Here is a 57,671-nt window from a genome sequence, read left to right as displayed (position 1 = left end):
TTCAGTAACAACCTTTAAACCGCCGATAGCAGCGTTATTACCAGGGGCATGGGTTAGTTTTTGCGTAATGGCATCACCCGCTAATGTACTTGCAGTTACATCATCAGCTGATAACGCTTTTAAACGTGATTTTTGTTCTGCACTAGCTGGCGCATCAATACGTTTATAAATAGGCGCACCGAACTCTTGTTCAAGTTCTTTATAAAGCTGTGAAGGTGTTTTACCCGTTACGGCTAAAATCTCTGCAGCAAGTAGGCCTAAGATGAAACCATCTTTATCAGTGTTCCAAACTGTACCATCAAAGCGTAAGAATGACGCCCCTGCACTTTCTTCACCACCAAAAGCAAGGGTACCTTTGCTTAGGCCTTCAACAAACCATTTAAAGCCTACAGGTACTTCTTTTACTTCGCGGTTATTACGTGCAACTACTTTATCAATCATGCCGCTTGATACCAGCGTTTTACCAATTGCGACCTCTTTTGACCATTCGCGGTTATTTAATAAGTAGTCAATTGCAACTGCTAAAAAGTGATTTGGATTCATTAAGCCGTCAGGCGTAACAATACCATGGCGGTCATAATCAGGGTCGTTACCAATACCGATATCATAGTCATCTTTTAATGCAATAAGGTTTGTCATTGCATAAGGAGAAGAGCAATCCATACGGATTTTGCCGTCTTTATCTAATGGCATGAACGAAAATGTTGGGTCAACAGACTTATTTACGACCGTTAAGTCTAAATTATATTTTTCTGCAATGACTGGCCAAAAGTTGATACCAGAACCACCAAGTGGATCCACACCAATTTTGATTTTCGCATCGCTAATTGCTTTTAGATTAACGATATTAACTAAGTCATCAACATAAGGGGTAATTAAGTCTTGGTACTTAATAAAACCAGAACGTGATGCTTTAGCATATGGAAATAACTCTACTTCAACTAAGTCTTCTAAAAGTAATTGATTTGCTCTGTCTTCAATCCACTTAGTCACATCAGTATCTGCAGGTCCACCATTTGGCGGGTTATATTTAAAACCACCGTCTTCTGGCGGATTATGTGAAGGAGTTACCACAATACCATCAGCAAGTTCATTTGGGTTTTCTTTGTTATGGCAAACAACAGCATGACTTATTACCGGCGTTGGCGTGTAATCGTCATTTTCTTGTGCAATGACTTGCACTTCGTTTGCAACAAGTACTTCAATAGCAGAGTTAAAAGCCGCTTCACTCAATGCATGTGTATCTTTACCTAAGAAAAGTGGACCAAAAATATTGTTTTCTTTACGGTAATCACAAATTGCTTGAGTGATCGCTAAAATATGCGATTCATTAAATTTTACATCGAACGAACAACCACGATGGCCAGACGTACCAAAAGCAACACAATGCTCTGGGTTTTGTTCTAGGTCAGGTTCATTTAAGTAATAAGCAGAGATCAGTTTTGGTACATTCACTAAGCTTGATTGCGGTGCAGGTTTACCTGCATCTGGATGAATCGCCATATTATTTCCTTATGGATTATAAGTAATCACGAATTTTTTCTGCTTCATCCGCGCTGTAACCTAAGCACAGTGCAACTTCGTGAAGCATCATTTTTTTTCTGGTTGTATTTGAATTTGTCATCACCCAATACTCAGTATCAGTGATATTTTTTGGATTCATGCTGCTACCGCTTTCCAGTAGTGCTTCTTTGCTAGTGGCAAAATAAACACGGTCACGGCCTTTAATTTCAAGCACGTTAACAAAATCTTTTTTATGCGTTCTATATAAAGCAGCTAGTATAAATAAGAATCGACCAACAACACCTTTTTGCATTGCTAGCTCTTCTTTGTTTAATACATTAAACACATTACCTTTCACTTGTGTCGATGCTGTGACAGTTTGTGCAGCCTCTTCAACATTTTCGTCGCTTGGTTCAGGGCTTGTTTCTTGTTCTGCTTGCTCTTGTACTTCAACAACTGGGGTTTCTTGTTCAGTTTTAGTAGTTGTTTCAACTGGGGCATTGGCGCCATCAGAGAGGTTTAATAAACGACGCAAAATGGTTGATGCACTTTCACCAATACTTTGCGTGTTGCTTGCAATGTATTGATATAACTCGTCGTCTATGTCGATTTTTTTCATGTTATTCCTGTCTTTACGGGTCACATTTTAAAAGTTCTCAATGATTATACCTAAGCTCGCAGCAATTCTCTATGTTTTGCATTTTGTAATTTCACTAGGCAAAATACTGCCATTAAAATTAGGAGTTGAAAATGCTATTAAACTACCAACAAATGGGTCAAGGTTCAGACGTTGTATTGATCCACGGTTTGTTTGGCTCACTTGAAAACCTCAATGTAATCGCAAAAGCATTAGCTGAAAATTATCGTGTAACGAATATTGATTTACGTAACCACGGTAAATCATTCCATAGCGATACCATGAATTATCACGCTATGGCACAAGATGTCAGTGAGTTACTTGAACATCTAAATATTAGTAAAGCGCACATCATAGGTCATTCAATGGGTGGCAAAGTGGCCATGCAATTAGCACTTAATCACTCTGCACTTATCGATAAGCTTGTAGTGTTAGATATTTCTCCTGTTGCTAATAACCCTCGCCACAGCGCTATTTTTGCAGGCCTAAACGAAGTTGCACAGTCTAATATCACAGATAGAAAAGCGGCTGATGAAATACTTGCCAAGCACATTGATGAAATGGGCGTACGTCAGTTTTTATTAAAAAGCTTTGCTAAAAATGATGAAGGTCACTATCAATGGCGCTTTAATTTAGCTGTTTTATACCAGCAATATGAAAATATTTTAGCGCAAGTTAGTGAAAATGATTCTTGTTTATGTGATACTTTATTCATTAAAGGTAATGATTCTGACTACATTTTAGCAGAACACCGCCCTGCTATTATGGCGTTATTCCCTAATGCAAAAGCAAAAATTATTCATGGTGCTGGTCACTGGCTACATGCCCAAAAACCACTTGCTGTAAATAAAGCAATCAGCGATTTTTTAGCTCATTAATTGGGCTGATAAAATTCGCTGTTTTTGATCGTGCGCACTAAATTATTACAAATTTGTGTGCTATAGTACGCGCCGTTTAATTTAAAGGTTTATACGTTGATGGTCAGTCAGTTAATTAACGAATTTGATACCTTAGGGTTGTATTTTGGCTTAGCCGGTATTTTCTTTTTTATTGGAATGGCAATTCAAGACGTCCTTAAAAAAGGTGATGTACCACGATTTGGCCGATACATCGTTTGGTTAGTGCTATTTTTAGGCTGTTCTGGGTTTATAGCGAAAGGACTTATTCAAGTCTTCTGGCAAGGCGCAGGTGTGGGCTAGACATGGCAAAGTCAGAAACAGATAGAACAACACCCGATTTATTTGAATACGAAAAGCGTCCAGGTAGGCCGAAAACAAATCCCCTACCTCGCGATATGCAATTAAAAGTAAATAAACGTAATCAAATAAAGCGAGATAAAGCACGTGGTTTAAAGCGTGTTGAATTTAAGGTTTCATCACAGTTATATCAAGCATTAAGCGATATGGCAGATGCGCAGAATATTAGCCGTAGCGCGTTGATTGAAACAATTTTACAAGAAAGATTGGCTATTGATAGATAGAAGGTTTTAACTCCATGTCAAGCGTAGGTATTTTTTTCGGAAGTGACACAGGCAATACTGAACACGTAGCTAAAATGATTCAAAAAGAATTAGGTAAAAAGCTTGTAGCGGTTCACGACATTGCAAAAAGTTCTAAAGAAGAGATTGCTGAATTCGATTTATTGTTATTCGGTATTCCAACTTGGTACTACGGTGAAGCTCAATGTGACTGGGATGATTTCTTCCCTGAATTAGAAGAAGTTGACTTCGAAGGTAAACTTGTAGCTATTTTTGGCTGCGGTGACCAAGAAGACTATGCAGAATACTTCTTAGATGCAATGGGCATGATCAACGATATCGTTACTGAGCGTGGCGCAATCGTAGTGGGTCATTGGTCAACTGAAGGCTACGACTTTGAAGCTTCAAAAGCACTTGTTGATGACAGCAACTTTGTTGGCCTAGGCATCGATGAAGACCGCCAACCAGAGCTTACTGAAAAGCGCGTGAAAGACTGGTGTGCTCAGGTTTATGACGAAATGTGTTTAGCGGAACTTGCTGATTAATAACAAGTATTACTCGCATTTACTAGCTGATGTAAAGATGCACAACCGGTTCGTTTTTGTTCAAAAAATCAGCAAATAGGCGAATTGTTCTTTGCACTTAGTAACTAGGCACGTTATTCTAACAGTTGCTAATGTGTCGTGTGCATCTTGAAGGTGCCTAGTATAACTAAATAAATTGAGACAGATTGAATGACTGATCACAACTTGGAATTAAAAAAAGCAGGGTTAAAAGTAACTCTGCCGCGTATTAAAATTTTAGAGATTCTGCAATCTCCAGACAACCAACACATCAGCGCTGAAGATGTCTATAAAATTCTTTTAGACAAAGGCGAAGAGATTGGTCTTGCAACTGTCTACCGTGTTCTTAACCAATTTGATGATGCAGGTATTGTATCTCGCCACCACTTCGAAGGCGGCAAGTCAGTATTTGAACTATCAGGTAGCACTCACCATGACCACTTAGTGTGCCTTAAATGTGGTAAGGTTGTTGAGTTTGAAGACGATACTATTGAACGTCGTCAAGAAGAAATCGCTACAGAGAATGGTATTAAGCTGACTAACCACTCTCTTTACCTATACGGTGAATGTGAAGACACTGCTGCGTGTAAAGAATTCGCTGAATCAAATAGCTAATTAGCTATTTGTTTCAGATATAAAAAAACCTGCTTTAAGCAGGTTTTTTTATGTCTATTTGAAATCGATTAGATGATTTCTAATAGCTCAACGTCAAAAATTAGCGTTGAGAAAGGAGCGATTGCTGCACCAGCACCGCGCTCACCATAAGCAAGTTCGTGTGGTACGTATAAACGCCACTTAGAACCAGTACCCATCATTTGCACTGCTTCTGTCCAACCTTTGATTACACCACCAACTGGGAATTCAGCTGGTTGACCACGCTCGTATGAGCTGTCAAATACTGTACCGTTAATTAGTGTACCGTGGTAGTGTGCACGGATTGTTGAATCTGCAGTAGGTTTTTCACCATCGCCCGCAGTCAGTACTTCGTATTGAAGACCTGATTCAGTTACTGTTACTTCAGGACGTTTTGCATTTTCTTCTAAGAATGCAATACCTTCAGCTGCAAGAACTTTAGCTTCTTCTTCACGACGAGCTTGGATCTCAGCGTTGATTTTCTCAAAAGCTGCTTGAATTGCTGGGATTTCAACTTGGAAATCGTTACCAGTGTATGCGTCTTTCATACCTTCAAATACAGAATTTAAGTTTAAACCTTCGAATGGATTCGCTTTTAATTGCTCACCCATTTGTAAACCAATACCGTAACTTGCTATTTCAGCGTCTGTTGTAAAATTATCTGACATGTTTTAATTCACGTTTATTTAGTTAAAAGACCTGCTCATACTAACATAAAAAAACAACGAATATCGCCTAGTTTTACTGCGTTTGCTCAGTGTTTGCACTAATTTGCTGCTTTATTTTATTAATTACAAATGTCGCAACAGGTAATGTGACGATCATCGAAGCAATAAAAAAGCCGCTCATTAAACCATCTTTACCTAACATAATTAAAGGCACGGCAATAAGACCTACGGTAGAAATTACACATGCAGCAATGACAGGCCAATGCTTGTCGTATTTGCCAATAAGGTGCCCTACTAACACATTAAAGCCAATACCATAAGCGATTGAAGATATTAGACCGTAATCAGGCTGAGCATCATGGGCCATAGCAACAAGTACATTGATCCCGCTGTGATAAAAATAAGAAAAGATACACCAAAGCAAAACATGTTTAATAATGCGCATTAGTGAAGAAGAAGACTCGTTTTCTGACATTACTTATCTCCAAATAGCAAAAAACCGCCCTGTAGGCGGTTTTTCTAAATAATGGTGGAGAGATAGGGATTTGAACCCTAGAGGGGCTACAAACCCCTGCCGGTTTTCAAGACCGGTGCATTCGACCACTCTGCCATCTCTCCGTACGGCGCGCATAATAGTGTTTACTGCGTTCGTTGTAAAGTCTTAAATGTAAAAAACTTTAAAAAAGTATTTTAGTAATACTGTTTAGGACGTTTTGCAATTAAAGAGCAAACTAAACAGACAATTAAACTTACAATTGCAAAACCAGAGCCCTGAACTATTACATCAATCTTATTGAGGTTATAACTAGGTATGATGACTAATGCGAAGGCCGGTAAGCAGGTGATCGTTAAAACGTAGCAACAAATTTTAAAAGCGCGGCCGAAATCAAAACGTTTAGTACTATGCATCCACCAAGTAAGCAAAAGCAGTATAACTACAGCAGACAAGCCAAGGTAATGAGGTTGTTTCGTAGACATGGCAACAAAAAAAGTTACTATAGCACCAACAACGCCCCATACTGACCAAGCGAACCAATTTTCTTTTTCACGTAAAAATAAGTTTCCCATTGTTCTCGTCTTCTTTATCGTTATTTTTGTAAGACCATCCATACGTTAACAAAAAATAACCGATTTAAAAACACACTGAAGAAGAATTGTTTCGTTTTTTGCATCCATGCGCTTCTTACAGCTAAGCTAAATCTTCAAAAACTAACATAAGTAAGCTTAATAGCGTCTGACTGCTTTACTGCAAAAAAGTTCCTAATATTTATAAATTCTCAAAAAACGTCTCTGGCTTGTGTCTGATTGGTTTTTTAATGTCTACTTCTGGCGTACCTAAATATAAGTAGCCAACAATCTCATCTTGTTCTTTACAACCTAGTGCCGCTTTAACAGCTGGACTCTGTGCGAAATAACCTGTGCGCCAAATGCCCCCTAAACCTTGCGCGAATGCCGCTTGTTGCATAGCAAGTACGGCGCAACCTGCACTTTGTACTTGTTCAATTCGTGGCACCTTTGGATTTTCAGTTACATCAGCAATGGCAATGATCATCATAGGAGAGCGTAGCGGTAGATCTTTAGCGCGCTCAATGGTTCTATCATCTTGGTTTTCAGCGATAGCGGCTTGATGGTAGATATCGCCTAATTTATTACGTGCGTCGCCTTCAACGACAATAAACCGCCAAGGCGCAATACAGCCATGATCAGGCACTTTAATGGCCGCTCGCTTAATAATTTCAAGTTGTTCTGCAGTTGGTCCTGGTGCGGTAAGGCGAGGATCTGATTGTCGAGTTTGTAATAGCGTCAAAGCGTCCATGAATATTCCGTAAATGCTTAAGTACGATGCCCCTTAATAATCGGGGCTGAAAACCCAAGCTTATCATTTATCTTTATTAGCAATAAAGCTATTCGATGCTTTTCTAGTTAACCAATAATCTAAACTGACGTAACGACCGCCACCTGCAAAAAATAAACTTAAGAGCATAACAAAGTATATTGCGGAAAACTCAATACCATTATTTAATATTACAGGCTTCCCTTTCGCATAGAGGTATTCTGTATAACCATGCGTCTCTAACAATTCACGCATTTTAACTAACCTCTCACTGGCTTCATTGGAATTATTCAAGCTCGCTTCACTTCCTGGTATTGCAAGCCAATTAAGTACTCTTGCTGGGCTGGTGCTGGCATCGGTAGGTGTTACAGCAAACCAGCCATTACTGGCATGCACTGTCGTCGCTGCAACCAGCATGGTGATCATCAAAGGAATTGCTGTTAAACGGGTAAATAAACCTAATAAAATAAATATCCCCCCTAAAAACTCAGTCCATGCTGCTAAAAAGGCTAATACAGAGGGCTTGGGTAGGCCTAAACCCCAGTCACTATTTCCAAACCAAGCAACAATATCTTCAGATGCTAAAAAGTATTGATAAAAGTGAGTGACATCACCGCTTAAAGCAAGTTTATTAAAGCCGGCAATGATCATCACTGGCGCTAAAATCAAGCGAATTAATAGACTCGGTAGTCCATCTAAAAACTGCACTTTCTTTAAGGTGTGTTGGTATATGGGGATTAGGTGTGTGTTCAACATAGCGGTCTCGTGACTAAATAGATTAATCACATAGACCGCGAGTTTTCTAGTTTTCTTTCAATTAAATTTTACGAGCGACTTGTAACGCTTCAAAAATTGCACGTTTAGCATCGATTGCGGCAGCTAGTTTTGCGCCACCAATAACGTGTACTTTTGCGTTTTCGGTTTGATTGTCGAACGTTTCAGTATTTGACACCTGACCAATACAAGCAATCACGGTATCAACATCGAGGATTTGCTCTTCACCTTTTACAGTAATTTTCAAACCTTGCTTATCAAAGCTTAGATATTGACACTCAGCGATTTGTTTAACGCCGTGCTGTTTGGCAACTTGACGATGGATCCAGCCCGTTGTTTTACCAAGTTCACTACCAAAACGCCCTGCACTTCGCTTAAGCATGTAAAGTTGACGATTGTCTTTTTCCGGTGCAGCTTCGCATTCAATACCCCATTGAGTTTTGAACTGCTCAATTGTTTGGCCTTTGTGCTCACTTAAAAAGGCAACCATATCAAAACCGATACCACCAGCACCTAGAATCGCAATTTTCTCACCTAATTCTACTTCGCCACGAATTACTTCATCGTAAGCGAATACACGTTTGCCATCACCGCATTCTATTTTGGCTTCGCGCGGACGTACGCCTGTTGCAAACACCACATCATCGTATTGATTGAGCATATTGTCGGTAAATTCAGTACCGAGCTGTAAATCGACATTTAAACGCTTTAATTCATTAGTAAAGTAATTAAGGGTATGGTTAAAGTCTTCTTTACCCGGTACTTGCATGGCTAAATTAAATTGACCACCCATTTGTTCTTTACGTTCAATTAAAGTCACTTTGTGACCTTTCGCTGCTAAGTAACAACTTGCAGCAAGGCCAGCAGGGCCAGCACCTACAACCAGTACTAATCGAGACGATGGTGCTTTTTCAAGGCTATAATCTAACTCAAAAGCCGCTTGCGGGTTAACCAAACAAGTAGCACGTTTGTTTTTAAACACATGGTCTAAGCAGCCCTGATTACAACCAATACAAATATTGATTTGCTCAGACTTATTATTAACGTATTTATTGAAAAACTCTGGATCTGCTAATAAAGGACGTGCCATCGAAATTAAATCAGACTCGCCTGCTTCTAAAATTCCATTGGCAATTTCTGGAGTGTTAATACGGTTAACCGCGATAACTGGCACTGATACCGTTTCTTTCAAGCGTTTTGATGCTTCTTTAAATGCACCTGCTGGTACCATACTGGCAATCGTTGGTACACGAGCTTCGTGCCAACCAATACCGGTGTTAAAGATATCAACGCCAGCTTGTTCAAGTGCTAGGGCTTGTTGCTTTACTTCATCAGGTGTTGATCCATTAGGAATTAAATCCATCACAGACAAACGAAATACAATAATGAACTTTTGACTTACTTTTGCGCGAACAGCTTTAACAATATCCACAGCCAAGCGCATGCGGTTTTCTAAACTACCACCATAGCTGTCTGTTCTTTTATTAGTGTGGTTAGCCATGAATTCATTAATCAAATAACCTTCAGAACCCATGATTTCAACACCGTCATAACCAGCTTTTTCAGCCATTTTTGCTGAGTTTGCAAAGTCTTTGATGGTTTTTTTGATTGAACCTAACGACATTTCTTTAGGTTTATATGGATTAATTGGAGCCTGAATTGAGCTTGGTGCTTGATTGAATGGATGGTACGCATAGCGACCTGCATGCAATAATTGTAAGCAAATTTTTCCGCCATGCTGATGCACTGCATCAGTATATGCTTTGTGTTTGATCACATCATAAAATGAATTAAATGTTGATGCGAACGGAGATAGCTTGCCACGAATATTTGGGCTATAACCACCTGTAATGATTAAACCCGTGCCGCCTTTGGCACGTGCTTCGTAGAATGCACGTAAGCGTTTACGGTTATGCCAGCCTTCTTCTAAGCCGGTATGCATTGAGCCCATAACCAAACGATTACGAAGTTCGGTATGCGGTAATTGTAATTTTTGTTCTAACATTGTGTGCCCCGTTAACTGGTCGAACCTCTATTTGAAATAGATTCTGCGGCAATAACTTAGAATAATCAACTTTTCACTGGTAATTAATCTGTAGCAAATTGTCGTTTTAAACACTCTGTTACTATTTAACAGTTAATTTTAAAGTTATTCTAAGCTAAGATGAGATCACTACTAAGCTGTACTGAATTAAGGATTTATTTTGCTAGCAAAGATATTTAAAGGCATTTGGACCGGGATTAATTTCTCCCGCCGTTTGGTCCTAAACATATTATTTCTATTACTAGTAATACTCTTCTTTGTTGCCATCACAGGTGAAGAAGACCAAGTAAAAGTAGCAGACGGAACCGTGCTACGCCTAAACTTAAATGGCCCTATTGTTGAAGAAAAAACGTATGTTGATCCTGTAGAAGCAGCAATCAACGATGCAACTATGGGTAAAGAAGCACCATCAGAAATTCTACTTGATGATGTTGTTGAAGTGATCAACCAAGCAACTAAAGATGATCGCATCAGTGTGATGCTTCTTGATCTACAAAAAATGCCAAGTGCACACATCAATAAGCTAAAACAAATAACTAAAGCAATTGATGCGTTTAAAGAAGCAGGCAAGCAAGTTATTGCAACGGGCTATTACTATACACAAGCTCAATACTATATTGCAGCCCATGCCAATGAGGTGTCTATGCACCCTTATGGTGGTGTGAGCATTGAAGGCTACGGTATGTTCCCGCTTTACTTCAAAGATGCGCTTGAAAAATTAAAAGTAACTCAACATATTTTCCGTGTGGGTACTTATAAGTCAGCGGTTGAGCCTTTTATTCGTAATGATATGTCAGATGCGGCAAAAGAAGCGAATAGCGTTTGGTTAACTGCACTGTGGAACGAGTATAAGACTGACGTTGCAGCGAGCCGTCCATTCGATGAAAGTAATTTCGATGAAGATATGGATGTTTACCTTGCAAAAATGCAAGCAGTTGATGGTAACTCGGGCCAATACGCGCTAAATAATCAGTGGGTTGATTCTTTAAAAACCTCACAACAAATTCGCCAACAGCTTATTGAGTTAGTGGGTGCAGAAGAAACAGGTAAAACCTTTAAGCAAGTAAGCTTCCGTGAGTATTTGTCGCTTGTAAAACCACCTGTTGAGTTCGATAACCCAATTACTGAAAAAGTAGCTGTGGTTGTTGCGAAAGGCACCATTGTTGATGGCGAGCGTAAAGCAGGTGAAATTGGTGGTGACTCTACAGCAGCCCTACTTCGCAAAGCGCGTCTTGATGACAAAGTTAAAGCCGTTGTACTACGCATCGATTCAGGTGGTGGTAGTATGTTTGCTTCTGAAGTTATCCGTGCTGAAGTATTAGCTCTTAAAGCAGCCGGTAAACCGGTTATCGCTTCAATGAGCTCAGTGGCAGCATCAGGTGGTTACTGGATTGCATCTGCAGCCAATGAAATTTGGGCAGCCCCTAGCACAATTACAGGTTCAATCGGTGTATTCGGTACTTTCATGACGTTTGAAAATACTATGGCTGAATTAGGTATTTACTCAGATGGCGTTGCTACAACAGACCTTGCTGGCTTCTCTATTGCTCGCCCACTTGACGAGAAAATGTCAGATATTATTCAAATGAGCGTTGAAAATGCATACAAACGTTTCTTAAATGTAGTCGCTGAAGCGCGTAACATGACCCCTGAGCAAGTTGATAAAATTGCCCAAGGCCGTGTATGGATTGCAACTCAAGCAAAAGAACTAGGTTTAGTTGATAAACTTGGCGATAAGCAAGATGCAATTAAGGCGGCAGCTCAGCTTGCTAAGCTTAATCATTATGATGTTAAAACCATCAAGCAATCGCTCACACCACAAGAGCAAATGCTGCAAGATATCTTTGGCACCGCGGCTGTTAAGAGCTTCTTTGCTAAGTCTGATTCATCACAATCAGTACTAGCAACACAAGCCAACTTACAAAGCCTTATTAATCAGTTAAGTAGTGAAATTGATAACCTAAAAGATTACAACGATCCACAAGGCGTTTACGCTCGTTGTTTAGTGTGTAATGTAATTCAATAAGTTACTTAGCTAAGCGATTTTAGGTATACTAAGCCCAGTTATTTAACTGGGCTTTTTTTATGAAACGTAAACGTATATATATCGCCTATACGGGCGGTACTATCGGTATGAAAAAATCGAGCCGTGGCTATGTTCCGGCAGAAGGTTTTTTAACCGAAACAGTGGTCAATAATGCAGAGTTTAATCGTGATGAAATGCCTTTGTTTGATATTCACGAATATTGCCCGCTCATTGATTCTTCAGATATGTCCCCTGCCCACTGGCAATTAATTGCTGACGATATTAAGAGTAAATACAAAGACTATGATGGCTTTGTGGTTTTGCATGGCACCGATACTATGGCCTACACAGCCTCTGCTTTGTCTTTCATGTTCGAAAACCTAACAAAACCTGTAATTGTGACAGGCTCACAAATTCCATTGTCGCAACTTCGTTCTGATGGCCAAGTAAACTTACTTAATGCCATGTATTTAGCCGCTAATTACCCAATTGCTGAAGTAAGCCTGTTTTTTAATAATCAGTTGTTCCGTGGTAATCGTGCAACAAAAGCCCATGCTGATGGCTTTGATGCGTTTGCATCACCGAACCTTGAACCATTAGCACTGTCAGGAATTAATATTCAACTGATCAAAGGGCAACTTAGCCCTTACGTTGATAACGAACTACAGGTGTCAAATATCACGCCACAGCCAATTGGTGTGCTTTATCTTTATCCTGGGATCAGCCCAAAAGTGGTTAAAAGTTTAGTTAATGACGACATCAAAGCACTTGTGTTATTAAGTTTTGGCGTGGGTAATGCCCCGCAAGATCCGGCGTTCTTAGATATTCTTAATGATGCAAGTAAACGCGGTATGGTAATTGTTAACCTAACACAATGCTTAAAAGGCCAAGTTAATATGGGCGGTTATGCAACCGGTAATGCCTTATTAAATTGTGGTGTGATCAGTGGCTACGATATGACATTAGAAGCCTGTTTAACCAAATTACACTATTTATTTAGTCAAAAGCTTGAAGTAGAAACAATTCGTCACTTGATGCAAGACAACCTGCGCGGTGAGCTAAGTCGTTAATGCAGCAAATACAAAAAAAGGCACCAATTGGTGCCTTTTTTATGCTTTTTGATAATTAACGAACTTTTTCGTCAATCTCAACTAAGTCTGTTAAATGGCAGATCTCACCGCTATGAGTTTTAATACCATGCTCACCAAAGTAGTCACGTTGTGCTTGAACAAGATGACCATTACTTGGTGTTGTTAACGTCGCAATGTAAGTTTGCGTTGCAGTTAACACTGGGAATGCCAAACCAGATGCAACTGCTGCACCCGTTACTTTACGTAATGCTGCTGATTCACGCTGCATAGAATCAATAAATTCTACACCTTCAGCTACATTGTCTAAGTAATCAGCACGGATGATACAACCTGCGCGCCACGTTTGTAGCGTTTTAGAAAGATCAACTTTCCACTGATGAGCACGAGACGCCCCTTTGATAAGCGCTAAACCTTGACGGTAAGCAAGTAAACTTGCCAATGTGAATGCATCTTTTAGCTCTGCTAAATCTAAATCAGCGGTATCTGTTGCTTTAGCAGCGTAAGTCATTTCTTTAGCAGCATGCGTATCACAAGTATTTGTTAAGTGACGTGCTTGAACAGCTGCGACTAGTGATGGCACTGCAATACCAAGCTCTAGGGCATTTTGTGCAGTCCATAAACCCGTGCCTTTCGCGCCAACTTTATTGTCGATTAAATCAACTAATGGCTCGCCTTCAGTCGTTTCAAGGCTTAAGATATGGCTTGAAATTGACAGTAAGTAGCTATTTAAAGTGCCTTCAGACCATTCATTGAAAATGTCAGCCACTTCTTTTGGTGAACGATTAGTACCTAAACGTAATAATTGATACATTTCTGCAATTAATTGCATTAACGCATATTCAATACCGTTATGAACCATTTTTACAAAGTGACCACTTGCAGATTGGCCTACACGAGCAAAACACGACTCACCTTTGTAGCTTGCCGCTACTTTTTCAAACCACGGCTCAACACGCTCCCAGCCGCCTTCTGAACCACTTGCCATCATTGCAGGACCATGACGTGCGCCTTCTGCACCACCAGAAATACCCATAGTGGCAAATTCAAATTTGTTTTGATATTTAAGTTTACGGCTAATACCATCTTTGTAGTTACTGTTGCCGCAATCTACGATAATGTCATCACAGTCAACACCTGCTTCTGCAAGCTCTGTACATACTTTATCAACCAATTCACCAGCAGGAACTAAAAGAAGAATCGAACGAGGCGGCTCTAAGCGTCTAACCATATCATTTAAATCAGACACAATATGTAAACGGTCTGCCAAACCTAGTGCTTTCGCACAGCTTAGTAACTCGGCACCCGCATCTGGGTTTTTATCATAAGCTACTAATGTCAGCCCTTTTTCAATCAGGTTGAGGGCAAGATTTTTACCCATAACGCCTAACCCTACTAATGCAACTTGCATTTAGTGTCCTCCTCGGTAACAACTATTGGTTAGTTAATCAAAATAATTACGCGCGCATTATACCCAAGCAGCCCAAAAATGCGAGCTTGACAGCCAACTTGAGATAAATCATCGAAATCATGAAGCGACGTTGCCCCCAGTATATCAAAATAACCAAGCCATCGGACCAGATTTTTATAATACCCTTTAAAAAGGTATGTGTATTGACGCTACCTGACACCGGTGTCATAATAACGTCATTCACCCTTTGTATACTCTATAATTAATACAAAGAGCCAGATTCTCATAAGTAAAAACAATCATTTTTTACTTATGAGTTCTACATTGTGCTTATGTATAAGCCTATATTAAAGGTTTATAGCACGACATTTTAATAGATAACCATCAATTCGCTTAATATATTTGAGCGCACAGGAGAATTTGATGCTAAGACGCACAAAAATTGTTGCGACCCTTGGACCGGCAACCGATCGCGATAACAACCTAGAAAAAATTATTCGTGCAGGTGCAAATGTGGTTCGTTTGAACTTCTCACATGGCGTAGCACAAGATCACAAAGACCGCGCTGAAGCGGTACGCAGCATTGCTAAGCGTTTAGGCAAACACGTTGCTATCCTTGCAGACTTACAAGGTCCTAAAATTCGTGTATCAACGTTTAAAGACGGTAAAGTAAACCTAGAAGTTGGCGCAAAATTTACCCTTGATGCAAAAATGGAAAAAGGCCAAGGCGACGTTAATGCAGTAGGTATCGACTATAAAGAGCTACCTAACGACGTTAAAACAGGCGACTTATTGTTATTAAACGACGGTTTAATTCAATTAACGGTAGATAGCGTTGACGGTGACCTAGTTCACACGACTGTTACTGTTGGTGGCGTACTTTCAAATAACAAAGGTATCAACCGTTTAGGTGGTGGTTTAACAGCCCCTGCTTTCACTGATAAAGATAAAGAAGATTTAATCACTGCCACTGAAATTGGCGTTGATTATATTGCTGTTTCATTCCCACGCAGTGGTGATGACATGCGTTATGTTCGCTCTTTAGCAGAAGCCGCTGGCTCAAACGCACAACTATTAGCGAAAATCGAACGTGCAGAAGCAGTTGAAAACGTTGAAGCAATTGATGATATCGTTCTTGCTTCTGACGCTGTAATGGTTGCGCGTGGTGACTTAGGTGTTGAAATTGGTGATGCAGCCCTAGTTGGTAAGCAAAAGCTTATCATAAGCCGTGCTCGTTCACTTAACCGTACTGTTGTGACTGCAACACAAATGATGGAATCAATGATCGATAACCCTATGCCAACACGTGCAGAGGTTATGGACGTAGCAAACGCGGTATTAGATGGTACTGATGCAGTAATGTTATCTGCTGAAACAGCCGCTGGTGACTACCCTGAAGAAACAGTAGCGACTATGGCTCGCGTTTGTTTAGGTGCTGAATCACAAAAAGAAACACACGTTTCTAAGCACCGTTTAGACAGCCGTTTTTCATCAAATGCTGAATCAATTGCATTATCTGCGATGTATGCAGCTAACCACTTAGATTCTGTTAAAGCTATTGTGACTCTGACTGAATCAGGTAGTACAGCTAAATTGATGTCGCGCATCAGCTCTGGTTTACCAATTTATTCATTATCACGTCATCCAAGCACGCTAGGCCAAACAGCACTTTACCGTGGTGTTTATCCTGTATTCTTTGATTCAACGAAGTGTGAAGACGAAAGCATGGTACGTGATGCATTAAACACACTTGTTGAGCAAGGCTCACTAGTTGCAGGTGATACTGTGATTTTAACTCACGGTGATGCAATGGAAACGATTGGTGCAACAAACACAATGAAGATTGTAACAGTTTAAGCTGTTACAAACTTTCATTAAAAAAGGCGCAATTAATAATTGCGCCTTTTTTGTTTTTAACTTATTAAATTTTGAATAGCTATTATACCAATCCGCTTAATTAAGTAGTCTATTTTGAGGCAATAAAACCTCGTTGATTACAAGGCAAAAATTTCGTTATTTAGTTGTTCTAAATGAGAAATTTTTAACGCAGTTAGCGACAGGTTTGATCCCTCAAAATGATTAAGTATTATTGCGGGTTGGTATTAGCTCGCGAGCGCCGCTTTCACTTTATCGCGATAGCTACGGCTTACTTTTAGTTCTTGGCCGTTATCTAACACTAATAGGTATTCACCGCTTACTTGAGTTACAAGTTTGCTAATTTGCTTAGTATTCACAATGGCACTGCGATGAACTCGCACAAATAGTTGTGGATCAAGCTCTTGTTCAAGCTCTTTCATTGTTTTACGAAGAATATGCGTTTGCCCATCTTGGCAATGAAGGCACATATAATCACCAGCCGCATCAACCCATTGAATTGTAATAACAGGCACACGAACAATCTCGCCCTGCTCTTTTACAGCTAATGATTCTGGATAACGGCGGTCAGCAAGGCTATCGCCCGTTGCTAACTTCTTTAAAATTTCTTCGCAATTATTGCCTGTAATACCTGCAACAAAGCTCGCTAGTTTTTTCTTATGGGCGTTATCTTGTTGCGTTTTTAAATAGGTATGCACTTTTTCTACCGCCTGTTTTAGTCTGTTGTCATCGACTGGTTTAAGAATATAATCCAACGCATGAATCTCGAATGCTTTAACTGCAAACTGGTCAAAAGCCGTTACAAACACAATAGCTGGTAATGGATTTACGCTCTCACTAAGTGCTCTTGCAACTTCAAAACCGTTCATATTTGGCATTTGAATATCTAAGAAAACCAATTGAATATTGCCCGATAAGCATTCATCAATTGCCTCTTGACCATTGCTACATAAACGAATGACTTCTAAATCGTCAAACTCAGAAAGTCGAACAGCTAAGCCTTTTCTTGCTAGCGGTTCATCATCAACGATCAAAGTTCTAATTTTGCTCATTTCTTAACAGCCTTTTCAAACGGAACGCGCAGATTAACTTTTAATCCACTTGGCGTATTGTCAGAGAGAACAAACGAGTAGTTGTTCTCATAAAGTGTTTTTAAGCGGTCCTGTGTATTAGCTATGCCAACGCCTTGAGAATTAACCAGTTGGCCATTTTTAAGCTCAGTGCCAGGACCATTATCGCCTACTTCCAATAATAGTTCATTTGCAAAAACTTGTGCTTTAATATCAATCACACCACCTTCATTTAGTTGCGCTATCGCATACTTTATCGAGTTTTCGATAATAGGTTGGAGGATCAAGCTTGGTACCAAGGCTTCTTTTGCCTGCTCGCTTACATCTACATTAACTTGTAAACGTTCATCAAAGCGTACTTTTTCAATTTCTAAGTACAACATGAGGGCATGAATTTCTTGCTCTAATGGCACCTTTTTTATTGGGTCGGTATTGAGAGTGTATCGTAAGAAGTCACTCAATTTTGACACCATTAAATTTGCATCTTTGTTCTCTTTTACCAAAATTAAGGTTGAGATTGCATTTAGGGTATTAAATAAGAAATGCGGATTAAGTTGATAGCGCAGCATTTTCAGCTGAGCTTCGTGAGCCATAGTGGTTGCTTTTAGAGCCTTTTGTCGCTCACTTTGCAATAGCTGGTAATACTTAATACCAAAATACAAACCACTCCAACAAAGGATGATATAAACCGAATCTAAACCTTGTTGAAAGTAATAAAACCATTCATTTGGACGGTAACCGTGACGGTAGATTTCCCATAAATTGAATTTTTGTACAACGGCCCATAATGTGCCTGTGACATAGGAAGCACCAAAAACGACAAGCATTAATACCCAAGGTGAGGCATTCCAAACTTTACGATACATATAACGTAAAGGTACTGTCATTAAACAGCCTGCATAAGCGTTTAATACAATAACAAATACGTAAATATCACGCATTTCAAAGACTTTTGAGCCGATATAATTAACTAACGCATAACCTATCCAGCCTGCAATTTGCAAAACCCAGAAAAAGCGTTGTCGATTATCAACTAATGATTGCCAATTCAAAATATCAGATTACCTTTCATAATTATTTTTATTATACCGATAGTCACGAGAACAAAGCACTGCCGCCTATCTTAATTTTTTATAGCCTTACCGCATTCTTCAGACATTAAAAAAGCGAAGGCCACAACAGCCTTCGCTTTTTCTCTGCTTTATTTTTAAGCTAGTTTATCTGAAGCCACTTTATAATTTGGATCTTCAATCACATTCACTTCAACTAAATCACGCGCATTGTGTAAAAGTTGAATACAATCAGGGCTTAAATGACGTAAATGCAGTTTCTTACCCACTTTTGCGTATTTGTCTGCAAGACTGTCAATCGCTTCAATCGCACTGTGATCAGCAACACGGCTATGTTTGAATTCAATGATCACGTCTTCTGGGTCATTTTTAACATCAAATAGCTCGGCAAAGTTCTTAACCGAACCAAAGAATAAAGGACCATGAAGCTCATACACTTTAGAGCCTTGCTCATCGATGTAATTGCTTGTGTAAATGTGTTTCGCATGCTGCCAAGCAAAAACTAAAGCCGAAACAATCACACCCACACATACCGCGATCGCAAGATCTGTTGCTACGGTTACGCCTGAAACAAGCACGATAACAAAAGCATCAGACTTAGGCACACGCTTCATCATTTTGAAGCTTGCCCACTCGAATGTACCAAGTACAACCATGAACATAACGCCAACTAAGGCAGCAAGTGGGATCATCTCAATGAGGCTGGCTGCAAAAATAATGAATGCTAGCAGTATTAATGCTGCACTAATACCAGATAAACGTGAGCGACCACCTGAATTAATATTGATCATAGATTGACCAATCATCGCACAACCACCCATTGCACCGAAGAAACCACAGGTAATATTTGCAGCGCCTTGACCAATACATTCTTTGTTACTGTGACCACGGGTTTCAGTAATTTCGTCAATTAAGGTCAGTGTTAATAGCGATTCAATTAAACCAATCGCCGCTAAAACTAAAGCGTAAGGGAAGATAATTTTTAATGTTTCAAGATTAAATGGCACCATAGGAATATGGAACTCCGGCAAGCCACCGGCAATGGTTGCTTGCTCATTGCCTGTCATTCCTTTTAAGAAATCAAGTACAGTGCGCGCTTCTAAATCAAAACCAATCACAATCGCTGTTACAGTAACAATGGCAGCTAACGATGAAGGTACAGCAGTGGTTAGCTTAGGTAAGAAATGAATAATAGCCATAGTTAGCGCCACTAAGCCAAGCATAATATAAAGTGCTTGCCCTTCCATCCACTGTTGGCCGCCCATACCGTCTGGTACTTTAAATTGCCCAAGTTGAGCTAAGAAAATAACAATCGCAAGACCATTTACAAAGCCCAACATTACCGGGTGCGGAACCATGCGAATAAACTTGCCGAGCTTGAAGATACCTGCGAGTACTTGCAGTATCCCCATCAATAAGACGGTAGCAAATAAATACTCTACACCATGATCTAAAACTAAACTTACCATTACAACGGCTAGTGCACCGGTAGCACCAGAAATCATACCTGGACGACCACCAAAAATAGCCGTAATTAAGCCAACAATAAATGCGGCATATAAGCCAACCAAAGGCTCAACATTAGCAACAAAAGCAAACGCAACCGCTTCTGGTACCAATGCCAACGCAACGGTCAAGCCTGATAGAATATCGTTTTTAGCAGAGCTTGGCGCTTTGCTGAGTAAGTTAAACATTAAGATCCTCTTTATAGTGAATGCATTTCGGCAAGGCGCAGAATTCTAGCAAAATCCGCAAAAGTTAACAATTATTAACAACAAAACGGCTAGTACCTAAAAGCACTAACCGTTTTCGAAAAAATAAAACGTAGTAGAAAAAGATTAAAGAGGTAAAGACGTACTACGCTTAACGCATGTCATGGTCACGTTTGAGTGAACTTCTTGAACAAACTCAAGGTTTAGTAGGTTATCACGAACAAACTGCTCATAACCTTCAATACCTTTAGAAATAATTCGAAGCATGAAGTCCATGGTACCCGCCATGCTGTAACACTCGGTAACTTCATCATAGCTCATAATTAAACGCTCAAACTCAGCTAGGTTCGTTCTACCGTGGTTAGAAAGACGAACATGGGCATAGACCAACATATCAAAGCCAAGCTTTTTCTCATCAAGCAAAGCAACTTTACCTTTGATATAGCCATCTTGCTCAAGCTTAGCAATACGACGCCAACATGGAGATTGAGATAAACCAACTTTATCGGCAATTTCTGCCGTAGATAAGCTAGCATCCTGCTGTAATAATGCCAAAATTTGGCGATCTACTTGGTTCAGAGACATTTTATTTCTTTTTCTGTAAAAATACTGGTTAAATTATATAACTGATTTAAAAATCAGTCTGCCTATTTTCTACTATTTATGCAAAAAAATTGCAATTTTATACCGTTCCACTTACAAACTACTTAACTGATGTTACGCGTTGGCATTAACCAAAACGTCCGCTAATAAATGGATTTGTTTTTCGCTCATGCCCTACGGTGGTATTCGGACCGTGGCCTGGCAAAATAGCAACTTCATCAGAGAATGATAAAATCTCAGACTTAATTGATTCGATTAATTGCGCACTATCCCCTTTTGGAAAGTCAGTACGACCAACAGAGCCTTGAAAAATCACGTCACCCACTATCACCTGTTCTGAACCTTGGTGGTAAAAAACAACATGACCAGGCGTATGCCCTGGGCAATGGCGTACAGATAATTCAAGTTCACCCACTGCGATTGTATCGCCATGACTTAGCCACTTCGTTGGATAAAATGGTGTAATTGGTGCAAAACCAAACATTTGCGCTTGCATTGGCAAGGCATCAAACCAAAATTTATCATCTAAATGTGGGCCAATGATATCAACGCTAAAATGCTCTGCGAGTTGCTTTGCAGCGCCCACGTGGTCTAAGTGGCCATGTGTTAAATAAATTGCCTCTAATTGGCAATTTAAAGCAGCAAGTTCTGCTTGAAGTTTTTCTGCATCGCCACCAGGGTCAACCAAGGCCGCTTTATTCGTTTGCTCACAAATGATAATGCGGCAATTTTGCGCAAAGCCAGTAACAGGAACAGCAATCACTTTCATGTTATTGTCCTTTTTGTAACTGCTCAAACGCCATTAAAATTGGGTATTTTAAATAGCCTTGATCATAAAACGGTGTTCGCTCATAGAGCCAATGCAAGCGAGCATCAGCATCTTTTGCAAAGTTTTTATCTTCACGAATTTTTTTATCGAACTCTAAAGCCAATGCAGGTTTTTCTTTAAGCATTTGTCGTGCATAAGGCATTAAAGCGTAATTCTCAACGTATTCAGTACGCTGAAAAATAGTATTAAACTCACCCCAAGCAAAGAATGAATCTGGCGCTTCTGGGTGTAGTAAGTGTGTAGCCAGTTCTGAGTATGGCTGCTCAGTTGAGACTTTGTACCAGCCGGTCATATCGACATTTTCTATGGTGTTGTAATCAAATGTCGCCTCTACACGAAAACGTCCTTCAAAAGGTGCTTTTGCAAATGAGTAATCAGCAACGCTTGCTTGCGTTAATGGCTCAGAAGCAAAACCATTCACTGTCGTTACCTCTACGCCGTGTAATTTAAGCTTACTTACCAATTGGCTGTACGCCGGCGGGATATAAAACGCAGCAGGAACGTTAACGGTCTTTTTAACTTCTTTTTGCCAAAAAACCGGTAATGCGTCATAGTTTTTAGCTTCACCTAAATATTTAACTTCAGGTTGCCCAGACAATGCGCTTTCAGTTCTTGAATAAGCGATCCCTTTAAATTCTATGGTATCTGGCTCTTTAGCATAACCGCGTTCAACAACTAATTGTGTCGGTTTGAAATCGAGCTCTTTTTGAACCGCTTGATTAAGGGCTTTATCGTTTTCAGCTAAGGCGTCAATGGCACCATCAATAAATACATAAGTACCTAATACGCGCTGCTTATAAGGTTTTAAAGAGTGGTTCTCTACTAAGATTGTTGGTAATGAACGTAAATCACCCCAGCCATTTGAAAAACGTGGTGTTGCCACCCAACCTGCTAAACCTTTTTTAAATTCGCGCTTGTCCATTACAAACACCAGTGGACCAGGAATATGCCCTGCTTTTTCAAGTTTGGCATCAATAACAGGTTTAAACAGATTATCTAACGCTTGTGACACACTTGGTGATTCACTCGAAAAAACCGGATTATAACCATAGGTCACGTCATATTGGTAATCAGCGCCATCGGTTACATGGACATCCACGTATAAATCTGGCTTAAATTGATTAATAACCTGCATCACACCGCGTACTTCGGGTGTATCAAGCTTAGTGTAATCACGATTTAAATTTAAATTTAGACCATTCGTTCGAAAGCCCATTTCTACCGGGCCACGCTGATTAATACGGTTGTATTGGCTACTACGCTCGTGACCATCAACGTTTAAAATAGGAATAAACAGAATATTGACTTTGCTAAGAATATCGCGGCGTTTACCTGTTGCAATATCGCGTAGCAACATAAACATGGCGTCTTTGCCATCAATTTCACCACTGTGAATGCCTGCTTGAATAAAGATGGTTGGTTTTGTATCAGCAACAAGTTGTTTGGCATCAAACAAACCTTGCTCATTCGCCACTAACATCTTAACCGCACGACCCGCACTGCTTGTTGCAATTGTCGTTACTTTGAATTGTGTTGGGTTTGCGGCAACAAGGCGATCTACGAACGCCATAGTGTCTGCATAATCAGGCGATAAAGTGCCTTCGCTTAATTCAAAATCTGTGGTTAAAGGTCCTTTTTCTTGCATTAAAGACACACTATCGCCTTGCCATGGCAACAATGGGGGTAAGTGGCTGTCTAAAGTTACTGCAGCAGATAAAAACACTAAACTCGCAAACATATCACTCTCAAGTGCGGTACTTATTCTATATTGGGGAAATTATAACAACTAATCTGAATGGATTGCGTAAACTGCGGTGATTCAACAAAAAAATGGAGCAAACGACATACGCTATGCAAAATCGTTGTTAGTTATGAATATTAATTAAGATCAAAAAAAGGAGCACTAGGCTCCTTTTTAAACTTTATGAAAAGCGAAATTAAGCCGCTAGGCCTTCTTTTGCTTTTGCAACAAGCGCTGCGAATGCAACTTGGTCATAAACAGCGATATCTGCAAGGATCTTACGATCGATTTCTACAGAAGTCTTTTTAAGACCATTGATAAAACGGCTGTATGAAAGACCGTTTTGACGAGCTGCTGCATTGATACGTGCAATCCAAAGTTGACGGAAAGTACGTTTCTTAGCACGACGGTCACGGTAAGCGTATTGACCCGCTTTAGTAACTGCCTGGAAAGCTACGCGGTAAACACGTGAACGTGCTCCGTAGTAACCTTTAGCTTGCTTTAAAACTTTTTTGTGACGTGCACGTGCGATAACACCGCGTTTAACTCTTGCCATTTCTGAAGACTCCTATTAAGCGAATGGTAACATACGTGAAACTAGACCATGGTCATTCTTATGAACCATCATCTTAGGACGTAAGTGTAATTTACGCTTAGAAGTTTTCTTAGTCAGAATGTGACGAAGATGCGCTTGTTTACGCTTGAAACCGCCAGAAGCAGTTTTCTTGAAACGCTTAGCCGCGCCTCTGTGAGTTTTTAGCTTGTAAGCCATTGCAATAACTCCAAATGTATTGCTTAAAAATTAGCAAGCAGGCGAGAGATATAAAAATAGCTCTACTTTTAAGGCCTAACTTACTGCCATAATCCGGTGAAGGCTCACTACAAAAAAAAGCAGTGCAACCTTACTTATAACCGGTTATTTCAGGTGAACAGTAAACTGTTACTTGCAGACCTGAAATAAAATCGGTGCGTAATATACCCTGTTTATTGCTTTTTAGCAATAGGTGCCATCATCATAACCATCTGGCGACCTTCAACACGATTAGGGAATGATTCAACTTGTGAAACATCTTCCAAATCAGTTTTAACACGGTTTAATAATTCGATACCAATTTCTTGGTGAGCCATTTCACGACCACGGAAACGGATAGTGATTTTAGCTTTATCACCCGCTTCTAAGAACTTGCGTAAGTTGCGTAGCTTAACCTGGTAGTCACCTTCATCCGTACCTGGACGGAATTTGATTTCTTTAACCTGGATTTGCTTTTGCTTTTTCTTTTGTTCTTTTAGTTCTTTGCTTTTTTCAAAGATGAACTTACCGTAGTCCATAACCTTACAAACAGGTGGCTCAGCATTAGGACTGATTTCTACAAGATCTACACCCGCATCATCAGCGATAGCTTGCGCCTCTTTTAATGACACGATGCCAGCTTGCTCGCCGTCGATGCCAATTAAACGAACTTCTTTAGCTGTAATATCTTCGTTGATACGATTTTTTTGAGCTGTTTGTTGCCCTTTCTTGCCGCCTCTAATGGTACGATCCTCCAAGAATATAAAATAAAAAGCGTGTAGTTGGCTGTTTGTTTTGCCCTACACGCTCATGATTTATTGTCGATTTTTAATTTCTTCGCTTACTTTAGCAACGAAATCATCAACATTAAATTTGCCTAGGTCTTCACCTGTGCGAGTGCGTACTGCCACTTCTTGTTGTTCAACTTCTTTATCGCCAACAACAAGTAAATATGGAATACGTTTTAACGTATGTTCACGGATTTTAAAGCCAATCTTCTCATTTCTCAAGTCAGCAGCGGCTCTAATTCCAAGTTTATTTAATTTTTGTACAATTTCTTGCACATAATCTGCTTGTTTATCCGTGATGTTCATAATCACAACTTGCTTAGGAGCAAGCCACGTTGGGAACAAACCAGCGTATTCTTCAGTTAAAATACCGATGAAACGCTCAATTGAACCTAAAATTGCGCGGTGGATCATAACTGGTGTACGACGTTCGTTATTTTCAGCAACATAAGTTGCACCTAAACGACCTGGTAATGCAAAGTCTAGCTGTACAGTACCACATTGCCATGCACGGTCTAAACAGTCATAAAGTGTAAACTCAATCTTAGGGCCGTAGAATGCACCTTCACCTGGTAGGTAATCAAACTCAATGTCGTTTGCTTTTAATGCATCAGCTAGTGCAAGCTCAGCTTTATCCCACATTTCGTCTTCACCGATACGTTTTTCTGGACGAGTAGATAGTTTTACAACGATCTTCTCAAAGCCAAACGTTTCGTATGTGTCGTAAACCATTTTGATACATGCAGAAACTTCATCCATGATTTGCTCTTCAGTACAGAAGATATGCGCATCATCTTGAGTAAAGCCACGTACACGCATTAAGCCGTGTAATGCACCTGATGGTTCGTTACGGTGACAACAACCAAACTCAGCCATACGTAATGGAAGATCACGGTATGATTTTAAACCTTGGTTAAAGATTTGTACGTGACCTGGGCAGTTCATTGGTTTGATTGCGTATTCACGCTTTTCAGATTCAGTTGTGAACATCGCATCTGCGTATTTGTCCCAGTGACCTGATTTTTCCCATAACCCACGGTCCATCATTAATGGGCCTTTAACTTCTTCGTAATCGTACTCACGTAGTTTTTCACGAACGAAGTCTTCTAGTTCACGGTAAATGCTCCAACCATCGTTGTGCCAAAACACCATGCCTGGTGCTTCTTCTTGCCAGTGCCATAAATCAAGCGCTTTACCAATACGACGGTGATCACGTTTTTCAGCTTCTTCTAAACGTTTTAAATACGCTTTAAGTTGCTTTTTATCTGCCCATGCAGTGCCGTAGATACGTTGCAGCATCTTGTTTTCAGAATCACCGCGCCAATATGCACCTGCCACTTTCATGATTTTGAAATGTTGACAGAACTTCATGTTTGGTACGTGTGGGCCACGACACATGTCGATGTATTCTTCGTGATGGTATAAGCCTGGACGATCATCTTTCGCGATGTTCTCGTCTAGGATTTCCATTTTATATGTTTCACCACGCGCTTCAAAAGTATCGCGTGCTTCTTGCCAGCTTACGGTCTTTTTAACAACGTCGTAGTTTGTTTTAGCAAGCTCAAGCATGCGCTTTTCGATAGCATCTAAATCATCTTGGCTTAAAGAGTGTTCCATATCGATATCGTAATAGAAACCGTTATCGATGGTCGGACCGATTGCCATTTTTGCTTCAGGGAAAAGCTGCTTAACTGCATGACCAATAAGGTGCGCACATGAGTGACGGATAATCTCTAAACCATCATCATCTTTTGCTGTGATAATTTCTAAACGCGCATCTTCAGTGATTAAGTCACATGCATCAACACGAGTACCATTAACACGGCCTGCAATTGTTGCCTTGGCAAGGCCTGGACCGATATCGCTTGCTACGTCAAATGTGCTTACTGGGTTTTCAAAACTACGCTGACTGCCGTCAGGGAGGGTAATAACTGGCATTATAAATCCTTAATACAGTGGTGATGCCTACAATGCATCACATGTAATATTTTTTAAAAAAATTTTATGTAACTCTGCAACGCTTTTACGAATAAGCATTGCTATTTAAGCTTGTATTTACTGAGTCTTCGCAAATACAAGCAGCTATTGTCGCCGCTCACGCTCTCAAATACAAGTAGTTAGAAGACTAAATTGACAATTAGTTAAGTCATTTCATACTTAGTGAGTCAGTACTTTTAGGGTGATGAAGATGCCAAACACGCGTACGTTCAAATTTGCAACGTTTAACTTATTAAATTATACCGCGCCACCCTATTCGTTTTACCAATTACATGAACGCTATAACAATACGCAATGGCAGCAAAAACAATTGTTTGTAGCTAATTTCTTAAATGAGGCAAACCCTGATGTGGTGGCGTTTCAAGAAGTGTTTAGTCAGCATGCTCTAGAAGTGCAATGCAAAGAAGCAGGCTATGATTATTTTAAAACGGTCGATAGCCCGTCCCATGATAGCCTTTATCCGCAAGTGTTATTCAATCCTGTGGTTGCCATTGCCAGTAAATACCCGTTTAAATCGGCCGATGCATTGACACCATGCCCTGAATTACTTGAGTACTTAAACAATCAAAATGAGTTCAAATTTAACCGCACCCCGATTAAATGTATGATTGATTTACCTGATTTTGGTGAAGTCTGCTTTTATGTTGTTCACTTTAAGTCACAACGTGTGCAATCAATGGCGCATATTCTTAATATTCATAACCTTGAAGATCCGTTGCTACAGTTGTTACACCAGACTGTGGGTACCATGCAGTCTCAAATATCGCGTTCATTGGAAGCATCTATTGTTTATTATGATGCGCTAAAAACCCAACGCGAAAAGCAATGTGCAACGCTCGTTATGGGTGACTTTAACGATGTACTTACTAGCCCTACTTTATCGTTTATGACACAAGGATTTCATCCTACACGCTGTGAGCCCTGCATAGAACATAACGAACCCGTTGTTGGCCTCACCGACAGCTACGAGTTTAGCCGCTCGTTTTATGATAAGAAAAACAAACCCTTTAGCCATTATTACCAAGGTAAAGGTAATGTACTAGATTATATTCTTGCTTCTGCACATTTTAATCCCGATTGCCAAGTTTCAAAGGTGAAAGCGCTCGACTATGAAAGTTATGACAAGCATATTTCCCCTACACAACTGACCGAAGACATTAGTGTAAGTGACCATAGTGTTATCGCTATAAAAATTCATTTTTAAAGCAACTGTTTTTCATAACGTTACTTGCTATAATTGCGCAAATTAAGTTATTTAGAGAATGACCATGAGAACATGCGGTGTAGAAATTACAGGTAGCGACGTACTACTGTGTATTTTAACCAAAGACAATGACGTATTTGATATCCGTGATGTCAGACAAACACGTTTTACCTTAGGTAACGGTAATGACACAGAAGTAATGCGTAAATTCCAATTTGATTTCAAAAAATTAATGGAAGATTACCAAATTGACTCTGTAGCAATCAAAGAGCGCCAAGCTAAAGGTAAATTCGCTGGTAGTGCTAAAGGTTTCAAAATGGAAACGGCTATTCAGTTAATCGAGCGCTTAGATGTGCAAGTTTTATCTGCGACTGAAATCAAAGAGCAGCTTAAGCGCAACCCAGTGCCTATTGATTTTGAAGACACAGGCCTGAAAAAATTCCAAGAAAACGCATTCATTAGTGCTTACGTGTACATCATGCGTAAAACTTATAAGCAAGATGAGCCAAAAGCTTAATTGCTGCTTATTCTTAAAAGAACGTGCTACGGCACGTTTTTTTATACCGCAAAACCCATTCTTTATTCTGCATTATTAAAATTACACTCTGTACATTAGTCTTATAAAGCTTTTCTTTGTCGACAATCTATGTTTAGTTAATCAGGTACGCATGTTTTGAAATCATCCTAAATGATTGTTTCAATTCTTTTGCATCAAGTCCATGACAACAAATTAACCGGACACGGAGAATACAATGCAGACAAAGAACACACACATCAATGCGCTTCCACTCACTCAAAGCTATTATCAAGGCCGTACAGACATTCCATTGATAGAACAAACAATTGGACAATACCTTGATAACATTGTCGACAATTACCCTGATCACCCCGCAATTGTGGTTCATCATCAACAGATCCGATTAACCTATAGACAATACCAGCAGCAGATTAACCAGTTAGCAATGGGGTTATTATCACTTGGCGTAAAACCTGGCGATCGGGTTGGTATTTGGTCACCCAATAATATCGAATGGTGTTTAACTCAATTTGCTACAGCTAAAATTGGTGCAATCATGGTATGCATTAACCCTGCATATCGACCAAGCGAATTAAAATACGCACTCAATAGTGTTGAGTGTTCAACACTTATAACAGCAAGTGAATTTAAAGCCAGTAATTATATAAACATGCTCAATGAGCTCGCACCGGAACTTAAAGATTCACAAGCAGGTAAATTAAATTTAAACGCCCTGCCACACCTAAAAAATATAATTCGTATTGGTGATGAGCCTACTGCTGGCATGTTTAGCTTTAGCGATATCATGCAGCGCGCAACAGATGCCCATAAGCTAGAGCTTGATGCTATTTCGGCCACTTTACATTGTGACCAAGATATCAATATTCAATTTACCTCTGGTACTACGGGTAACCCAAAAGGAGCGACCTTATCTCATAAAAACATCCTCAATAACGGATTTTTGATGGCGCAAGCGATGAAGCTGACACATGAAGATAAACTCTGTATTCCGATACCTTTATATCACTGCTTTGGTATGGTGCTTGGCAATTTAGTATGTATAAGTAAAGGTGCTACCGCAGTTTTTCCGGGTGATTCATTCGACCCTAAAACAACCCTAGAAGTTGTTGAAAGGGAACGCTGTACAGGCCTGCATGGTGTTCCAACTATGTTTATCGCCGAGTTAGAGCTTAAAAATTTTGCAAACTATGACTTATCTAGCCTACGAACAGGCGTGATGGCCGGCTCAACCTGCCCCGAGCAAGTTATGCGTAAAGTTCACTCATTAATGCATATGAAAGAAGTTGTAATTGGTTATGGCCAAACTGAGTGTAGCCCTATCAATAACGTGACCGAAACAAACTCGCCTCTCGAAAAACAAGTTACCACAGTGGGCCGTGCATTAGCCCATACTGAAGTTAAGATTATCGACGAGCTGGGTGATATTCAAAAAGTTGGCATACCGGGTGAAGTATGTAGTCGTGGTGCTGGAATTATGCGCTGCTATTGGAATGATGAAGAGAAAACGAAAGCAACAATTGATCAAGACGGTTGGTTACATTCTGGTGACTTAGGTGTGATGGACGAAGATGGCTTTGTTGCTATTGTTGGCCGAATAAAAGACATGATCATCCGCGGTGGTGAAAACATCTATCCAAGAGAAATAGAAGAAGTTCTCTACACCTACCCTGGTATTCAAGATGCGGCTATATTTGGTATTAGCGATGAAAAATACGGCGAAGAAGTATGTGCCTGGATCCAACCTAAAGATGATGCAGTGCTTGATGAAAATGACATTCGTGATTTCTTAAAAGATAAACTAGCCTACTTCAAAGTACCAAAGCACATCCGCTTTGTTGAAGAATACCCTATGACAGTGACAGGCAAACTTCAAAAATTTAAAATGCGCGAACAAATGCAAGAACTCCTAAGCGAAAAAGCCTTCTCGTAATCATTTACTTGCCCCCCAAAAAATTTCAACCAAGCTCAGCACCGCTGAGCTTTTTAATTTATTAAGACACCCATATTAATTTAAGGAGTTAACCAAGCTTCATATCTAAAGAATAAATTTAAAAAGACACCCAACTTAAAATTTCTCACTTCACAAAATTATGACTAAACTTAAATTGTTCAACTCATGGAGGAGAAGAGCATGGCAACCCCACGTAGAAACTTAATTAGTATTTCAAACACGCCTTATTATCACTGCATTTCACGTTGCGTTCGTCGCGCTTATTTGTGCGGAAAAGATCCACTAACGGGTCGTTCATATGAACACCGGCGCGATTGGGTTGAAAACAAACTACTTCAACTTGGTCGGGTATTTTGTATTGATATTTGCGCCTATGCGGTTATGAGTAATCACACACATCTAGTACTTCACATTGATATAGCAAAAGCTAAGCGTCTAAATAATAAAGCGATTCTTATTAGATGGCACAAATTATTCAAAAGTACATTCCTATGCCAACGATTCTTAAATGGCGAATTGCTAACACAAACCGAGCTTTCTGCGGTTAATACCAGAATAAATTTATATAGAGAACGGCTCAGCAGTATTAGTTGGTTTATGCGAGCTCTTAATGAAAGTATTGCACGAAAAGCGAATCAAGAAGATGAGTGTAAAGGACGATTTTGGGAAGGTCGGTTTAAATCACAAGCTTTACTTGATGAAGCAGCACTTGCCGCTTGCCTTGCATATGTTGATTTGAACCCTGTAAGAGCAAAAGCGGCTGATTTACCTGAGCAATCTGACTACACCAGTATTAAATCTAGAATTAATGCAGCTCATAATAATAAGCAACCAAAATCACTTATGCGCTTTGCAGGTAAAACACGTAAACATATGCCTAAAGGACTACCATTTGAGCTTAAAACATACCTGCAACTTGTAGATTGGACAGGCCGCTCAATCCGAGAAGATAAGCCAGGGAAAATCCCAGAAGATGCGTTACCAATACTTGAAAGACTAGATATTTGTACTGAAAACTGGATTACACTGACCACTTCATTTACCCGCTCATTTAAAAATACTGCGGGTAAAGAGCAGGCTATAACTGCGTATACAAATCAAATGAAACGGAAACGAAGAAGCTCAATAACTAATAGCCAAGCTTTGTTTTGCTAAACACTTAAAAATTTTCAATGACTACTTTTATTCATCTATTTTAAAAAATAGAAAATTTCTACGTACTGAATTAAATTTCATCTAGAATTAAATAACTAATTTTTAAATTTAAATAACAACAAAGAACTAAACATAATTTGTACATAGATGAACTCAACCAAAAGCAGTTACTATCTAGCTTTTAACTACCAAAAGTGGGTGTCTTTTTATAAAAATGGATGTCTCTTTAATTCGTTACACAACCCCCTGTTTTAACATAGCATCTGCAACTCGATCAAAACCCGCTATATTCGCACCAAGCACCAGGTCGTGTTCATGAGAGTACTGCTTGGCGGTAGCTGAAATTGTATCGAAAATAGACTTCATAACTTGTTGAAGTTTCTCATCAACTTGCTCAGCTCGCCACTTTTGCATACTGGCATTTTGAGCCATTTCAAATTGACTGGTAGCAACTCCACCAGCATTTGCAGCCTTACTTGGCCCTAAAAATACTTCGTTGTCTTTAAACACTTTTAACGCTTCAGCTGTGGTCGGCATGTTTGCACCCTCGCATACAACAGAGCAGCCATTTTCAACCAAAGTTTCAGCATCTTTTTCGGTAATTTCATTTTGAGTTGCACAAGGAAGTGCAATATCTGCCTCATATCGCCACACTTGATGTCCGTCGCTAGGGTATTGATTCACTGGCGTAAACTCAGCATCTTTGTGTTCATTCAAATAATCCCTAAGCTCAGCACCTCGTTCATTTTTTAAGTGTTTTACGAGAGCCACATCAAGCCCATCTTTACAATACAAGGTCCCTTTTGAATCACTACAGCTGAGAATAACAGCATCGTATTGGTCAAGCTTTTCCATCAAATACAATGCTACGTTACCAGCACCAGAAACTAGGCATCGCTTACCTCTTAAAGAGTCGCCTTTAGCATCTAGCATGGCACTTAAAAAATATGCAACACCATAGCCAGTAGCTTCGGTTCTCAGTGAAGACCCCCCCATAATCTCAGGCTTGCCAGTTAACACCCCTTCAAATTGATTAGTGATCCGTTTATATTGACCGAATAAATAACCAATTTCTCTCGCCCCAACGCCAATATCACCAGCAGGAACATCTGTGTTAGCACCTATGTGACGATAGAGTTCAGTCATATATGACTGACAGAAACGCATAATTTCATTGTCACTTTTTCCTTTAGGGTTAAAGTCAGCACCGCCTTTAGCGCCTCCTAATGGCAAACCTGTGAGTGCGTTCTTCAAAACTTGCTCAAAGCCTAAAAACTTCACCACACTTTGATTGACACTCGGATGGAACCTCAAGCCCCCCTTATAAGGGCCAAGCGCCGAGCTGAATTCGATTCTAAAACCACGGTTAACTTGCACTTTGCCGTCATCATCAAGCCAAGGAACCCTGAATATTGCTTGCCTTTCAGGCTCAACTAACCGCTCTAGAATTGCCTGCTGTTGATATTCATTATTCCCTTCTACTACCTGATTTATTGATGAAAGCACTTCTTCAACAGCTTGATAAAACTCAGGCTCATTTGGATTAGACTCTTTAACTGATTGCAGTACCTCTTCGATATATTGCATTACAAAATCCTCTTTCAAGCTGTTGAAAATATTCAGTCTATTAGAATTAAACTGACTAAGACATAATATCGATCACTCATGTTTAACGAATAGTGAACACCGCTGATTGCTCCCCATCATATTGCCACTCAAAACGCAGTGGTTCATTTTGAGAATCATAAAACCAAACTTCTGCCACAAGCTCTAAGGCACTATTTGCCAGCATCACAGTCGACGTTAATTTGCTTTGTTTTAGAGGTGCCCGCAATAAGCATTGATTGTAATCAGCCTTATTATCATCGCCTTTCAAGCAGATATTTAAATACGCTCTGCTATCACCCATGTTCAAATCAACATCTATGTTTAGCTCTATCTTGCTACTTAAATCAAATTGAGGAGCAATCGTTAGGTCAGCCATTGTCTCTGTTTCTACACTCGTGTCAGGAGGTGTTGTTTCTGGTGGCGGCGTGCTTGTGGTGGGTGTCTGCGTAACAGTTGTGCTTACCGCTTCAGTTGAAGAGCTACCTTCTCCACCGCCACCACACGCAGATAACATTAAGCTAATGATTAATAAAGTATAATGTTTCATGACTATTCTCCTCGTAGAATAACATTTGCAAGTTTTGCATTATTAAACCAAAGCGGCTTTTCCCGTCCCTCTGATTCAGCAAATGCTCTAAAGTCACTATACGCATGTGTTATATCAACACTCTCTTTTGGATGCGCCCATGCACTGCCAATCTCCATTGCCCAAGGTAGACCAGTTTCAGTTTGGAAATAATAACTTTGAGCACTATTACTGGCATCATCAGAGTCAATGATTGAAAATAACTGTGAATTGAATTTTTCGGTTGGCTGTTGATTCTTAATATGAACTTCCCAACCACGTGGGTTTTGTCCAACTAAAAACTCACCATGGTAGTGATCTTGAGCCGCGAAAATAAATGGGTCTAAAGTATATTTTGGCGCTTCAATTGTGGTCACTCCACTTTGAAGTGAAACGGTTAAACTAAACGAAACTTTGCTGTTGGTATCACAGCCTGTTTCAGTTCTAAAATAACTACAACTTGACTGCTTATCTGCATAATCCCAAGTGTCTGGCATGATAATGAAAATAGCATCTTCAACCCCTTGTTCTAATATAGAATGTGATTGTGTTTCGCCATTTATCGTTAAATTAATTGAACTTGTATCTATCTGACTTCTTAATACTCGTTTATCAACATCATCAGCTATCGTTTGATACAAACGAACTGCAAAGCCATTATGAAAATCAGCACCAATTCCAACCAACTCCCCTTCTATTTTGTAACCAATGGCCTGGCCTTCTTTATCAATCAATGTAGTACGGTAATTCACAACTAAATCGTTAAAGTCATAATCACCAGCAAAAGGCCATTGGTCCTCATACGCAAGGGTTACCCAGCCATTCTCACTTGGGTATACCAAACTTCCATATGTTGTTACCGGGTAATCCTCGACTTCGCCGCCAGTTACCCCACCACTTGCGGTAATTGGGTTAGCTTCACTGCCATCTGTGACACGAAAGCGTGCCCATGTTGCTCCCATCACAGCATCACTCGGAACATCAACCAGCACACTGTTATCACCTTGATTTAAGCGGTATTTACTCACTGTGATTTCGTCTGGATCAAACTGGAAATTTTGATCCCAATCGAACCAAGCATATAAATAACCATTATCATTAGGAGCGGTCACAATTATCTGGCTGGTAGAGCCTGCAACAAAATCAGTGACAAATTTAACACCATCATCTGAGCTATCGACGGGTGAAGCCTGTAAATCTGCAGGAGTGTTAATATTTTCACCATCAACAACGGCTCCTAAATAAACTAAATTTGATTGGTCTTCATTAGGGTCAAACAGATGGCGGGCACCACTATCAGCAAGTGCTGTTTTATATGGCATAGGTGCATCGCCAAAGTCGATTGAGTTATCAGTGACTTTTACTTCTGCAATAGCACAGCGTGCACCATCATTTTGATTCGATGTTGGCCCTAAAGTAAAAACTGCTGCGGTAGGTGTGTAACCAACTACAGGGCTGGTGCTTAAATCTACTTTGTGGATTTTACCGCTGCGGTTATTACTAAAATAAAATTGACCTTGTACATCAAAATAACCTGCACCATTAGCGCCAGTATCGCCGGCTATGTCGAGGTTTGCTATAAAAGTGGGTGTCTGATTATCTAAGTTGATTTCGTAAAGGTCGCCGTTTGACTCAACTGCATACAAAAGATTGCTATGTGGATGAAAAGCAAAATCATAAATAGCTAAATTCCAGTTTGCTGAGCCTGCAACTAATTGAGCCTGGTACTCGTCGGCCTCTTCAGTTAAATCAATGCCATATAAACCAAATCTAGGGTGGTATAAATAGTAAACCGCTTTATTAGTTTCACTATTCACATGAATATCACCAACATAAAAATTGGTATCTGGCAGACCATTTACAGTTAAACGTTGTAAAACATAATCATCACCAATACGTACAACACTTCTGGGGGCTTGTTTGCTAAAGCCATACATGTACTGGTCTTGATAATTAAAGCCAACCGCATTTACGCTGTCGTTATTCGCCTCTGTTGTAAAATCCATTGACGCTGCAAGCACGGTGGTTTTGGCAGATACTAGGTCAACGCCAAACATTTGCGCAGGTGAACCTTGAATCAAAAATGCTTTACTTGGGCACTGTTCAAATGGTGCTGCACTAACAAAACCTGTTGCAAGTGCGGTTATTAGGTAAGCGGGTATGTTACTTTTCATAATTACACTCTCCTGTGGATGTGTTATTACTCAAAGCAGTAACCATTCCAAAATATAACTCACGCTATAACAAGGTGTTATGAAAAATCAGACTGAGTATTTGCAAGATGCAAGAGGCATAGTTGCATAATGCAATTCTTTTTAGCTATAAAAGCAAATCATTCCCACTTAAAAGAATGGCATGCTAGACTAGTTAGGAATAAAAATAATAATAAACCCCACTATGAAACTTAAAGCCTCTGTTATTCTGTACTTTGCCTTATCAATAAACAGTGCTTTTGCATCAACACTGCAACAAAACATTGATGAAGCCAGAACAATCAGTGACTACCAAAAACGATATGACTATTTAAAAGCCATCGATAAAAAGCTTATTGAGTCTGCCAGCCTTGCAGAACAAGTAAGTTATAACGTTAGATTAATTCACGTTCACATACACCTCGGCCAATTTCAACAAGCGCAAACTATCATTGATGAACTTGAAGCAGGCCCAAAATACAAAAAAGACTCCCCCATTTACAGCGAGTTGTATCTAGCGAAAGCGCGGTTGGCATATAGAAAAAGTGACTTAGAAACCGCAATTTATTTATCGCAACAAAATGTCGCCCTATTTCAGCGCTTACAACTTACCCATTATGAAATTGATGCCGTGGCGAGTCTTGTCAGTGCTTATCATAATGCTGGCGATTATCAAGCAGCCTTAAACTTGCTTGAAGTTTATATTCACGACAACAATCGCGAATTAACCTTAAAACAAAAAGAAATGCTCTATCATGGTTATTCGCGTAATCTTGAACAGTTAGACCGCTTAACGCTTGCCCTAGAATATAAGCTAAAACGCCGTGAAGTTATTCAACAGATGTCGCCATCTATCTCGTTACAAGCTGGCATAAGTTATTCAATTGCCCAAAGTTATTTAGATTTAGAACAATACGAAAAAGCAAAGAGCGAGTTTATTACAGCCCTTAGTTTTGATAGGCAAACGGGTTCACTTTCTGATATCGGACATAGTTTAGTTAAACTATCCCAATGCGAATATGGGCTAAAAAACTACAATGCAGCACTTGAATACGCACAAGAGGCTCAACAGGTGTTCGCAAGTTATAACAGCACACGAAATACTGCCTGGGCAAACCATAATATTGCGATAAATTTGCTCGAAATCGATAAACCTGACCAAGCATTAATCATTGAAAAACAAGTGATCACTGAACTCAAGCAAGACGATCACTTATATATTGATGTATTACTCACATTAGCAAAGCTATACATTGGCTCTAATGAGCACGAACAAGCTAAACATTATGCTGAGCAAGCCTACCAGTTAAGTAACCAAAAAAATAAGCTGCAAAAGCAAATCACAGCCCTAGAACATTTGGTCACTGTGGCAGAACAACAAGCAGATTATAAACAAGCACTTTCGTACCAACGGACTATTACAGAGCTTGAAAAAGGCTTTGCCCGCAACAACTACAATCAACGTTTAGCGGAGCTGCAAAACTCCATTGCGATGCGCGACCGCGATTTGGCCATTCAAGATTTAAAACTCCAAGACAATGAAAAAAGCCAAGCAATCGCCTCACAACGCCAAACTATCTTATACAGCATTTTATTATTTAGCCTGCTTTTAGCTGTAATGGGCATTGCTTTATTAAGAATAAGACAGAGAAAACAGCTTATTGAACAGCGCCGAAATTATCTGGATAAACAAATCAGCCAACGTAGTAAGTTATTATCACAAGTTGCTCACGAGTTAAGTGGTCCATTAACCGGGTTGCGCTTACACCTTGAAACGCTCCAAGCAGGCTTAACTCAATTTAATGAGCTTACATACGAAAAGCTCAACCAAAAAATCACTGATATGGCAACTTTAGTGACTGATTTAAATAAAATTTCACTTTTAGAACAAAGCAGCTTTCAGCTCAACGTAACAACAATTAATGCGGCGGAGTACTTCCAAAGCTTACACGCAGATATGGCAATCCAGCTTGATAAATTTGAAGTGGGGTTTACACAAAATGTGGCTGATGAATTAAACTTTGAGTGCGATGCAACACGGCTTTCACAGTTATTTGCAAACTTAATCAGTAATTCGCTTAAGTACACAAATCACCCTGGTAAGATTAATTTGAGGATTAGCCAAAACCAAACTCAGCTCTTAATCTGCTATGAAGATTCAGCCCCTGGTGTCAGTGATGAGAGTTTAGCAAAAATTTTTGACCACCTTTATAGAGTGCCAGACTTAAAAACAGTGAAACAGTCAGGTTCAGGAATTGGGCTTGCGATAGTAAAACAAATTGTCGAAGCCCATAACTGGCATATTACTGCAGCTCATAGCGAACTGGGTGGTGTCCGCTATGACCTTACAATTCCTATTTAGTTGATTTGTCTGGCCATTCAAACGCGCCAACATCACCAGGAAATACAACCGGTGATTCAATACCGTCTTTGTTTACAGCGGCAACACCAAAATAGTAGTTATCGATAACAACATTTTTTAGGGTTGCTTCGGTTACATTGCCAACATCGCGGCTAAATTGCCATTGTGGTTCACTCGTGTAACGCCAATAGATTTTATAACTGACCACCGTTGGATCATCGCTTTTATGCCACGCTAATGTTGTACTTGGCTTTACTGCACCTGAAATACTTACGCCCGTTGGTGGCGCTGGAGCCCATGCCATTGAAGCCATTGTCACTGCATTAAGTGACGTTAACTTTGCCGCATAGGCAAAATCTACATGGTCAATGGTGTCACCGTAAGTAATACCATTTTCAGTACGCAAGTCTTGATGCTGTTGATTATAGTTTTCGTTGGTTTCCATTATACGCACAGCTGCAAAGCCAACATCGTTAAATGGACGGTGATGCCCTCCTCGACCAAAACGATCGAGTCGATATACCAACATGGTATCCAGATTCTCAATGTAGCGATCTGCAATTGTATCTATGTAACGCGCTAGGTTACGACTTGCAGAGTCAACTTCACCACCTGTAAAACGGCGTTTATGGGCTTGCTCTTTGGTTTCAATAACGCGTGTACCTTCAGAAAAAATACGTGCAGTTGTGTTATCTGTTACCCCATTAATACCGGTTGAATTACCAATCATGTCGTTGTTTAAAACACCATGAACACGCCAGTTATGCTCTTGTGCATATTTAGCTAAAATTTTACCGCCAAACAAGCCTTGCTCTTCACCAGATAAAGCTGCATAAACAATTGAGCCATTAAATTTATACTTCGATAAAACTCGCGCCGATTCCAGCACGCCAGCCACACCAGATGCATTATCGTTAGCCCCTGGCGCATCTGAGGTATAGTCCATTACATCAGACACTCTCGAGTCAATATCACCCGACATCATAACCATACGATCCGCATCAACTTGACCGCGCTGAATAGCCACAATATTTACAACTTCAACAGGATTTGGAATACGCTTTTCACCAGAAATAGTGTCTTTTACTTCAATGATTTCTAGGCAGTTACCGCAGGCTTTAGAAATCGCCTCAAACTCAGACTTGATCCAACGTCTTGCGGCACCAATACCACGCGAATTTGATTTCGTCTCAGATAGAGTATGACGAGTGCCAAAATCAACCAGCGTTTGAATATCTTGCTCTATACGTGTTTTAGAAACGGCATTTGCAATATCATGCAAAGCTTGTTGATCTTTATGTTGAGGTGTTGTGGCATGAGCTGCCGAGATCAATAACAGCGATGAGCTGAACAAAGCACCCGTTGTTGTTATTATTTTACGCTTAAACATAGTTTCACTCCTTCAATGAATCATTCAAGGCTAACTAATATTTCATTTCGCGCAATAGTTATGAGTTAGAAAACAAATTATTAGGTTGAAACCATATACCAGCATTGTCTTAGATAAATTACCCTGTGTTTTTAGCGCCGGGTAACTTTATTCCATCATTGTAAAACACCATACGATTACCCCCTTCATACTTTGCTTTGTACATGGCTTTATCGGCACACTGAATGAGATATTCTGCGTCACCATAATGCTCGGGGAACAATACGGCACCAATACTTGGCGAGTAAATAAGCTCTGCATCGTTATAAATTAAGGGTTGGCAAATTTCGGTTATTAATTCGTCAACCAATTCAATGACGTCTCTTTTGTGTTTAATGCTATTGAGGATCACCACAAATTCGTCGCCCCCTAAGCGCCCTACACTGTCTTCTTTTTTTAAGACATGACGAATACGCATAGCAATGGTTTTTAAGAGCTTGTCGCCAGCGCCATGACCATGAATATCATTAACTTGCTTAAAGCCATCAATATCAATAAACAGTACTGCAATCACGGTTGAAATGGTGTTCGCAATCGACAATGATTCCTCGAGCTGGGTGGTTAAGAAACTGCGGTTGGGAAGATCGGTCAGAGGGTCGTGCCCTGCCATATAAATCAGTTTTTGTTCGAGCTTTTTTTGCTCTGTAATGTCATAAGCAATAGCCACTCTAACTTGTTTTTCTTTAGACCAATAAACAGACCACAAAACATGCACTACTCTGCCATCTTTTCTAACCCAGCGGTTTTCAAATCGTGGGTGCTGATCATTGACCACAATTTGATTAATGGCATTGATGGTTTTGGCTCTGTCTTCTGGATAGACAAAGTCCAACATGTTTCTATTGATGGCTTCTTCTGGCGCGTATCCGAAAATTGTTTCAAAGGCAGGGTTAGTAAAAAGTAACGTGCCTTTGGCATCAACTACACATACTGCATCGAGTAGAAGCTCAATAATATCTGACAAATAATCCGATGTATCTATGTTCATACGCAACTTTTAGGCTAGTTCTACACTGAGTATAGACGAAACCTAACAAGTCACTGAAAGTTTAAGCCTTAATTGGATATAACTTTTTGCAAAGCCAAGCTGAAATAGCACTGAATACGGCAATACCCGCAAAATCAGCGATTAAATCAACAAAATCTAGCGTTCGAGATTCTACAAAATACTGGCTTAGCTCTTCTAAAATCACAAATGTACTAACAATCAACACAGCTAAATAAATAGGCCGCCCAGCAACGTTCATTGTTTTAAATTTAAAGGCAAGATTGATGAATAACGTGAGTAACCCAAATAAGCAAAAATGCCCCAACTTATCACCGTAAGGAATTGTCGCAACGAGTTCGAAAAACACCGACTTTTGCCCAGTATTGGCAAGATAGATAACCCAACCAATAAAACCAAAAAAGCCGATAGCAATTAACACAAGAATACGTTGAAACATCTTTTATGGCGCCATATGTGAGGTTAAAAATAAAAATTGATAGGCAATGACTTTATTCCAATAGTGCCAGTCATGAATACCCGGACGTTCTACATAATCATGGCGGATGCGCATTTTCAACATCGCTTGATGTAGCGCTCTGTTTTGCTCAATAAAAAAGTCATCAACGCCTATATCAAGCATAATAGGTAAGGTATCAGCGCCCTTTTTCCATGCCGTATTGCCTGCAGCAATTTTATGAAGGTTATTAATAATGGCTATGCTATCCCATTTTTCTTTGTTTTCGGCATAACTGCCGAGTACTTTTGCAAGGCCAAACTCTGCACTAAACGGCCTAACATCGACCCCAGCAGACATTCCTGAAACTGCTGCAAACTGGTTTGGGTGATTTATTGCAATATGTAAAGCACCAAATCCCCCCATAGATAAGCCGGTGATTGCACGACCACTTTTAGACCGATTAGTCGAATATTTAGAATCAATATAATTTAGTAAATCGTCTGCGATGTAGGTTTCGTATTGAGAGCTTTTGTTGATATCTGAATCGAGATACCACGAACCATAATTGCCATCTGGATTAACAATGATGACATCATATTGGTCTGCTAATTTATCAATGTTTGTCAGCTTAGTCCAATCGCTGTGATTGCCACTGTAGCCATGTAATACATAGATAACATTGTATTTTTTTGAGTCCTGATAGCCATCAGGTAATGTCACCGTTACAGGTTTCTCGATGGCAGTTTTTTTGCCCTTAAATATGTGGGTGTCGGTTTGGTAGGCACAAAGCGGTAAGCTAAAAACGAGGGACAGCGTACAAAGCAACTTTTTCATCATTAATTCCTTTTTCTTTTTATATTTTCATTTCTCACACTAGATGTAAATAACTGAATAGTTGATAGATTTTAATCTTAGTTTTTAAATTAAATGAACTGATAAAAAACCACTCAAATGGTATAGTAAGGCTACTTTGATTTTTAAAAAGCGTCGTCTATGTATCGTTTATTTGAGCGGATGACTAATCCGTTTCCTAAAGAGCAACCCTCTCAGCCACCTAATAGCTTATTTGCTTTTTGCCGTCATTATACCCGTGGCATGGAACTGTCACTGCTATTTATGTCTTTGAGTGCCGCAGCGCTCGCTATTTTAGAAGTATCGCTATTTAGTTACATGGGGCAACTTGTCGATTGGCTTGGCGAATATACCCCAGATACCTTGTTTGTAGAGCAGCAGGCTGAGCTTACAAAAATGGCGGTTATGTTGCTGGTGGTGTTACCTATTGTCGTGTTCTTTCACTCAGCGGTGTTACATCAAGCGCTGCTTGGCAACTATCCTATGTCTATCCGTTGGTTAGCACACCGTTATTTGCTTCGTCAGAGTGTTAGTTTTTATCAAAACGAATTTGCCGGCCGTATTGCGACAAAAGTCATGCAAACCTCATTAGCTGTTCGTGAATCAGTGATGAAACTGCTCGATGTTCTAATGTATATCGTGGTCTACTTTGGCGCCATGGTGTTTTTGGTCGCAGAATCTGACTGGCGTTTAATGTTGCCATTATTAGTTTGGTTAGTTCTTTATGCCGCTATTCAAATGTATTTTGTACCTAAGCTAAAGAAAGTAGCCAGCTCGCAAGCTGATGCACGCTCAGAAATGACCGGTCGTGTAGTTGATAGCTACACTAACATTTCAACTATCAAATTGTTCTCGTACACACAGCGAGAAGAACAATATGCAAAAGATAGCATGGATGTGTTTTTACAACCGGTATATAAGCAAATGCGCTTAGTTACTAGCCTAAACTTCTCTATCAACACGCTAAATTACTTATTGGTATTTAGTATTGCTGCCCTCTCTTTATATCTATGGTCAATTAGCGCCATCAGTGTTGGTGCTATCGCCATAGCGGTGAGTTTATCACTGAGATTAAACGGTATGGCACAGTGGATCATGTGGGAGATAAGTAGTCTATTTGAAAACATTGGTACTGTTGCTGATGGTATGAAAACGCTATCAACGCCGATTGAAGTGGATGATAAAGAAAACGCGAGTACCCTTGCAGTTAATAATGGGTCGATAAGCTTTGATAATGTGCAATTTAACTATGGTAAAGCTGCCAACGAAACCCATCGCGGCCCTGTTATCAATGGTTTAAATCTAGACATCAAACCGGGTGAAAAAATAGGTTTAGTGGGTCGCTCTGGCGCAGGTAAATCTACCTTAGTGAATTTATTACTGCGTTTTTATGATGTTGACTCGGGCACAATTCGTATTGATGGTCAAAACATCGCTGAGGTAAGCCAAGAAAGCTTACGTAAGCACATTGCGATGGTGACGCAAGATACCTCACTGTTACACCGCTCAGTAAAAGATAACATTCTTTATGGTAGACCCGATGCAACTGAAGATGAAATGCTTGCGGCCGCAAAGCAAGCAGAAGCAATTGAGTTCATCGAAGACCTAGAAGACAGCAAAGGCAATAAAGGCTTTGCCGCACAAGTTGGTGAACGCGGTGTGAAGCTTTCTGGTGGTCAACGTCAACGTATTGCTATTGCACGAGTCCTTCTAAAAGATGCGCCAATTCTTATATTGGATGAAGCAACCAGTGCGCTTGATTCTGAAGTTGAAGCCGCGATTCAAACTAGCCTAGACGATTTGATGACTGGCAAAACAGTAATTGCCATTGCACACCGTTTATCAACTATTGCACAAATGGATAGGCTCATTGTGCTTGATGAAGGTGGCGTGGTTGAACAAGGCTCTCATGAGCAATTAATCGCACAAGGTGGCATCTATGCTGCCCTGTGGTCACATCAAACCGGTGGCTTTATCGGCGTTGAGTAGCTAGGTTTTCACTATTAAAAAGGCATTGTATGAGTATTCTATCAATGCCTTTTTTATATGTTAGCAATGCTGTTTAAATCAAACGTAAACCAATCAGAACTAGCATCACAATATTTGCCAAAGCAGCGATTAAAAAGAAATAGCTGCGTGGGCTTGGATTCTTCTCAGTAGCCACACCATAATACAGCAGCATATGAATGATCCTTGCAATCACATACACCCATATACACAGTGCAAATGCGCTGCTGTTCAAGTTTAAAAAGAATCCCAGAAATACGGTACCTAAAAATAACGGGCTATTTTCTAAGGTATTCATAAATGTGCGATGTGAACGAAACACAAAGCTGTCATGACTTAATGAATTATCGAGTTTACCAGGCACCGCATTGGGTTGTTTGGCTTTTGTGACAGCTGCAACTATCCACTGAATAGTAAGCATAACTAGAAAAACATACACAGCCGCATAAGCTGAAAAAGTAAGTTCAGGCATCTTCATTTCCTTTTCTATAACAACATGAATGCCTATTCCTTGCAAAAAACCAACCAATTTAAAGCACTGATTTATAATTGGTTATTTATATGATTTAGCTTTTGCAGTACCAATTGTTCGCAAAGTGTATAAATTTTACAGCGTTGCTGAGCAATTTAAGATGTAAAAATAGATGTGAGTATTATTTGAAACTTAAGAAAACTAAATTTATTTTAACAGGTCGCTAAACTAAAACGGTGCTTTAAAAAGCACCGTTAGTTTTGCTGTACGTTTATTCAAATTATTGAATATAAGCACCACCACAAACAGGGTTGTAAGTGCCCGTGATATGGCCACTTTTCTCGCTTGCTAAATAGCGCACTGTATTCGCAACATCTTCAGGTTGAGCAATTTTTTGAGTTGGAGTGTGTTGCCTAATCATTTCTTTAAACTCTTCTGGCGCTTCTTTTGTTGCATCTGTTTCTACAAGACCAGGCGCGACAATATTTGAAGTGATCCCATAAGGGCCAAGCTCTTGAGCCAAATATTTATTGAAACTATCAAGCGCGCCTTTTGCAGTACCATGGGCAATAAAAGCGGGTGCAGGCATTTCTGATAAAGTACTTGAAATAAATATTAATCGACCAAACTGCTTTTCTTTCATTACTTTAGATGCAAGTTGAGCTGTGTTGTAAGCCGCAAACATTTCATCATTTAATTTTTGAGAAAATTCTTGCCAAGTTTGATCAAGAAATGGCTTCGAAGTAAAACTCATATTCGCATTTGAGATAAGTGCATCAACTCCGCCATACTGACTAATATTGTTGATCATTTCTTCAACTTGAAGCTGATCTCGGACGTCTGCTTTAACAGCAAAAGCCTCACCACCATTTGCTGCAATTTCATCAGCAAGCTTGTTTGCAACTTCTGAACTATTTACATAATTAATAAATACTCGGTAACCCTCAGCAGCCAATGCCTTTGCGCAAGCTGCACCAATACCACGCGCACCACCTGTAATTAATGCATTTCTTTTAGACATACTAACTCCTTATTAATAAAAAATATAATTTAAGATTTGAGCAAAGAACGAAGATTTGAGACAACCTTAACTAATAGCTCTTGCGATTCATTTAAACCTTTAAGATCAATATGATTTTGAGAATCATCTAATACACCCTGAGCAATTTTTGTGCATTCGCTTACAACATCGAGTGACTGCTCTGTCAGGTTAACCAATTTAGTACGACTATCTGTTTCCGACTTAAATCGCATAACCCAGCCATTTTTCTCTAATACTTCTACTGAGCGGCTTACGCTTGATTTTTCAAGATACAAAATGTCACAGATTTGGCTCTGTGATATGGAGCCATATTGCTTTAAAGTTAAGATCACTCCCCATTGTTCCGCAGTGATATTTATACCTGCCTGCTTAAACCGAGAAGTTAAAAGCCGATTAAATAAACGACTCGCTAAACCTGTTAAATGTCCCATAGAGACCGTTAAAGGCACTTCTACTTGGTGTTTATTGTTTTCCAAAAGCGTTCACCACATATAGTTGCATATACAACAAAATAACTTAAATAAGACTTACTTGCAATTAGCATTATTAAACTTTCTTAAATTTCGATTCAGGTTAACCTTGTTGCTATTTCTACTTTACCGCAGCCTTAAGAGCCTTTACCCTTACCTATTGATCATTTTGTGGTATGAACAATATTTCCCCACAAAAATACTAAAACTCTAATAATAAAGGTTTTTTATGCGTTTAGGTCCCGGACTTCTGGTCACCGCTGCTTTTATTGGCCCAGGTACCATCACCACGGCAAGTGTTGCTGGTGCTAATTTTGGCTTTGCACTTATTTGGACGTTATTGTTCTCAGTCATAGCGACTATTTTGCTGCAATCTATGGCAGCTCGTCTTGGTGTGGCTACAGGGCTAGATTTAGCCTCTGCACTTAGAACCACCATTCAAACACCGATTTTTAAAGCCCTGGCTGTAATATTAGTAATAAGTGCGATTGGCATTGGCAGTGCAGCTTATGAAGCTGGCAATCTGACTGGTGCAAGTTTAGGACTGCAAGAAATACTACCTTCTGTAAGCCCATTACTCTGGACTCCCCTTATTGCGATTTTAAGTGCAGTTCTTTTGTACACTGGCAAACATAAAGTCATTGAGGGTGCGTTAATTGTTTTAGTGGTGTTGATGAGTTTAGTGTTTATTTCAACGCTGGTGATGGCGGCTCCGCCAATTGGTGAAGTGCTAAAAGGATTTATACCTAGCTTACCTGATAATTCAATTACCACGGTACTTGCCTTGATAGGCACAACAATTGTGCCCTACAACCTGTTTTTACACTCTGGGGTACTTGCAGAAAAACACGATAGTTCAAAAAATATCGACAAAGTAATCAAAGAAACAAACCTTGATACCGGTATTTCGATAACTTTAGGTGGCATAATCACGTTAGCTATCTTATCAACAGCCTCTGTGGCATTTTACGGTACCGATGCAGGTAAAATATCAGCGGCCAATATGGCTGTGCAGCTTGAGCCACTTCTAGGTGGTATGGCTCATTATTTCTTTGCTATCGGTTTATGTGCTGCCGGGCTCACTAGTGCAATTACCGCACCGCTTGCGGGTGCTTACGCTGTTTGCGGCATGCTTGGTTGGTCAACACAAATGAGTGATACACGTTTTAAACTGGTTGCTATCACTATCCTTGTTTTTGGTGCAATGGTCGCATCACTTGGGCTTGACCCAGTTGCGGTAATCATCTTTGCGCAAGCTGCCAATGGTTTATTACTTCCAATTGTAACCTGTTACCTTGTTTGGTTGGTAAATCAAAAATCGGTGATGAAAGGCTACACAAATTCGCTTTTACTTAACCTTGTAATTGTGCCAGTAATACTGCTTATATTTGGCCTTAGCCTTTATAAACTAAGCAATCTAATTTTTTAGCTTTTACTTTGAAAATATGTATTAAAAAAGGCCGCAAATTTGCGGCCTTTCCGTATGCTTAAACGCTTATTTAGTATAAGCGCGTGGCATTGCTGAATCAGTTGTATAACGATCGCGTAGTTTGTCTTGACGCGCTTCGGTTGAAACCTCTTCACCGTTGATCCACATTTTGCTTACGTGTGAGTTAAGCTCAAATGGATCTGCAGACCACATAACTAGGTTTGCACGTTTACCTTTGGCAATTGCGCCTGAGTTTAAACCAAAAACATCAGCAATATTGCTGGTTACTGCACTAAGTGCACCTTGTTGGCTCATACCGTATGACACAGCATTACCTGCATCAAAACGTAATTGGTATACATTGTGGCTTGAGTCACCAGCAACACCAATAATGACTTTTACACCCGCTTTTTCAAGCTTACCTGCGTTAGCAAGGTTTGCATGTAATGAGTCAAAGCTACCCGGTAAGTTAGCCATAGAACTGATGATCACAGGTACATCCGCTTTAGCTAGAGCATCCGCAACCACAACAGCATCATCACCGCCATGAATCACTAAATTGATGCCATAGGCTTCTTTTAACTTAACAAGTTCATAGATGTCTGAGGCGCGTTGAACACTCGCAATCAGCGGCATATCACCAGCAAGCACAGCTGCTAAAACTTTTTGCTCTGTTGATGGCTCTTTTTTGTCATCTTTTTTAGCTGACTTTTCACCTTCAAGCTTGTCGATAAGTGTTTTCATCGACATAGCACGTGAGCCTTTACTCTTTTCACCTAAGTGAACAACAAGCGCAACTTGCTTTTTATTTACGCTTTCAAAGCTGCCTGATAGATCAACAACAGATGCAAGACCCGCAAAGATACTGTCACCGCCGTTTGGTGCAATCACGTCTTGAGTAATGCCGCCTTTGCGTGCATAAGGAATTAAGCTACTGCGTGGGTTGAATGCAAGGCTTGGGTCAAAATCAATGCCCGCTTTGTCGTCACCACCATCGCGCGACCCTGCAACAGCACCCACTTCGACTAAGCCTAATTGGTTCATAGTACCAATAAAGCCAGCAGTCACGATTTGGCCTTTTGCATCAATGGTTGTATCCGCGTTGATAGACGCTGGGTTAATAGCAACAATTTTGCCATCTTCAATAACAACGCTTGCGCCTTCAAGTACGCCTTGCTCTGTTGAAGTGTGTAGTGTTGCATTTACAATCGCTACCGATGCAGCACTTGCTGTCGCAGAAAATAAGCCAGCAGCAACAAGTGACAGCTTTAATGATTTAGTTAATTTTGTCATCAATGTTACTCCTATTTTTGACCTAGCATGAAATCACTTTGTGCTTGGTATTTATCATCGTTACGATCATAAACTTTGGCACCATCGATAAATACTTGTTCAGCTTTCGCATAAACACTGAATGGGTTTTGGTTCCAAATAACCACATCAGCTTGCTTACCTGCTTCAAGTGAACCTGTTTTATCATCAATACCTAGCGATTTAGCCGCGTTTGAAGTGATCCACTTGATTGCGTGTTGCTCAGAGATGTCGTAACCCACATCATTCGCGCGATACATCACTTTACCAGCTTCTTGGTTTAAGCGTTGGATAGTTGTATCAGAATCAGAGTGAACAACGGCACATGAATTTTTAACAGCATCTACAATTGCTACGTTCTCTTGAACCATGTCGTAGGCTTCCATTTTAAAGCCCCACCAATCTGGCCAAAGTGCAGCACAGTTACCGTTCTGGGCAAGTAAGTCAGCAATTTTGTATGCTTCAACACCGTGATGGAAAGTACCTGAGTGATAACCAAACTCTTTACCAAGATCGATCATCATGGCCATTTCTTCTGCTTTATAACAGTGGTTATGGATTAAAATGTCACCTTCTAACACACCAGCTAGCGTATCTAGCTTAATGTCGCGGTGAGGTGCTGCAGGGTTTTTACCCGCGGCATAATCACTTTCGTACTTATCCCACTCGCGTTTGTACTCAGTCGCTTCAATCCACGCTGTACGATAGCCCGCCATGTTACCCATACGCGTTGATGGTAAAACACCTTTGCGGCCATAAACACGTTTCGGGTTTTCACCACATGCCATTTTTAAACCATACGGTGCTTCAGGGAATTTCATACCTTGCATCGTGTGCGAAGGGATGTTTTTAAGTGTTACACCGCGGCCACCAATTAAGTTTGCTGAACCTGGTAGAATTTGTAATGACGTAATACCGCCTTCACGAGCACGGTTAAAGCCAGGATCTTGTGGCCATACTGAATGTTCAACCCATACTTCTGCAGTCACTGGGCTGGTCATTTCGTTACCATCTTGGTGAGATGCCACTGATGGAGTTGGGTATGCACCTAAATGTGAATGCACGTCAATAATACCCGGTGTTACCCATTTACCTTGTGCATCAATTGTTTTTTCAGCTTGAACAGAAAGGTCTTTACCTACTTGTTGTACTTTGCCATCAACAAAGAATACATCAGCGTCATCTAAACGTTCACCTGTGCCGGTTAAAACAGTGGCATTAGTGATTAACGTACTTTGTGAAGCAAGTGGCTGATAAGTGCTAGGGTATGGGTTTTTGTTAATTGAGACTTTTGGATCTTGTGGGCCATTGTCTTGGCAACCCGCTAACGCGACTCCAAGCGCCATAACCAACAAGGATGGTGCAAATTTTTGCATTCTTACGTTCCTCTTTTTTATTATTTAATTACTTTAACTAATTGTTAATTCTAATGCGAGTAAACGAGGCCAGTCACCAATTTTCAAGACGAACAACCAGCCTCACAGAGCACTATTTCTTTATGTAGTTGTTATATAGCTGCTCTAACGCACCTTCGGTCGTCAAGCTCGGATCTTTGTTGATAAAATGTTTCACAGTTCGAGTTACAAAATCAGAGTTTTGCTTATGCTGCTTGGCAAAACTTTTAATCAGTGAATCAGCATCGTTAGCTGCGGTTACTTTTTCGTGTCGATGGCGGTATTGACTCAATGCACGGTTAAAATCGCCGTTATAATCTTCTACCACCAGCTTATAGAATTCTGTTCTGTCGACTTGTAAATCATTAATGCAGTAATTAAGCGCGTCTTTAAAGTCATAAAAGACTTTGCCTTGCACATCAAATTCGGCACGCTTCTCACGAATAGTGACACTGGCATCTTCAGTTGCATAGCTATAACCTTGAAATGCTACTCGCTCTGCTGCCTCTGCACCTAACTTCATGCCTGCTTTAATACTGTGCACAAACTCATCACTCATATCGTGAAGTTCACTCTCATGCCACATGTGATAAATTCTCAGCGCTTTTGCATATTTTGTTGAAAGTTTCTTTTTAAGCTTTGTAACTCGCCCATCAATAGTCAGCACTCGTTCGTTATGCAGTAATGCAAAGCACTCATAACATGCTGGAATTGATATAAATTCAGCCTCTTCACCTAAATCTATAATGCTTTGTAGCATATGTAGTGGCGGACAAAAATCTCGCTCAGTTGCTTCACAACCACAATAAAAACATTGATTAAAGTGTTTTGATTCAGATGCATAGGCTTGTTGATAATAGCCTGCTAATTTTGTGGTCACTCATGCTCCTTATACTCTGATTAGCCTTTTAAGAAAAGCTAGAGTTAATACTTAAATGTAACAGCTACGTAAAAATTAAGCCTTTAATACGAGCCAAAACACGTTTTAAAAAAATAAATGAAAAAAATTTCAGCCTATTTGTGTCAAAATTCACACTTTAAAATAGCACTTATCAAGCGGTTAGTTTTACTTGTTCACATCTACATACTTACTTACATCTTGTCGATTTTCATTAACAGCAATTGTTCTTGTTTAGCGTAATACTTTAAATGTGCCCAGCAAACAGGAAGTGTGAAGTATCCATAAAAGCGAGGTCGCACATACTAAACGTAATACGGACAACAACTGGAGAGAAAGATGAATACGTTAACTACAGCACTAGGTACAGCATTAATTTTAGGTTCTTCATTAGCAGCAACTGATGCAAGTGCAGCACAATTTGTCGCAGCGGATGACTCTGTAGGCACGCAAGCTTGCATGGCCATTGCTTCTAACAAACCATTAAACGTATCAAGCACAATGCGCGATCTACGCTTAAGCAAACGAGTAATGACAGAAAAACTACTTTGCAATGATATGACGACTGATAAGTTTGCAAGCACTTATGGTTTTCATAACTCTGCGAAATACTTAAATTTTGAAACAGCAACAAAAACAAGTATTCAAGATATTGCTAAAGTATCTGATGACACAGTGATTGTTATTGCTGGTTCTAAATAATGATGAATTCACTGTAGCAGGTCTTTAAAGGCCTGCTACAAATTCCTTCTTCGTTAAACTAGCGCAGCTATCAGTCCAAATAGGCCGCCAAATACCCCGCCCCAAATCACTAACCAGCCTAAATGTTCTTTGATCATGGTTTGAATAATATCTTTAACCATGGTTGGCGTAAGCTCATTCAAACGCTCATCTACTAAACGCTCAACAGTACTGTGCAATGAGCCACCAAGATGAGAGTTGGCAAATAGCTTTTCATCTAGAATTGTTTTAAATTCGTCGCTCTTTGAAATATCAATCACCGCTGCTTTCATTTTTTCAATGAAAGGTTCACGCATCGGCTCAAGCGCATCACGGCCACCAAACATTGATAGCATGCCACCAAATTGTGAGTTTTCGATAACCTCAATTAATGAGTCATAAGCCGGACTTAAATTAACTTCACTGATCACTGGCTCTAAATCAATATTTGGCTTAGCTAACGCCATTACCTGATCGATTTTCTCTTCGGCGAAGAACTCGGTCATTACCAAGTTACGAATAGCCACCTTAAAAGAGGCAAACTTTAAAGTGATAACCCCAGAGCCGTATAAAAATGGTACTTTTTCGAATAGCATGTGAATAGCAAGCCAGTTAGTTACTGCGCCCGACAACGCAAATAAACCAACAGAAAGCACAATTGCTTGTTCAAATAAAAATCCGACTAATACTAAGGCAAGCGCCACTAAATTAGTAATGAGACTTTTATTCATCTGACCCCTCATAAATACTTCGATAAACTTTAACAATATTAACGCTATGGGTTTGTTAATTCATCGTCTTTTTGCCATAGTTTAATTATATGGTTAAAAGGTGAACAAAATTATGTGGAATTCGGTGAATGAACAGATTAGCCAAGCGATGCACTTTGATTTTAAGCATACCTTTAAGCGCCAATTACAATCACCCAATAACGACAAATACTTCCAAATTGGTGATGACCTACACCACTTCTTTGTGAAAGTCGCTCACTTGAGTGATCTAGAGCGCCTAGAGTGCGAAGCCTTTAATCTTGAGCTATTAACCCAAGAAAGCTTATTTATGATCCCAGATTGCATCACCACAGGTTGCAATATTGAGTTTTCATTTATCGTGCTTGAATGGTTAGAGCTTGATAAACAGCCCCATACCAATTGGCAGGAAATGGGGGAACACCTTGCCCATTTACACCAAAAGCATACTCAAGCTATGTTCGGCTTAGATAACGACAACTTCCTTGGCCCTACTCTACAACCAAATCGTTGGCACAAAAAATGGGATGTATTTTTTGCTGAAGAACGCATTGGTTGGCAATTGCAGTTATTACATGAAAAAGGTATTGAACTTGTCAACCAAGACACCTTCATCGCTTTTGTTAAAGACGCACTGCATAGTCATGTTGTAGAGCCTTCGTTATTGCACGGTGATTTTTGGCGTCGAAATATGGGCTTTTATAATAATGTACCCAGTGTATTTGACCCTGCTTGTTATTATGGTGATCGGGAATGCGATATTGCCATGAGTGAGCTATATGCGCCACTCCCTGATAGCTTTTATGATGCCTATAACGAAATCTATCCACTGCAAATAGGTTACGAGCAACGTAGAGCTATCTATCAACTATACCCTATGCTCAATAATGCCAATATATTTGCTGGGCACTATCTTACTGAAGCAAAACAACAAATTGATCAGCTACTGAAATAAGCACGAAATCACTGTAAAAGGAATGTCATAAACCGCTAAACACAGCTATATTTAGCCTATAAAGCGTATTAATAAAGATGCTAACCGAATTGGTAGCACTACGCTTATATCAATTATCAATTCGGTTAGTGAGTTATATCAATCTAATTAAATCTAGATTCATTTTTGTTGAGTTAGGGTTTAATGAAGATTGCAATTTAACGAACTCAGGCATGCCTGATTAAGGTAAAAGCTGATGAAAGACCAATACACACAACGGATTTCATGCCCTCACTGTGGCCACCACATTCATGTTGCACTTGATGCAAGCGACGGTGACCAAGATTACTATGAAGATTGCGCAGCATGTTGCAATCCTATTCATTTAAATATGCATATAGATTACGCACACAACAAACTCGAATTACATGTCGATAGTGACGACGAGCAAATTTTTTAATTTGCTCGTTTGCTATATTTATTTAGCTCGTTTGATGTATTTATTTTGCTTGTTGCAAAAGATAATTTTCGACCGTGTTGATAATGGTATAAGTTTGCTGATCGACTTCGATATTTAACTTATCACCTTCGCGGTAGTTATCGAGATTGGTAATAGAGAGTGTTTCTGGGATCAGGTGTAGCCAAAAGCCCTGCTCATCAACTTCACCTACAGTGAGGCTTGCCCCGTTAACGCTCACAAATCCCTTATAAAGCACGTATTTTTGCCACTCTTTTGCTAATGCTAATTGCATTTTACAGTTATCTTGATAGTGGTTAATTGAAAGTATCTCGGCCATACAATGAATGTGACCCGACACGATATGCCCGCCCAGTTCAGTACCAAAAGTCACTGAACGTTCAAAATTCACCGTATCATTGACAGCCAGCATACCTAGGTTGGTTAACTTCAATGTTTCATCAATTACATCAAAATTTATCACACAGCAGCCTTTAGTGTCTGATGCAAACTTCACCACGGTTAAACAACAACCATTAATGGCTATGCTCGCGCCAATATTCAGGTTTTCAGCATATTGCTGATCTACTTTTAAAGCTAGCCTTAGTACACCGCCTTGGTTAGTAGCATCAACCACAACGGCTTGCGTTTGCACAATTCCAGTGAACATCGCTTTCTCTTTTCTTCATTAAATAGATAACTGCGATTTTTATTGATCTATGAATAGATTACAATGGCTGTCTGTTTATTTAGTCGTGTAATTTATGTCTTTTTGTAGTTGGGAAGCCAAAAGGTTAATTTCGTTAGCCATTCCTGTTTTTTTGGCACAGGTAACCCTTATTTTAATGACGGTTGTAGATACCGTGATGGCAGGCCAAGTAAGTGCAACAGACTTGGCGGCACTTTCTATTGCAACAGGTATTTGGAATCCGTTAATGCTTGCGTTGCAAGGCATATTATTGGCGTTAACCGGTATCATTGCGCAGTTTGCAGGGTCAAACGATAAACAAGGTATTAGCCACTACTTTCAACAAGGTCTGTATCTGGCGTTAGTACTTGCCATAATCGGTTTAGGGCTAGCAAGCCTTGCTGATACAGTGCTAAGTCAATTAGATACTTCACAGTCTATTACCCAATTAGCCGAGCAATACATTCATTTTGTTAAATGGGGTATTTTCGGTTTTTTACTTTTCAGTGTGTACCGTAATATCACTGAAGGTATGGGAATGACCAAACCTGCTTTTTACATTAGTTTAATTGGCTTAGCGGTTAATATTCCAGCCAACTACGTATTTATACATGGTAAATTAGGTTTTCAAGCCTATGGTGGCGCAGGCTGTGGTATTGCCACGGCGCTGGTATTTACAGCAATGGCGTTAACTCAGGTTATTTATTGCCACTTTAATAAAAAGATTGATGCCAAAGCATTGCTAGCAAATTTCGAAGCGCCAAAGCCCGTTACTTTATGGACTATCACCAAAGTGGGTATTCCAATTTCATTAGCTACTTTTTTTGAAGTTACACTATTCGCTTGTATTCCTTTATTTATAGCGCACTTAGGTGCGGTTGCTGTTGCCGGTCACCAAATTGCGGCTAGTGTAACGACATTATTGTTTATGATGCCGTTGAGCCTCTCAATTGCCATTAGCATTCGAATAGGCAATTTGTTTGGCCAACAACATTATCAGCAGTTAAAAAATGCCGTTAAAACAAGTTATATTCTCGCGGCAATTATTGCTTTTTTACTGGCAAGTGTGACCTTTTTTGCTCGAGATATTATAAGCCAATTGTATTCTGACAACCCTGAAGTATTAGCCCTTGCCTCTTCAATCATGGTACTTGCTTGTATCTACCAGTTACCAGATGCCCTGCAAGTTTCTGCCAATGGTATTTTACGGGGATTGAAATACACAGCACCTATTGGTTATATCACCTTTGTATCGTATTGGTTGATCGGCTTTGCGCTTGGCTTCGTACTAGCTCGTACAGATTTAATTGTTCCAGCACTAGGCCCTCATGGCTTTTGGATAGGCATTATTGTAGGTTTAAGTGCCGCAGCAATTATGTTGATGTTCACTGTTCATAGGCGATTTAAACATGCACCTTTTTTGCAAAACCAATAGCCTTTTAAACTCTATCATCGCAACAGCGTGTGTGGCACTGATTGCCTGCACGCCCTCTTCCGGTGATGTCAATCACACCTACGCGCAAAGATTAGAAAACGTACTTAAAACCGAAAGTTTTAAGCTATCTAAACCAAGTACGCTCACTGTTAACCACTTTGCTGAATATAATGAAGATAAAGCAACCATTGGCATGCTCGAGCTTGCCCAATTACGTCAGTGTAAACTTGCAACCCTTATTGCTGAACACAATAATCAGCTTGGCAAAACAGCAACGCCTGCTAACATTCTTAGTTATCAAATTAAGTTTATTCAAAGCGCAAATGAATGCTTAGAAAGCTTTGAAGAACAAGATGAGTTATTTGAAAAAATAAAACTCACTGCAGTACAAAAGCAAGCAAACCTTCCTAACTACTTTAAAGCTATGCTGCTCAACGAAAGCGAGTTTAAGCAAAGCTGGCAGCTAAGTTCGACTCACATTGATGAAAACAACGCAGGTTTTAGCGAAACCGTGAGCGCGATGGAGCAAATTGCTAAATTAAACAACCATATTAATAACGGCAAAATAAACGCTATAAAGCCTGAGCAAATCATCAACCAACTCGAAGTATTAAACCGTTTTAAATACAACAAGCTTCTTATTTCGGCGGCAAGGGTGCAAACACATTACAATCAACAAATAACAGCGCTGCTCAAGCAGTACTCAAAAGATGAGCTCTGCCCTGCGAACAAGAATAAACAAAAGGCGCAAACGCTAAGTAATGTGTTTAAAAAGTTTTATTTAGAGCAATTACAGCCCTATCAATCATTCTTAGTGGGTCGATTAGAAACCCTACAACCTCTTTACCAGCAAATATGGCGTGACACAGAAATGAGCAAATTTGTAGATAGCGAAAGTAATGATGCAATTTTACAAAATCTAAAGCGCTCAGCTAAAAGCCATGTCACTTGGTGGCAAGGTTTTTATAGAAGGTGCGAAATTAGTCCGTTATGAATAAAAAACCAGCACTTAGCATAAAAATAGCTAAAGCTGCTTGATTCACACAACCAGTCGCTATATATTAGCCTCCGTTGTTTAGCCACGCTAACAACCACTTAAAATCAAAATACAACCGTAGCTCAGTTGGTTAGAGCACTACCTTGACATGGTAGGGGTCGGTGGTTCGAATCCACTCGGTTGTACCATGATTTAGGTATAACCAAAGGAAAGAGCACTACCACTCTTAACGG

General features: G+C 39.9%; 54 protein-coding genes and 2 tRNA genes (1 of these 56 cut by a window edge). 21 read left to right on the top strand and 35 right to left on the bottom strand.

Annotation, left to right across the window (positions count from 1 at the left end; genetic code table 11):
• On the bottom strand, positions 1–1,503 hold the 5' portion of the coding sequence (gene pgm / locus MTF66_RS04885; RefSeq protein ID WP_248526590.1) for a phosphoglucomutase (alpha-D-glucose-1,6-bisphosphate-dependent). The gene continues 135 nt to the left of window position 1, outside the view; the window shows 1,503 of its 1,638 coding nt (coding positions 1–1,503); the start codon lies at positions 1,501–1,503; its stop codon lies off the left edge, out of view.
• Between the two features lie 16 nt (positions 1,504–1,519).
• A complete protein-coding gene (gene seqA / locus MTF66_RS04880) occupies positions 1,520–2,122 on the bottom strand; it encodes a replication initiation negative regulator SeqA (protein WP_054561421.1) in 603 nt (200 codons plus the stop codon).
• A 131-nt stretch (positions 2,123–2,253) separates the two neighbouring features.
• On the opposite strand from seqA, the gene MTF66_RS04875 reads away from it, so the two are divergent.
• The 5 genes from MTF66_RS04875 to fur all read left to right on the top strand — a co-directional run bounded on the left by MTF66_RS04875 (position 2,254) and on the right by fur (position 4,795).
• The gene (locus MTF66_RS04875; protein WP_248526589.1) at positions 2,254–3,018 is read left to right on the top strand and encodes an alpha/beta fold hydrolase; all 765 of its coding nucleotides are present in this window, start codon (positions 2,254–2,256) and stop codon (positions 3,016–3,018) included.
• A gap of 99 nt (positions 3,019–3,117) precedes the next feature.
• Positions 3,118–3,339 carry a DUF2788 domain-containing protein gene (locus MTF66_RS04870; protein ID WP_036968243.1) on the top strand — a complete coding sequence of 74 codons (222 nt, stop codon included), beginning with the start codon at positions 3,118–3,120 and terminating at the stop codon, positions 3,337–3,339.
• A 2-nt stretch (positions 3,340–3,341) separates the two neighbouring features.
• Positions 3,342–3,620 carry a LexA regulated protein gene (ybfE, locus tag MTF66_RS04865; protein ID WP_004586673.1) on the top strand — a complete coding sequence of 93 codons (279 nt, stop codon included), beginning with the start codon at positions 3,342–3,344 and terminating at the stop codon, positions 3,618–3,620.
• Between the two features lie 14 nt (positions 3,621–3,634).
• Positions 3,635–4,162: a flavodoxin FldA gene (gene fldA / locus MTF66_RS04860; RefSeq protein ID WP_054553928.1), complete on the top strand. Its 528-nt coding sequence runs from the start codon at positions 3,635–3,637 to the stop codon at positions 4,160–4,162.
• 189 nt (positions 4,163–4,351) lie between these two features.
• On the top strand, positions 4,352–4,795 hold the full coding sequence (gene fur, locus MTF66_RS04855; RefSeq protein ID WP_217874125.1) for a ferric iron uptake transcriptional regulator: 444 nt from the start codon (positions 4,352–4,354) through the stop codon (positions 4,793–4,795).
• Positions 4,796–4,863: 68 nt separating this feature from the next.
• On the opposite strand, the gene MTF66_RS04850 is transcribed toward fur, so the two are convergent.
• From MTF66_RS04850 to MTF66_RS04820, 7 genes are all read right to left on the bottom strand, one after another.
• Positions 4,864–5,481: an FKBP-type peptidyl-prolyl cis-trans isomerase gene (locus MTF66_RS04850; RefSeq protein ID WP_248526588.1), complete on the bottom strand. Its 618-nt coding sequence runs from the start codon at positions 5,479–5,481 to the stop codon at positions 4,864–4,866.
• A 73-nt stretch (positions 5,482–5,554) separates the two neighbouring features.
• On the bottom strand, positions 5,555–5,956 hold the full coding sequence (locus tag MTF66_RS04845; RefSeq protein ID WP_248526587.1) for a hypothetical protein: 402 nt from the start codon (positions 5,954–5,956) through the stop codon (positions 5,555–5,557).
• Between the two features lie 52 nt (positions 5,957–6,008).
• Positions 6,009–6,099 (bottom strand) — tRNA-Ser (locus tag MTF66_RS04840).
• Positions 6,100–6,171: 72 nt separating this feature from the next.
• The gene (locus tag MTF66_RS04835; RefSeq protein ID WP_308199917.1) at positions 6,172–6,549 is read right to left on the bottom strand and encodes a hypothetical protein; all 378 of its coding nucleotides are present in this window, start codon (positions 6,547–6,549) and stop codon (positions 6,172–6,174) included.
• A gap of 199 nt (positions 6,550–6,748) precedes the next feature.
• Positions 6,749–7,297 (bottom strand): NAD(P)H nitroreductase, encoded by a 549-nt coding sequence (locus MTF66_RS04830; protein WP_248526585.1) that lies wholly within the window; start codon positions 7,295–7,297, stop codon positions 6,749–6,751.
• Between the two features lie 63 nt (positions 7,298–7,360).
• Entirely contained in the window at positions 7,361–8,071 is a 711-nt protein-coding gene (locus tag MTF66_RS04825) for a DoxX family protein (protein WP_248526584.1), read from the bottom strand.
• A 61-nt stretch (positions 8,072–8,132) separates the two neighbouring features.
• On the bottom strand, positions 8,133–10,094 hold the full coding sequence (locus MTF66_RS04820; protein ID WP_138616810.1) for an FAD-dependent oxidoreductase: 1,962 nt from the start codon (positions 10,092–10,094) through the stop codon (positions 8,133–8,135).
• 199 nt (positions 10,095–10,293) lie between these two features.
• On the opposite strand from MTF66_RS04820, the gene sppA reads away from it, so the two are divergent.
• Both sppA and ansA read left to right on the top strand, forming a co-directional pair.
• Positions 10,294–12,159 (top strand): signal peptide peptidase SppA, encoded by a 1,866-nt coding sequence (gene sppA / locus MTF66_RS04815; RefSeq protein ID WP_248526583.1) that lies wholly within the window; start codon positions 10,294–10,296, stop codon positions 12,157–12,159.
• Positions 12,160–12,218: 59 nt separating this feature from the next.
• Complete coding sequence (gene ansA / locus MTF66_RS04810) at positions 12,219–13,229, top strand: asparaginase (RefSeq protein ID WP_248526582.1); 1,011 nt, start codon at positions 12,219–12,221, stop codon at positions 13,227–13,229.
• Between the two features lie 55 nt (positions 13,230–13,284).
• Here the strand turns inward: ansA and gndA are convergent, their stop codons facing one another.
• Entirely contained in the window at positions 13,285–14,658 is a 1,374-nt protein-coding gene (gene gndA, locus MTF66_RS04805; RefSeq protein ID WP_248526581.1) for an NADP-dependent phosphogluconate dehydrogenase, read from the bottom strand.
• Between the two features lie 423 nt (positions 14,659–15,081).
• Here gndA and pyk point away from each other — a divergent pair, with 423 nt between their 5' ends.
• Positions 15,082–16,515, top strand: coding sequence for a pyruvate kinase (pyk, locus tag MTF66_RS04800; protein WP_054561412.1), 1,434 nt, complete (start codon positions 15,082–15,084; stop codon positions 16,513–16,515).
• Between the two features lie 245 nt (positions 16,516–16,760).
• Here the strand turns inward: pyk and MTF66_RS04795 are convergent, their stop codons facing one another.
• The 10 genes from MTF66_RS04795 to thrS form a co-directional block, all read right to left on the bottom strand.
• Positions 16,761–17,585 carry a LytTR family DNA-binding domain-containing protein gene (locus MTF66_RS04795; protein ID WP_054554883.1) on the bottom strand — a complete coding sequence of 275 codons (825 nt, stop codon included), beginning with the start codon at positions 17,583–17,585 and terminating at the stop codon, positions 16,761–16,763.
• A complete protein-coding gene (locus tag MTF66_RS04790; protein WP_054554884.1) occupies positions 17,582–18,655 on the bottom strand; it encodes a sensor histidine kinase in 1,074 nt (357 codons plus the stop codon). Before MTF66_RS04790 ends, MTF66_RS04795 begins: the two co-directional genes overlap by 4 nt.
• Before the next feature lie 155 nt (positions 18,656–18,810).
• Positions 18,811–20,367, bottom strand: coding sequence for a SulP family inorganic anion transporter (locus MTF66_RS04785; protein WP_217874134.1), 1,557 nt, complete (start codon positions 20,365–20,367; stop codon positions 18,811–18,813).
• 144 nt (positions 20,368–20,511) lie between these two features.
• Positions 20,512–20,970, bottom strand: coding sequence for an Lrp/AsnC family transcriptional regulator (locus tag MTF66_RS04780; protein WP_036968198.1), 459 nt, complete (start codon positions 20,968–20,970; stop codon positions 20,512–20,514).
• A gap of 145 nt (positions 20,971–21,115) precedes the next feature.
• Complete coding sequence (locus MTF66_RS04775; RefSeq protein ID WP_248526580.1) at positions 21,116–21,757, bottom strand: MBL fold metallo-hydrolase; 642 nt, start codon at positions 21,755–21,757, stop codon at positions 21,116–21,118.
• Position 21,758: 1 nt separating this feature from the next.
• On the bottom strand, positions 21,759–23,555 hold the full coding sequence (locus MTF66_RS04770; RefSeq protein WP_248526579.1) for a M14 family metallopeptidase: 1,797 nt from the start codon (positions 23,553–23,555) through the stop codon (positions 21,759–21,761).
• Between the two features lie 199 nt (positions 23,556–23,754).
• Positions 23,755–24,114, bottom strand: a complete 360-nt coding sequence (gene rplT / locus MTF66_RS04765) for a 50S ribosomal protein L20 (RefSeq protein WP_036968189.1) — start codon at positions 24,112–24,114, stop codon at positions 23,755–23,757.
• Between the two features lie 15 nt (positions 24,115–24,129).
• Entirely contained in the window at positions 24,130–24,330 is a 201-nt protein-coding gene (rpmI, locus tag MTF66_RS04760; protein WP_054554888.1) for a 50S ribosomal protein L35, read from the bottom strand.
• A gap of 212 nt (positions 24,331–24,542) precedes the next feature.
• Complete coding sequence (infC, locus tag MTF66_RS04755; protein ID WP_082401559.1) at positions 24,543–25,106, bottom strand: translation initiation factor IF-3; 564 nt, start codon at positions 25,104–25,106, stop codon at positions 24,543–24,545.
• A 57-nt stretch (positions 25,107–25,163) separates the two neighbouring features.
• Complete coding sequence (gene thrS / locus MTF66_RS04750; RefSeq protein ID WP_248526578.1) at positions 25,164–27,074, bottom strand: threonine--tRNA ligase; 1,911 nt, start codon at positions 27,072–27,074, stop codon at positions 25,164–25,166.
• A 250-nt stretch (positions 27,075–27,324) separates the two neighbouring features.
• On the opposite strand from thrS, the gene MTF66_RS04745 reads away from it, so the two are divergent.
• The 4 genes from MTF66_RS04745 to MTF66_RS04730 all read left to right on the top strand — a co-directional run bounded on the left by MTF66_RS04745 (position 27,325) and on the right by MTF66_RS04730 (position 31,982).
• Positions 27,325–28,338 carry an endonuclease/exonuclease/phosphatase family protein gene (locus MTF66_RS04745; RefSeq protein WP_058584951.1) on the top strand — a complete coding sequence of 338 codons (1,014 nt, stop codon included), beginning with the start codon at positions 27,325–27,327 and terminating at the stop codon, positions 28,336–28,338.
• 64 nt (positions 28,339–28,402) lie between these two features.
• Positions 28,403–28,855, top strand: a complete 453-nt coding sequence (locus tag MTF66_RS04740; protein ID WP_054561405.1) for a DUF3010 family protein — start codon at positions 28,403–28,405, stop codon at positions 28,853–28,855.
• A gap of 235 nt (positions 28,856–29,090) precedes the next feature.
• Positions 29,091–30,806, top strand: a complete 1,716-nt coding sequence (locus tag MTF66_RS04735; protein ID WP_248526577.1) for an AMP-binding protein — start codon at positions 29,091–29,093, stop codon at positions 30,804–30,806.
• A 201-nt stretch (positions 30,807–31,007) separates the two neighbouring features.
• Positions 31,008–31,982: a transposase gene (locus MTF66_RS04730; protein WP_248526576.1), complete on the top strand. Its 975-nt coding sequence runs from the start codon at positions 31,008–31,010 to the stop codon at positions 31,980–31,982.
• A 234-nt stretch (positions 31,983–32,216) separates the two neighbouring features.
• Here MTF66_RS04730 and gdhA read toward each other — a convergent pair whose 3' ends face one another.
• The 3 genes from gdhA to MTF66_RS04715 form a co-directional block, all read right to left on the bottom strand.
• Complete coding sequence (gene gdhA / locus MTF66_RS04725) at positions 32,217–33,569, bottom strand: NADP-specific glutamate dehydrogenase (protein ID WP_248526575.1); 1,353 nt, start codon at positions 33,567–33,569, stop codon at positions 32,217–32,219.
• 82 nt (positions 33,570–33,651) lie between these two features.
• Complete coding sequence (locus MTF66_RS04720) at positions 33,652–34,137, bottom strand: hypothetical protein (protein WP_248526574.1); 486 nt, start codon at positions 34,135–34,137, stop codon at positions 33,652–33,654.
• Positions 34,138–34,139: 2 nt separating this feature from the next.
• Positions 34,140–36,329 (bottom strand): LruC domain-containing protein, encoded by a 2,190-nt coding sequence (locus MTF66_RS04715; protein ID WP_248526573.1) that lies wholly within the window; start codon positions 36,327–36,329, stop codon positions 34,140–34,142.
• A gap of 223 nt (positions 36,330–36,552) precedes the next feature.
• Between MTF66_RS04715 and MTF66_RS04710 the strand changes: the two genes are divergently transcribed.
• The gene (locus MTF66_RS04710; protein WP_248526572.1) at positions 36,553–38,709 is read left to right on the top strand and encodes an ATP-binding protein; all 2,157 of its coding nucleotides are present in this window, start codon (positions 36,553–36,555) and stop codon (positions 38,707–38,709) included.
• Here MTF66_RS04710 and MTF66_RS04705 read toward each other — a convergent pair.
• The 4 genes from MTF66_RS04705 to MTF66_RS04690 all read right to left on the bottom strand — a co-directional run bounded on the left by MTF66_RS04705 (position 38,702) and on the right by MTF66_RS04690 (position 42,417).
• On the bottom strand, positions 38,702–40,099 hold the full coding sequence (locus MTF66_RS04705; RefSeq protein WP_248526571.1) for a M28 family metallopeptidase: 1,398 nt from the start codon (positions 40,097–40,099) through the stop codon (positions 38,702–38,704). The genes MTF66_RS04710 and MTF66_RS04705 overlap by 8 nt on opposite strands.
• A 118-nt stretch (positions 40,100–40,217) precedes the next feature.
• Positions 40,218–41,126, bottom strand: coding sequence for a GGDEF domain-containing protein (locus MTF66_RS04700; RefSeq protein WP_248526570.1), 909 nt, complete (start codon positions 41,124–41,126; stop codon positions 40,218–40,220).
• A 61-nt stretch (positions 41,127–41,187) separates the two neighbouring features.
• Entirely contained in the window at positions 41,188–41,583 is a 396-nt protein-coding gene (locus tag MTF66_RS04695) for a VanZ family protein (RefSeq protein ID WP_058584930.1), read from the bottom strand.
• Between the two features lie 3 nt (positions 41,584–41,586).
• A complete protein-coding gene (locus MTF66_RS04690; RefSeq protein WP_248526569.1) occupies positions 41,587–42,417 on the bottom strand; it encodes an alpha/beta hydrolase family protein in 831 nt (276 codons plus the stop codon).
• Positions 42,418–42,576: 159 nt separating this feature from the next.
• Between MTF66_RS04690 and MTF66_RS04685 the strand changes: the two genes are divergently transcribed.
• On the top strand, positions 42,577–44,424 hold the full coding sequence (locus tag MTF66_RS04685) for an ABC transporter ATP-binding protein (protein WP_248526568.1): 1,848 nt from the start codon (positions 42,577–42,579) through the stop codon (positions 44,422–44,424).
• Between the two features lie 73 nt (positions 44,425–44,497).
• Here MTF66_RS04685 and MTF66_RS04680 read toward each other — a convergent pair whose 3' ends face one another.
• The 3 genes from MTF66_RS04680 to MTF66_RS04670 form a co-directional block, all read right to left on the bottom strand.
• Positions 44,498–44,914 (bottom strand): MAPEG family protein, encoded by a 417-nt coding sequence (locus MTF66_RS04680; RefSeq protein ID WP_248526567.1) that lies wholly within the window; start codon positions 44,912–44,914, stop codon positions 44,498–44,500.
• Between the two features lie 280 nt (positions 44,915–45,194).
• Positions 45,195–45,935, bottom strand: coding sequence for an SDR family oxidoreductase (locus tag MTF66_RS04675; RefSeq protein WP_248526566.1), 741 nt, complete (start codon positions 45,933–45,935; stop codon positions 45,195–45,197).
• 29 nt (positions 45,936–45,964) lie between these two features.
• A complete protein-coding gene (locus MTF66_RS04670; protein WP_248526565.1) occupies positions 45,965–46,432 on the bottom strand; it encodes a MarR family winged helix-turn-helix transcriptional regulator in 468 nt (155 codons plus the stop codon).
• A gap of 223 nt (positions 46,433–46,655) precedes the next feature.
• Between MTF66_RS04670 and MTF66_RS04665 the strand changes: the two genes are divergently transcribed.
• Positions 46,656–47,855: an Nramp family divalent metal transporter gene (locus tag MTF66_RS04665; protein ID WP_248526564.1), complete on the top strand. Its 1,200-nt coding sequence runs from the start codon at positions 46,656–46,658 to the stop codon at positions 47,853–47,855.
• A 66-nt stretch (positions 47,856–47,921) separates the two neighbouring features.
• Here MTF66_RS04665 and MTF66_RS04660 read toward each other — a convergent pair whose 3' ends face one another.
• From MTF66_RS04660 to MTF66_RS04650, 3 genes are all read right to left on the bottom strand, one after another.
• Entirely contained in the window at positions 47,922–49,148 is a 1,227-nt protein-coding gene (locus MTF66_RS04660; RefSeq protein ID WP_248526563.1) for an amidohydrolase family protein, read from the bottom strand.
• An 11-nt stretch (positions 49,149–49,159) separates the two neighbouring features.
• A complete protein-coding gene (locus MTF66_RS04655; protein ID WP_058584923.1) occupies positions 49,160–50,542 on the bottom strand; it encodes an amidohydrolase in 1,383 nt (460 codons plus the stop codon).
• 112 nt (positions 50,543–50,654) lie between these two features.
• Entirely contained in the window at positions 50,655–51,440 is a 786-nt protein-coding gene (locus MTF66_RS04650) for a hypothetical protein (protein ID WP_058584922.1), read from the bottom strand.
• Positions 51,441–51,797: 357 nt separating this feature from the next.
• On the opposite strand from MTF66_RS04650, the gene MTF66_RS04645 reads away from it, so the two are divergent.
• On the top strand, positions 51,798–52,160 hold the full coding sequence (locus tag MTF66_RS04645) for a DUF3718 domain-containing protein (RefSeq protein ID WP_082665604.1): 363 nt from the start codon (positions 51,798–51,800) through the stop codon (positions 52,158–52,160).
• A gap of 53 nt (positions 52,161–52,213) precedes the next feature.
• On the opposite strand, the gene MTF66_RS04640 is transcribed toward MTF66_RS04645, so the two are convergent.
• A complete protein-coding gene (locus MTF66_RS04640; RefSeq protein ID WP_054561387.1) occupies positions 52,214–52,909 on the bottom strand; it encodes a hypothetical protein in 696 nt (231 codons plus the stop codon).
• Between the two features lie 112 nt (positions 52,910–53,021).
• On the opposite strand from MTF66_RS04640, the gene MTF66_RS04635 reads away from it, so the two are divergent.
• Positions 53,022–53,882 carry a fructosamine kinase family protein gene (locus MTF66_RS04635; protein ID WP_248526562.1) on the top strand — a complete coding sequence of 287 codons (861 nt, stop codon included), beginning with the start codon at positions 53,022–53,024 and terminating at the stop codon, positions 53,880–53,882.
• A 235-nt stretch (positions 53,883–54,117) separates the two neighbouring features.
• Positions 54,118–54,321: a CPXCG motif-containing cysteine-rich protein gene (locus MTF66_RS04630; protein ID WP_054561385.1), complete on the top strand. Its 204-nt coding sequence runs from the start codon at positions 54,118–54,120 to the stop codon at positions 54,319–54,321.
• A gap of 40 nt (positions 54,322–54,361) precedes the next feature.
• Here MTF66_RS04630 and MTF66_RS04625 read toward each other — a convergent pair whose 3' ends face one another.
• Positions 54,362–54,988, bottom strand: coding sequence for a riboflavin synthase subunit alpha (locus tag MTF66_RS04625; protein WP_248526561.1), 627 nt, complete (start codon positions 54,986–54,988; stop codon positions 54,362–54,364).
• 94 nt (positions 54,989–55,082) lie between these two features.
• Here MTF66_RS04625 and MTF66_RS04620 point away from each other — a divergent pair, with 94 nt between their 5' ends.
• The 3 genes from MTF66_RS04620 to MTF66_RS04610 all read left to right on the top strand — a co-directional run bounded on the left by MTF66_RS04620 (position 55,083) and on the right by MTF66_RS04610 (position 57,626).
• Complete coding sequence (locus MTF66_RS04620; RefSeq protein ID WP_248526560.1) at positions 55,083–56,441, top strand: MATE family efflux transporter; 1,359 nt, start codon at positions 55,083–55,085, stop codon at positions 56,439–56,441.
• The gene (locus MTF66_RS04615) at positions 56,416–57,435 is read left to right on the top strand and encodes a DUF3080 family protein (RefSeq protein WP_248526559.1); all 1,020 of its coding nucleotides are present in this window, start codon (positions 56,416–56,418) and stop codon (positions 57,433–57,435) included. The genes MTF66_RS04620 and MTF66_RS04615 overlap by 26 nt, the downstream gene beginning before the upstream one ends.
• A gap of 114 nt (positions 57,436–57,549) precedes the next feature.
• A tRNA-Val gene (locus MTF66_RS04610) sits at positions 57,550–57,626 on the top strand.
• Positions 57,627–57,671: the final 45 nt, after the last annotated feature.

The sequence above is a fragment of the Pseudoalteromonas sp. 2CM39R genome, from assembly GCF_023161845.1.
Note: the sequence above shows the minus strand (reverse complement) of the source record. Positions and strands in the feature narration are given on the sequence as shown.

Coding starts and splice junctions, on each gene's coding strand:
- seqA (WP_054561421.1), bottom strand. CDS start 2,122: ATGAAAAAAATCGACATAGACGACGAGTTATATCAATACATTGCAAGC.
- MTF66_RS04875 (WP_248526589.1), top strand. CDS start 2,254: ATGCTATTAAACTACCAACAAATGGGTCAAGGTTCAGACGTTGTATTG.
- MTF66_RS04870 (WP_036968243.1), top strand. CDS start 3,118: ATGGTCAGTCAGTTAATTAACGAATTTGATACCTTAGGGTTGTATTTT.
- ybfE (WP_004586673.1), top strand. CDS start 3,342: ATGGCAAAGTCAGAAACAGATAGAACAACACCCGATTTATTTGAATAC.
- fldA (WP_054553928.1), top strand. CDS start 3,635: ATGTCAAGCGTAGGTATTTTTTTCGGAAGTGACACAGGCAATACTGAA.
- fur (WP_217874125.1), top strand. CDS start 4,352: ATGACTGATCACAACTTGGAATTAAAAAAAGCAGGGTTAAAAGTAACT.
- MTF66_RS04850 (WP_248526588.1), bottom strand. CDS start 5,481: ATGTCAGATAATTTTACAACAGACGCTGAAATAGCAAGTTACGGTATT.
- MTF66_RS04845 (WP_248526587.1), bottom strand. CDS start 5,956: ATGTCAGAAAACGAGTCTTCTTCTTCACTAATGCGCATTATTAAACAT.
- MTF66_RS04835 (WP_308199917.1), bottom strand. CDS start 6,549: ATGGGAAACTTATTTTTACGTGAAAAAGAAAATTGGTTCGCTTGGTCA.
- MTF66_RS04830 (WP_248526585.1), bottom strand. CDS start 7,297: ATGGACGCTTTGACGCTATTACAAACTCGACAATCAGATCCTCGCCTT.
- MTF66_RS04825 (WP_248526584.1), bottom strand. CDS start 8,071: ATGTTGAACACACACCTAATCCCCATATACCAACACACCTTAAAGAAA.
- MTF66_RS04820 (WP_138616810.1), bottom strand. CDS start 10,094: ATGTTAGAACAAAAATTACAATTACCGCATACCGAACTTCGTAATCGT.
- ansA (WP_248526582.1), top strand. CDS start 12,219: ATGAAACGTAAACGTATATATATCGCCTATACGGGCGGTACTATCGGT.
- gndA (WP_248526581.1), bottom strand. CDS start 14,658: ATGCAAGTTGCATTAGTAGGGTTAGGCGTTATGGGTAAAAATCTTGCC.
- pyk (WP_054561412.1), top strand. CDS start 15,082: ATGCTAAGACGCACAAAAATTGTTGCGACCCTTGGACCGGCAACCGAT.
- MTF66_RS04795 (WP_054554883.1), bottom strand. CDS start 17,585: ATGAGCAAAATTAGAACTTTGATCGTTGATGATGAACCGCTAGCAAGA.
- MTF66_RS04785 (WP_217874134.1), bottom strand. CDS start 20,367: ATGTTTAACTTACTCAGCAAAGCGCCAAGCTCTGCTAAAAACGATATT.
- MTF66_RS04780 (WP_036968198.1), bottom strand. CDS start 20,970: ATGTCTCTGAACCAAGTAGATCGCCAAATTTTGGCATTATTACAGCAG.
- MTF66_RS04775 (WP_248526580.1), bottom strand. CDS start 21,757: ATGAAAGTGATTGCTGTTCCTGTTACTGGCTTTGCGCAAAATTGCCGC.
- MTF66_RS04770 (WP_248526579.1), bottom strand. CDS start 23,555: ATGTTTGCGAGTTTAGTGTTTTTATCTGCTGCAGTAACTTTAGACAGC.
- rplT (WP_036968189.1), bottom strand. CDS start 24,114: ATGGCAAGAGTTAAACGCGGTGTTATCGCACGTGCACGTCACAAAAAA.
- rpmI (WP_054554888.1), bottom strand. CDS start 24,330: ATGGCTTACAAGCTAAAAACTCACAGAGGCGCGGCTAAGCGTTTCAAG.
- thrS (WP_248526578.1), bottom strand. CDS start 27,074: ATGCCAGTTATTACCCTCCCTGACGGCAGTCAGCGTAGTTTTGAAAAC.
- MTF66_RS04745 (WP_058584951.1), top strand. CDS start 27,325: ATGCCAAACACGCGTACGTTCAAATTTGCAACGTTTAACTTATTAAAT.
- MTF66_RS04740 (WP_054561405.1), top strand. CDS start 28,403: ATGAGAACATGCGGTGTAGAAATTACAGGTAGCGACGTACTACTGTGT.
- MTF66_RS04735 (WP_248526577.1), top strand. CDS start 29,091: ATGCAGACAAAGAACACACACATCAATGCGCTTCCACTCACTCAAAGC.
- MTF66_RS04730 (WP_248526576.1), top strand. CDS start 31,008: ATGGCAACCCCACGTAGAAACTTAATTAGTATTTCAAACACGCCTTAT.
- gdhA (WP_248526575.1), bottom strand. CDS start 33,569: ATGCAATATATCGAAGAGGTACTGCAATCAGTTAAAGAGTCTAATCCA.
- MTF66_RS04720 (WP_248526574.1), bottom strand. CDS start 34,137: ATGAAACATTATACTTTATTAATCATTAGCTTAATGTTATCTGCGTGT.
- MTF66_RS04715 (WP_248526573.1), bottom strand. CDS start 36,329: ATGAAAAGTAACATACCCGCTTACCTAATAACCGCACTTGCAACAGGT.
- MTF66_RS04710 (WP_248526572.1), top strand. CDS start 36,553: ATGAAACTTAAAGCCTCTGTTATTCTGTACTTTGCCTTATCAATAAAC.
- MTF66_RS04705 (WP_248526571.1), bottom strand. CDS start 40,099: ATGTTTAAGCGTAAAATAATAACAACAACGGGTGCTTTGTTCAGCTCA.
- MTF66_RS04700 (WP_248526570.1), bottom strand. CDS start 41,126: ATGAACATAGATACATCGGATTATTTGTCAGATATTATTGAGCTTCTA.
- MTF66_RS04695 (WP_058584930.1), bottom strand. CDS start 41,583: ATGTTTCAACGTATTCTTGTGTTAATTGCTATCGGCTTTTTTGGTTTT.
- MTF66_RS04690 (WP_248526569.1), bottom strand. CDS start 42,417: ATGAAAAAGTTGCTTTGTACGCTGTCCCTCGTTTTTAGCTTACCGCTT.
- MTF66_RS04685 (WP_248526568.1), top strand. CDS start 42,577: ATGTATCGTTTATTTGAGCGGATGACTAATCCGTTTCCTAAAGAGCAA.
- MTF66_RS04680 (WP_248526567.1), bottom strand. CDS start 44,914: ATGCCTGAACTTACTTTTTCAGCTTATGCGGCTGTGTATGTTTTTCTA.
- MTF66_RS04675 (WP_248526566.1), bottom strand. CDS start 45,935: ATGTCTAAAAGAAATGCATTAATTACAGGTGGTGCGCGTGGTATTGGT.
- MTF66_RS04665 (WP_248526564.1), top strand. CDS start 46,656: ATGCGTTTAGGTCCCGGACTTCTGGTCACCGCTGCTTTTATTGGCCCA.
- MTF66_RS04660 (WP_248526563.1), bottom strand. CDS start 49,148: ATGACAAAATTAACTAAATCATTAAAGCTGTCACTTGTTGCTGCTGGC.
- MTF66_RS04655 (WP_058584923.1), bottom strand. CDS start 50,542: ATGCAAAAATTTGCACCATCCTTGTTGGTTATGGCGCTTGGAGTCGCG.
- MTF66_RS04645 (WP_082665604.1), top strand. CDS start 51,798: ATGAATACGTTAACTACAGCACTAGGTACAGCATTAATTTTAGGTTCT.
- MTF66_RS04640 (WP_054561387.1), bottom strand. CDS start 52,909: ATGAATAAAAGTCTCATTACTAATTTAGTGGCGCTTGCCTTAGTATTA.
- MTF66_RS04635 (WP_248526562.1), top strand. CDS start 53,022: ATGTGGAATTCGGTGAATGAACAGATTAGCCAAGCGATGCACTTTGAT.
- MTF66_RS04630 (WP_054561385.1), top strand. CDS start 54,118: ATGAAAGACCAATACACACAACGGATTTCATGCCCTCACTGTGGCCAC.
- MTF66_RS04625 (WP_248526561.1), bottom strand. CDS start 54,988: ATGTTCACTGGAATTGTGCAAACGCAAGCCGTTGTGGTTGATGCTACT.
- MTF66_RS04620 (WP_248526560.1), top strand. CDS start 55,083: ATGTCTTTTTGTAGTTGGGAAGCCAAAAGGTTAATTTCGTTAGCCATT.
- MTF66_RS04615 (WP_248526559.1), top strand. CDS start 56,416: ATGCACCTTTTTTGCAAAACCAATAGCCTTTTAAACTCTATCATCGCA.